Origin of the sequence: Pseudoalteromonas sp. NBT06-2, from assembly GCF_002276045.1 — a bacterium.
In the GTDB taxonomy this organism is placed as follows: Bacteria; Pseudomonadota; Gammaproteobacteria; order Enterobacterales; family Alteromonadaceae; genus Pseudoalteromonas.
In genome coordinates this window covers 1-57,671 of sequence record NZ_NQMR01000042.1, presented here as the reverse complement: position 1 = coordinate 57,671, position 57,671 = coordinate 1, and the positions used below count along the sequence as shown (strand labels likewise).

General features: G+C 34.1%; 52 protein-coding genes and 2 tRNA genes (1 of these 54 running past the window's edge). 33 read left to right on the top strand and 21 right to left on the bottom strand.

The features are described 5' to 3' along the window. From CJF42_RS10925 to lolB, 4 genes are all read right to left on the bottom strand, one after another. A protein-coding gene (locus CJF42_RS10925) for a 50S ribosomal protein L25/general stress protein Ctc (protein WP_095366722.1) crosses the window boundary here: on the bottom strand, positions 1-82 show its start. The gene continues 524 nt to the left of window position 1, outside the view; 82 of the gene's 606 nt are visible here — the first part of the coding sequence; the start codon lies at positions 80-82; the stop codon falls past the left edge of the window. Positions 83-291: 209 nt separating this feature from the next. Continuing rightward, the gene (locus tag CJF42_RS10920; protein ID WP_095366721.1) at positions 292-1,239 is read right to left on the bottom strand and encodes a ribose-phosphate pyrophosphokinase; all 948 of its coding nucleotides are present in this window, start codon (positions 1,237-1,239) and stop codon (positions 292-294) included. Between the two features lie 95 nt (positions 1,240-1,334). Beyond that, entirely contained in the window at positions 1,335-2,210 is an 876-nt protein-coding gene (gene ispE, locus CJF42_RS10915) for a 4-(cytidine 5'-diphospho)-2-C-methyl-D-erythritol kinase (RefSeq protein WP_252097590.1), read from the bottom strand. After that, positions 2,195-2,797 carry a lipoprotein insertase outer membrane protein LolB gene (gene lolB / locus CJF42_RS10910; protein ID WP_095366720.1) on the bottom strand — a complete coding sequence of 201 codons (603 nt, stop codon included), beginning with the start codon at positions 2,795-2,797 and terminating at the stop codon, positions 2,195-2,197. The genes ispE and lolB overlap by 16 nt, the downstream gene beginning before the upstream one ends. 117 nt (positions 2,798-2,914) lie before the next feature. On the opposite strand from lolB, the gene hemA reads away from it, so the two are divergent. The 8 genes from hemA (at position 2,915) to kdsA (ending at position 11,287) form a co-directional block, all read left to right on the top strand. Next, the gene (hemA, locus tag CJF42_RS10905; protein ID WP_095366719.1) at positions 2,915-4,168 is read left to right on the top strand and encodes a glutamyl-tRNA reductase; all 1,254 of its coding nucleotides are present in this window, start codon (positions 2,915-2,917) and stop codon (positions 4,166-4,168) included. A gap of 31 nt (positions 4,169-4,199) precedes the next feature. Further along, positions 4,200-5,285 carry a peptide chain release factor 1 gene (gene prfA, locus CJF42_RS10900; RefSeq protein ID WP_095366718.1) on the top strand — a complete coding sequence of 362 codons (1,086 nt, stop codon included), beginning with the start codon at positions 4,200-4,202 and terminating at the stop codon, positions 5,283-5,285. 2 nt (positions 5,286-5,287) lie between these two features. After that, the gene (gene prmC, locus CJF42_RS10895) at positions 5,288-6,169 is read left to right on the top strand and encodes a peptide chain release factor N(5)-glutamine methyltransferase (RefSeq protein ID WP_502694787.1); all 882 of its coding nucleotides are present in this window, start codon (positions 5,288-5,290) and stop codon (positions 6,167-6,169) included. Positions 6,170-6,194: 25 nt separating this feature from the next. After that, complete coding sequence (locus CJF42_RS10890) at positions 6,195-7,745, top strand: DUF3369 domain-containing protein (RefSeq protein WP_095366717.1); 1,551 nt, start codon at positions 6,195-6,197, stop codon at positions 7,743-7,745. Positions 7,746-7,770: 25 nt separating this feature from the next. Continuing rightward, positions 7,771-8,145 (top strand): SirB2 family protein, encoded by a 375-nt coding sequence (locus CJF42_RS10885; RefSeq protein WP_095366716.1) that lies wholly within the window; start codon positions 7,771-7,773, stop codon positions 8,143-8,145. Positions 8,146-8,307: 162 nt separating this feature from the next. Next, positions 8,308-9,111 (top strand): tetratricopeptide repeat protein, encoded by an 804-nt coding sequence (locus tag CJF42_RS10880; RefSeq protein ID WP_095366715.1) that lies wholly within the window; start codon positions 8,308-8,310, stop codon positions 9,109-9,111. A gap of 67 nt (positions 9,112-9,178) precedes the next feature. Then, complete coding sequence (locus CJF42_RS10875) at positions 9,179-10,432, top strand: DUF819 family protein (protein ID WP_095366714.1); 1,254 nt, start codon at positions 9,179-9,181, stop codon at positions 10,430-10,432. Between the two features lie 9 nt (positions 10,433-10,441). Further along, a complete protein-coding gene (gene kdsA, locus CJF42_RS10870) occupies positions 10,442-11,287 on the top strand; it encodes a 3-deoxy-8-phosphooctulonate synthase (RefSeq protein WP_095366713.1) in 846 nt (281 codons plus the stop codon). 93 nt (positions 11,288-11,380) lie between these two features. Here the strand turns inward: kdsA and recN are convergent, their stop codons facing one another. Continuing rightward, positions 11,381-13,051 carry a DNA repair protein RecN gene (recN, locus tag CJF42_RS10865; protein WP_095366712.1) on the bottom strand — a complete coding sequence of 557 codons (1,671 nt, stop codon included), beginning with the start codon at positions 13,049-13,051 and terminating at the stop codon, positions 11,381-11,383. A gap of 166 nt (positions 13,052-13,217) precedes the next feature. Between recN and CJF42_RS10860 the strand changes: the two genes are divergently transcribed. The 4 genes from CJF42_RS10860 to hemH all read left to right on the top strand — a co-directional run bounded on the left by CJF42_RS10860 (position 13,218) and on the right by hemH (position 19,194). Continuing rightward, positions 13,218-15,164, top strand: a complete 1,947-nt coding sequence (locus CJF42_RS10860; RefSeq protein WP_095366711.1) for a RecQ family ATP-dependent DNA helicase — start codon at positions 13,218-13,220, stop codon at positions 15,162-15,164. Positions 15,165-15,388: 224 nt separating this feature from the next. Beyond that, complete coding sequence (gene htpG / locus CJF42_RS10855) at positions 15,389-17,305, top strand: molecular chaperone HtpG (RefSeq protein ID WP_095366710.1); 1,917 nt, start codon at positions 15,389-15,391, stop codon at positions 17,303-17,305. A gap of 153 nt (positions 17,306-17,458) precedes the next feature. Next, positions 17,459-18,103: an adenylate kinase gene (gene adk, locus CJF42_RS10850; protein ID WP_095366709.1), complete on the top strand. Its 645-nt coding sequence runs from the start codon at positions 17,459-17,461 to the stop codon at positions 18,101-18,103. An 86-nt stretch (positions 18,104-18,189) separates the two neighbouring features. Further along, positions 18,190-19,194 (top strand): ferrochelatase, encoded by a 1,005-nt coding sequence (gene hemH / locus CJF42_RS10845; RefSeq protein ID WP_095366708.1) that lies wholly within the window; start codon positions 18,190-18,192, stop codon positions 19,192-19,194. A 173-nt stretch (positions 19,195-19,367) separates the two neighbouring features. Here the strand turns inward: hemH and tpx are convergent, their stop codons facing one another. Further along, positions 19,368-19,949 carry a thiol peroxidase gene (gene tpx / locus CJF42_RS10840; protein ID WP_095366707.1) on the bottom strand — a complete coding sequence of 194 codons (582 nt, stop codon included), beginning with the start codon at positions 19,947-19,949 and terminating at the stop codon, positions 19,368-19,370. A gap of 250 nt (positions 19,950-20,199) precedes the next feature. On the opposite strand from tpx, the gene CJF42_RS10835 reads away from it, so the two are divergent. Together CJF42_RS10835 and CJF42_RS10830 are read left to right on the top strand one after the other, a co-directional pair. After that, on the top strand, positions 20,200-21,204 hold the full coding sequence (locus tag CJF42_RS10835) for a response regulator (RefSeq protein WP_095366706.1): 1,005 nt from the start codon (positions 20,200-20,202) through the stop codon (positions 21,202-21,204). Positions 21,205-21,311: 107 nt separating this feature from the next. Further along, positions 21,312-22,280 carry a sensor domain-containing diguanylate cyclase gene (locus CJF42_RS10830; RefSeq protein WP_095366705.1) on the top strand — a complete coding sequence of 323 codons (969 nt, stop codon included), beginning with the start codon at positions 21,312-21,314 and terminating at the stop codon, positions 22,278-22,280. Between the two features lie 74 nt (positions 22,281-22,354). On the opposite strand, the gene CJF42_RS10825 is transcribed toward CJF42_RS10830, so the two are convergent. The 4 genes from CJF42_RS10825 to CJF42_RS10810 form a co-directional block, all read right to left on the bottom strand. Continuing rightward, a complete protein-coding gene (locus CJF42_RS10825; RefSeq protein ID WP_095366704.1) occupies positions 22,355-23,923 on the bottom strand; it encodes a SpoVR family protein in 1,569 nt (522 codons plus the stop codon). 121 nt (positions 23,924-24,044) lie between these two features. Beyond that, complete coding sequence (locus CJF42_RS10820; protein WP_095366703.1) at positions 24,045-25,319, bottom strand: YeaH/YhbH family protein; 1,275 nt, start codon at positions 25,317-25,319, stop codon at positions 24,045-24,047. A 24-nt stretch (positions 25,320-25,343) separates the two neighbouring features. Continuing rightward, positions 25,344-27,266: a PrkA family serine protein kinase gene (locus tag CJF42_RS10815; RefSeq protein ID WP_095366702.1), complete on the bottom strand. Its 1,923-nt coding sequence runs from the start codon at positions 27,264-27,266 to the stop codon at positions 25,344-25,346. A gap of 216 nt (positions 27,267-27,482) precedes the next feature. After that, a complete protein-coding gene (locus tag CJF42_RS10810; protein ID WP_095366701.1) occupies positions 27,483-28,064 on the bottom strand; it encodes a Fe-Mn family superoxide dismutase in 582 nt (193 codons plus the stop codon). Positions 28,065-28,519: 455 nt separating this feature from the next. On the opposite strand from CJF42_RS10810, the gene CJF42_RS10805 reads away from it, so the two are divergent. From CJF42_RS10805 to CJF42_RS10795, 3 genes are all read left to right on the top strand, one after another. Continuing rightward, complete coding sequence (locus tag CJF42_RS10805) at positions 28,520-28,864, top strand: Grx4 family monothiol glutaredoxin (RefSeq protein ID WP_095366700.1); 345 nt, start codon at positions 28,520-28,522, stop codon at positions 28,862-28,864. A 531-nt stretch (positions 28,865-29,395) separates the two neighbouring features. Next, positions 29,396-33,853 (top strand): glutamate synthase large subunit, encoded by a 4,458-nt coding sequence (gene gltB / locus CJF42_RS10800; protein ID WP_095366699.1) that lies wholly within the window; start codon positions 29,396-29,398, stop codon positions 33,851-33,853. Between the two features lie 10 nt (positions 33,854-33,863). Continuing rightward, complete coding sequence (locus CJF42_RS10795) at positions 33,864-35,279, top strand: glutamate synthase small subunit GltD family protein (RefSeq protein WP_095366698.1); 1,416 nt, start codon at positions 33,864-33,866, stop codon at positions 35,277-35,279. Positions 35,280-35,663: 384 nt separating this feature from the next. Here CJF42_RS10795 and CJF42_RS10790 read toward each other — a convergent pair whose 3' ends face one another. Continuing rightward, on the bottom strand, positions 35,664-36,194 hold the full coding sequence (locus tag CJF42_RS10790) for a hypothetical protein (RefSeq protein ID WP_095366697.1): 531 nt from the start codon (positions 36,192-36,194) through the stop codon (positions 35,664-35,666). A 79-nt stretch (positions 36,195-36,273) separates the two neighbouring features. Further along, entirely contained in the window at positions 36,274-37,155 is an 882-nt protein-coding gene (nadK, locus tag CJF42_RS10785; RefSeq protein WP_095366696.1) for an NAD(+) kinase, read from the bottom strand. Positions 37,156-37,261: 106 nt separating this feature from the next. Between nadK and CJF42_RS10780 the strand changes: the two genes are divergently transcribed. The 3 genes from CJF42_RS10780 (at position 37,262) to CJF42_RS27435 (ending at position 39,343) form a co-directional block, all read left to right on the top strand. Continuing rightward, positions 37,262-38,212, top strand: a complete 951-nt coding sequence (locus tag CJF42_RS10780) for an HrcA family transcriptional regulator (protein WP_095366695.1) — start codon at positions 37,262-37,264, stop codon at positions 38,210-38,212. A 109-nt stretch (positions 38,213-38,321) separates the two neighbouring features. Next, positions 38,322-38,936 carry a nucleotide exchange factor GrpE gene (gene grpE / locus CJF42_RS10775; RefSeq protein ID WP_095366694.1) on the top strand — a complete coding sequence of 205 codons (615 nt, stop codon included), beginning with the start codon at positions 38,322-38,324 and terminating at the stop codon, positions 38,934-38,936. 257 nt (positions 38,937-39,193) lie between these two features. Then, positions 39,194-39,343: a hypothetical protein gene (locus tag CJF42_RS27435; RefSeq protein WP_170940574.1), complete on the top strand. Its 150-nt coding sequence runs from the start codon at positions 39,194-39,196 to the stop codon at positions 39,341-39,343. A 169-nt stretch (positions 39,344-39,512) separates the two neighbouring features. Here CJF42_RS27435 and CJF42_RS27430 read toward each other — a convergent pair whose 3' ends face one another. After that, the gene (locus CJF42_RS27430; RefSeq protein WP_170940573.1) at positions 39,513-39,692 is read right to left on the bottom strand and encodes a hypothetical protein; all 180 of its coding nucleotides are present in this window, start codon (positions 39,690-39,692) and stop codon (positions 39,513-39,515) included. Positions 39,693-39,980: 288 nt separating this feature from the next. Here CJF42_RS27430 and CJF42_RS10765 point away from each other — a divergent pair, with 288 nt between their 5' ends. Further along, on the top strand, positions 39,981-40,499 hold the full coding sequence (locus tag CJF42_RS10765) for a sugar O-acetyltransferase (RefSeq protein ID WP_095366693.1): 519 nt from the start codon (positions 39,981-39,983) through the stop codon (positions 40,497-40,499). On the opposite strand, the gene CJF42_RS10760 is transcribed toward CJF42_RS10765, so the two are convergent. Together CJF42_RS10760 and metG are read right to left on the bottom strand one after the other, a co-directional pair. After that, entirely contained in the window at positions 40,496-42,073 is a 1,578-nt protein-coding gene (locus tag CJF42_RS10760) for a hypothetical protein (RefSeq protein WP_095366692.1), read from the bottom strand. The genes CJF42_RS10765 and CJF42_RS10760 overlap by 4 nt on opposite strands. A gap of 325 nt (positions 42,074-42,398) precedes the next feature. Further along, complete coding sequence (gene metG, locus CJF42_RS10755) at positions 42,399-44,426, bottom strand: methionine--tRNA ligase (RefSeq protein ID WP_095366691.1); 2,028 nt, start codon at positions 44,424-44,426, stop codon at positions 42,399-42,401. A 144-nt stretch (positions 44,427-44,570) separates the two neighbouring features. On the opposite strand from metG, the gene apbC reads away from it, so the two are divergent. The 3 genes from apbC (at position 44,571) to CJF42_RS10740 (ending at position 47,133) form a co-directional block, all read left to right on the top strand. Beyond that, positions 44,571-45,701, top strand: a complete 1,131-nt coding sequence (apbC, locus tag CJF42_RS10750; protein WP_095366690.1) for an iron-sulfur cluster carrier protein ApbC — start codon at positions 44,571-44,573, stop codon at positions 45,699-45,701. Positions 45,702-45,763: 62 nt separating this feature from the next. After that, positions 45,764-46,351 (top strand): dCTP deaminase, encoded by a 588-nt coding sequence (gene dcd / locus CJF42_RS10745; protein WP_095366689.1) that lies wholly within the window; start codon positions 45,764-45,766, stop codon positions 46,349-46,351. A 461-nt stretch (positions 46,352-46,812) separates the two neighbouring features. Further along, a complete protein-coding gene (locus CJF42_RS10740; RefSeq protein WP_095366688.1) occupies positions 46,813-47,133 on the top strand; it encodes a hypothetical protein in 321 nt (106 codons plus the stop codon). A gap of 2 nt (positions 47,134-47,135) precedes the next feature. On the opposite strand, the gene CJF42_RS10735 is transcribed toward CJF42_RS10740, so the two are convergent. Then, on the bottom strand, positions 47,136-47,693 hold the full coding sequence (locus CJF42_RS10735; RefSeq protein ID WP_095366687.1) for a tRNA-uridine aminocarboxypropyltransferase: 558 nt from the start codon (positions 47,691-47,693) through the stop codon (positions 47,136-47,138). Between the two features lie 165 nt (positions 47,694-47,858). Here CJF42_RS10735 and CJF42_RS10730 point away from each other — a divergent pair, with 165 nt between their 5' ends. Next, complete coding sequence (locus CJF42_RS10730; RefSeq protein WP_095366686.1) at positions 47,859-48,203, top strand: Hpt domain-containing protein; 345 nt, start codon at positions 47,859-47,861, stop codon at positions 48,201-48,203. Positions 48,204-48,262: 59 nt separating this feature from the next. On the opposite strand, the gene CJF42_RS10725 is transcribed toward CJF42_RS10730, so the two are convergent. Together CJF42_RS10725 and CJF42_RS10720 are read right to left on the bottom strand one after the other, a co-directional pair. Beyond that, positions 48,263-49,036, bottom strand: a complete 774-nt coding sequence (locus tag CJF42_RS10725; protein WP_095366685.1) for a Zn-ribbon-containing protein — start codon at positions 49,034-49,036, stop codon at positions 48,263-48,265. Continuing rightward, a complete protein-coding gene (locus tag CJF42_RS10720; protein ID WP_095366684.1) occupies positions 49,037-49,324 on the bottom strand; it encodes a hypothetical protein in 288 nt (95 codons plus the stop codon). Positions 49,325-49,501: 177 nt separating this feature from the next. Between CJF42_RS10720 and CJF42_RS10715 the strand changes: the two genes are divergently transcribed. Beyond that, positions 49,502-49,870, top strand: coding sequence for a DUF3192 domain-containing protein (locus tag CJF42_RS10715; RefSeq protein WP_095366683.1), 369 nt, complete (start codon positions 49,502-49,504; stop codon positions 49,868-49,870). A 63-nt stretch (positions 49,871-49,933) separates the two neighbouring features. On the opposite strand, the gene CJF42_RS10710 is transcribed toward CJF42_RS10715, so the two are convergent. After that, a complete protein-coding gene (locus CJF42_RS10710; protein WP_095366682.1) occupies positions 49,934-50,164 on the bottom strand; it encodes a DUF2789 domain-containing protein in 231 nt (76 codons plus the stop codon). A 67-nt stretch (positions 50,165-50,231) separates the two neighbouring features. Here CJF42_RS10710 and CJF42_RS10705 point away from each other — a divergent pair, with 67 nt between their 5' ends. Next, positions 50,232-50,891: a GNAT family N-acetyltransferase gene (locus CJF42_RS10705; protein WP_095366681.1), complete on the top strand. Its 660-nt coding sequence runs from the start codon at positions 50,232-50,234 to the stop codon at positions 50,889-50,891. Positions 50,892-51,845: 954 nt separating this feature from the next. On the opposite strand, the gene CJF42_RS10700 is transcribed toward CJF42_RS10705, so the two are convergent. Both CJF42_RS10700 and CJF42_RS10695 read right to left on the bottom strand, forming a co-directional pair. Further along, positions 51,846-52,145: a DUF3301 domain-containing protein gene (locus tag CJF42_RS10700; protein WP_095366680.1), complete on the bottom strand. Its 300-nt coding sequence runs from the start codon at positions 52,143-52,145 to the stop codon at positions 51,846-51,848. 33 nt (positions 52,146-52,178) lie between these two features. After that, positions 52,179-53,207, bottom strand: coding sequence for a DUF3549 family protein (locus CJF42_RS10695; protein ID WP_095366679.1), 1,029 nt, complete (start codon positions 53,205-53,207; stop codon positions 52,179-52,181). Positions 53,208-53,321: 114 nt separating this feature from the next. Between CJF42_RS10695 and truC the strand changes: the two genes are divergently transcribed. The 6 genes from truC to CJF42_RS10665 all read left to right on the top strand — a co-directional run bounded on the left by truC (position 53,322) and on the right by CJF42_RS10665 (position 57,607). Further along, on the top strand, positions 53,322-54,116 hold the full coding sequence (gene truC, locus CJF42_RS10690; RefSeq protein ID WP_095366678.1) for a tRNA pseudouridine(65) synthase TruC: 795 nt from the start codon (positions 53,322-53,324) through the stop codon (positions 54,114-54,116). A gap of 4 nt (positions 54,117-54,120) precedes the next feature. Further along, entirely contained in the window at positions 54,121-54,564 is a 444-nt protein-coding gene (locus CJF42_RS10685; protein WP_095366677.1) for a flavodoxin domain-containing protein, read from the top strand. 547 nt (positions 54,565-55,111) lie between these two features. Beyond that, positions 55,112-55,807, top strand: a complete 696-nt coding sequence (gene dnaQ, locus CJF42_RS10680) for a DNA polymerase III subunit epsilon (RefSeq protein ID WP_095366676.1) — start codon at positions 55,112-55,114, stop codon at positions 55,805-55,807. 130 nt (positions 55,808-55,937) lie between these two features. Further along, positions 55,938-57,323, top strand: a complete 1,386-nt coding sequence (locus tag CJF42_RS10675) for a TIGR03503 family protein (RefSeq protein ID WP_095366675.1) — start codon at positions 55,938-55,940, stop codon at positions 57,321-57,323. Positions 57,324-57,421: 98 nt separating this feature from the next. Next, positions 57,422-57,498 (top strand) — tRNA-Asp (locus CJF42_RS10670). Positions 57,499-57,530: 32 nt separating this feature from the next. Beyond that, a tRNA-Asp gene (locus CJF42_RS10665) sits at positions 57,531-57,607 on the top strand. Positions 57,608-57,671 lie beyond the last annotated feature (64 nt).

Genomic DNA, 57,671 nt, shown 5'->3' with positions numbered 1-57,671 from the left:
TTTCTTTACGTAGGCGGCGGCTCGCACTCGTACCTAGTTCAACACGTAGTTCAGCATCTAATGTATAGATTTCGTTAGACATTTTTGTCTCCAATATATTTTAAAATTATGTTTAAACTCTTCGCGACCAAAGAGTCCACCAAAAATAGGCGCGCCATAATAACACTACTGAATATTAAATGTAATATTTTTATAGATGAGATTTTAAAAGGGATGAGTTTCTTTTATTGGGGGGATAAAAAAGCGCTGATTAATCAGCGCTTAATAAAGAATTTATTATAATAAGACTTATTATTGATCGAACATTGCAGAAATTGATTCTTCATTGCTGATGCGACGGATCGTTTCAGCTAGCATATCTGAAAGTGTTAATACAGTGATCTTATCAATTGCCTTTAACTCATCAGTTAAAGGAACCGAATCTGTTACAATAACTTCATCAATGACAGAGTTACGAATATTTTCCGCAGCGTTTCCTGATAAAATTGGATGAGTTGCATAAGCAAAAACACGCTTAGCGCCATGTTCTTTAAGTGCTTCAGCTGCTTTACATAATGTACCGCCAGTATCAATCATATCATCAACAATAATACAATCACGACCAGCAACATCACCAATAATATGCATTACTTGAGAAACATTCGCTTTAGGGCGACGTTTATCAATAATAGCAAGGTCTGCATCATCTAATAGCTTGGCAACGGCACGCGCTCGTACAACACCACCGATATCAGGTGATACAACAACAACATCATCAAATGATTTTTCTTTCATGTTTTCTAGTAGTACAGGTGTACCAAAAACATTATCAACTGGCACATCAAAGAAACCCTGTATTTGCTCTGCGTGTAAATCAACCGTTAATACACGGTCAACACCCACACTTGATAAAAAGTCAGCAACAACTTTTGCAGTGATAGGAACACGGGCAGAACGTACACGTCTGTCCTGACGAGAGTAACCAAAATATGGAATAACTGCTGTAATACGACCAGCAGATGCACGACGAAGTGCATCAACCATGACGATTAATTCCATCAGGTTATCATTAGTAGGGGTACAAGTCGATTGGATGATAAATACATCCGACCCACGTACATTTTCATTAATTTGAACTGCGATTTCACCGTCACTAAAACGACCTACTTCCGCTTGTCCCATTTCAATATATAAACGTTTGGCAACTTTTTGAGCTAACTCAGGTGTTGCATTACCGGCGAAGAGCTTCATGTCTGGCACAGTAGATTTCCTCAGGCACTGACTATTGGGTTTACCGAATATAATTTATATTAAAGTTGAAACTTTAATATAAAGCTAAAAAACGGTCGGGTATGTTACTTTATTTCTATGCTGATCTGCTTATGTAAAGGCGAAATCATAGCACTTTTGGCTATAAAACCTTGCCAGCAATTAGGCAAAGCTTCCAGAACGCATTGTGCTTGAGCTTGTGTTTCAAAGCTTGCAAAACAACATGCGCCTGTGCCCGTCATTTTCGACGGGGCATATTTTAACAACCACTGGAGGGTTTTATCAACCTCCGGATAGTATTTTTTAACCAATTCTTCGCAATCATTGTTTATTTTTGATTGTTTCCAATCATCCTTAAGTTTTGTTGTATTGCGAGGTAAGTCTGGATGATTAAATATTTTAGCTGTACTGATATGTACATTTGGATTTACTACTACATACCATTTTTCTTCTAAATCAATGGGCTTCAGTTGTTCACCTATACCTTGCGCGATAGCAGCTTCACCTTTAATAAATACAGGTACATCAGCTCCAAGCTTGATACCAATATCACAAAGTTGCTCTATTGATAAATTTGTCTGCCACAGTAAATTTAAAACTAATAAAGTTGTCGCTGCATCAGAAGAGCCTCCACCAACACCTCCACCCATAGGTAATACTTTTTTTAAAGATATATTTGCACCAAACGAACAATTAGTAGCTATTTGTAATGCTATGGCGGCTTTTATAATTAAATTATCTTCAGGTTTAATATTACAAATCTCATCTATTAATATGATTTCTTTAGTATTTGTCACCTCAAAAGTTAGAATGTCACCATAATCTAAAAAAATAAATAATGTTTCTAGTTCATGATATCCATCAGATCGGCGTCCATTGATATGTAAAAAAAGGTTTAATTTTGCTGGTGCAATAAAAGAAGTTACTTGTGTTGTATTTGTTTGCATTAATTGAACTGCCATGAATGAATTTGCATTTTAATTTTAATTTTAAGATTATTGTTAACTAAATTGAGTTTAGTGGGTAACCAAACGCCATTTTTTTTGACATATTGGTTATATGTGACCTGCCAATTTTCACCTTGGTTATCTTTAATGCTAGCCAACATAATACGGTCAAATTCATCATATTTTATATTTAGGCTTTGAGGACGTCCTTTTAACCAGTTTGCAGCATCATTCACAGGAAAAGATAAGTTAGTTAATCTGTTCAATAAATTTTGCGCATCGACATCCAAATAAGTTACACCATCGTAATCCAACTGAGCACTTGATTTTGTTTGGGTCAAGGCGAGTATTTGAGTACCAAAGATTGTTGTTAGTTTCAATTTAAAATCAGGAGATTTACTGTCACCTTGATTTTGCCAAGTGAAATTAACAGAAGGGGGGCTTTGTTTGCTAATAAAAGCCAATTTTCCGTTTGCTTTCCAACGGGCTTGTTTGTCTAAATGTGCTTGCCAATCAGATAAAAGTTCTTGTTTATTTGATATTTTTTGAGCGCATCCTGACATAAATAAAAAAAACATGAGCAAAATCAAATATAATCGCATCTATTTTCGTTCCCTCCTTTCCTTATTCGACTGATTTTCGTAAAATTCGTTATTATAAGCATTATTTAGCTCTTCTGTGGGCTTAATTATAAATATCGTTTAATAGGTCTTTTTTTTATGAGTCTGGTTGTACTAGGTATTAATCACAAAACTGCATCAGTTGATTTACGAGAAAAAGTCGCGTTTTCTGTCGAGCAGCTAGAGACAGCTTTAAAACAAATGCTAAATTCTTCAGTGTTTCTAGAAACTGTGATTGTTTCTACCTGTAATAGAACCGAAATCTATTGTAGCCTTGAGGACGATAATTCCCAAACTTTATTAGCTTGGTTAGCTAGTTTTCATCATTTAACAGAAACAGAGTTAAGTCAACATACTTATTATTATACTAATAATCACGCTACTTCACATTTGATGCGTGTTGCGTGTGGTTTGGACTCACTGGTATTAGGTGAACCGCAAATACTTGGGCAAATTAAACAAGCTTATCAAAATGCTAAAAATCAATCTTGTGTTGGTGTATTGCTTGAGCGTTTATTTCAAAAAACATTTTCAGTAGCCAAACAAGTTAGAACAGAAACAGATATTGGAGCCAGTGCGGTGTCAGTTGCCTATGCAGCTGTCAGTCTTGCAAAGCACATTTATGGTAAACTAGATAAAATTAACGTGTTATTAATAGGCGCAGGTGAGACAATAGAATTAGTTGCACGGCATTTACAGCAAAATGGCTGTGAAAATATGATAGTAGCTAATCGAACTATTTCCCGTGCGCAAACAGTTGCAGCTGAATTTGATGCGAATGTAGTATCATTAGCACAAGTACCAGAACAATTGATACACTCAGATATTGTGATAAGTTCAACTGCAAGTACACTGCCTATCATAGGGAAAGGTGTTGTTGAACAAGCATTAAAAGCACGCCGTTATAAACCGATGTTATTTGTAGATATTGCAGTTCCGAGAGATATTGAAAGTCAGGTAGCGCAATTAAATGATGCATATTTATATACAGTTGATGATTTGCAAGCGATTGTTAATCAAAATGTACAAAGTAGATTAAAAGCAGCTGAAGAAGCTGAGGAAATTATTGTTTTAAAAGTAGCTGAATTTGAAGTTTGGCTTAAATCGCTCGATTCCGTAGACTTAATACGAGAATATCGTATGCAGGTTAACGGAATAAAAAATGAATTAGTAGAACGTGCTACAGCACAACTTAGTGCAGGTAAACCTGCTGAAAAAGTAATATTGGAATTGGCTAATAAATTAAGTAATCGTTTAATGCACGCACCTACACGTTCAATTAAACTGGCCGCTGAAGATGGTGAGCTTGCCCAATTAGTCCAATTAAAATATATTTTAGGTATAGATGAGTGATCATCAATAAAAAAATAGGCAGTTATAGTAAATGAAAGAGTCGGTTTATCATAAATTAGAAACAATTGAAGAGCGTTATGAAGAGGTACAAGCATTATTAAGTGACCCTTCAGTGATCAGTGATCAAAATCGTTTTCGTGAACTGTCTAAAGAGTATTCTGAATTAGAAGGTGTGGTAAAAACATTTTTAGCTTTTAAAGAAGCGCATGAAGATATTTTGGCTGCAGAAGAAATGCTAAAAGATTCAGATCCAGATATGCGTGAAATGGCGCAAGAAGAATTTAAAGAAGCAAAAGCACAATTAGCAAAATGTGAAGACGAGATACAAGTATTAATGTTACCTAAAGATCCAAAAGATAAAAATAATGTATTTTTAGAAGTAAGAGCTGGCACTGGTGGAGATGAAGCTGCGATTTTTGCAGGTGATTTATTTCGTATGTATAGTCGTTATGCCGAAACACAAAAATGGAAGCTTGAAGTTGTTACGACAAATGAAGGTGATCATGGCGGCTTTAAAGAAGTGATAGCGCATATAACAGGTGATGATGTATACGGAAAACTGAAGTTTGAATCAGGTGCGCATCGCGTTCAACGTGTTCCAGAAACGGAATCTCAAGGTCGTGTACATACTTCTGCTTGTACTGTTGCTGTTATGGCTGAAATTCCAGAAGCCGAGGCAATTGAAATAAAATCATCAGATCTTAAAATAGATACTTTCCGTGCATCGGGAGCGGGTGGTCAGCACGTAAATAAAACAGATTCAGCGATCCGCTTAACGCATATACCCACAGGCGTTGTTGTTGAATGTCAAGATCAACGTTCTCAGCATAAAAATAGAGCGCAAGCAATGTCTGTTTTAGGAGCACGTTTACAACAAGCTGAGGATGAAAAACGTCAAGCTGCTGAAGCAAGTGAACGACGAAACTTAGTTGGTACTGGAGATCGCTCTGATCGTATTCGTACTTATAATTACTCGCAAGGTCGTGTGAGTGATCATAGAATCAACTTAACTTTGTATAAACTAAATGAAATTATGGCTGGTGATTTAGGCGCTGTAATCGATCCACTAATGTTAGAAAATCAAGCTGATTTACTTGCTTCGATGGCTGATCAATAATCGTGATAAATACTATTTTGACGATTGAAAAGGCGTTGGCTGCTGCAGTCAGCGCCTTTTTAGCTTTACCAGAAGATAATAAGTCAGATACAGTTAAGTTAGACGCAGAAGTTTTATTATTAGCCTGTATTGATAAAACGCGTACATATATTTTTACTTGGCCTGAAAAAAAGTTGTCTCAGGAACAACAAAAACGTTTTTTCGAAATGGTACAAAGAAGAAAGTTAGGAGAACCCATTGCGCATATTGTTGGTTTCAGAGAGTTTTGGAGCTTGCCTTTAGAAGTTAATGCACAAACTTTAATTCCAAGACCTGATACAGAAACTTTAGTTGAGCAGGTATTAGCACTAGAAATAACAAATGATATTTCTTTACTTGATTTAGGAACTGGTACAGGTGCAATCGCATTAGCTATCGCCAGCGAATATCCAAATTGGAATATTACCGGTTGCGATCGCATTCAAGCTGCGATAGAACTTGCAGAACGTAATCGTCAGAGGCTAAATAATGATAATCAATTTAGTAAAGTACAATTTATAAAAAGTAATTGGTTCAGTGCTTTAAAAAATAAAAAGTATGATGTCATTGTCAGTAATCCTCCCTACATAGAACCTAATGATCCACATTTAAACCAAGGCGATGTATGCTTTGAACCTTTAAGTGCTTTAGTTGCTCAAGATGATGGCATGGCTGATCTTAAACATATCATTATGCAAGCAAGATCACATCTAAATGAAAATGGCGTATTATTATTAGAGCATGGTTACAATCAATCTCAACAAGTAAGTGATTTTTTAATCCAAATGTCTTATAAAGGTATTAAGACCTTTACTGATTTATCTGGTAATGATCGTATTACAGTTTCACAGTTTGGCACTGAATAGAGCTAAAGTTATAAGAGAGTATCAAATGGCAGAAGACTTTTTATTTTCTGATGAACCTGAAGAAGAAATAGTAACTATCGAACAAGGTACATGGAAACTAATCATTGTAGACGATGAGCCAGAAGTACATGCGGTTACTAAACTTGCGTTGAGTGATTTTAAATTTCAAGGTAAAGGTCTTGAGTTTTTAAGTGCTTACTCAGGAAAAAAAGCACAAGAACTTATTTTGAAACACCCTGATGTTGCTATTGTTATACTCGATGTTGTTATGGAAAGCGATGATGCGGGTCTTAAAGTAGCACAATTTATTCGAGAACAAGCTAAAAATAATCATGTTCGAATTATTTTAAGAACTGGGCAACCTGGTCAAGCTCCTGAACGTCAAGTGATCGTTAATTATGATATTAATGACTATAAATCTAAAACTGAATTAACAGCACAAAAACTATTCACTGTCGTTATGTCTAGTTTGCGCTCATACAGAGATATTTTATCAATAGAGCAATCTCGCCAAGGACTCGAAAAAATAATTATTGCTTCTCGCGATATATTTTCAGCGCATTCAATAGAAAATTTTATTCAAGGTGTAATTCAGCAATTGACATCTATAATAGGAACTGTTGATGAAGCTATGTATGCAACAACATTAGTCGCAAGTAATCCAATTGAAAACGGGTGTCAAAATAAATTAGTTGTATTTTCTGGGCAAGGAGATTTTGAAGAATCCGAAGGAAAGTTTCTTGAAGATGTCCTAAGTGGTGAACAGCTAAATGCTTGTCAGCAATCACTTAGAGAAAAAAGCATTGTTTATAAAGATGATTATCTTTTTGCTTATTGTTCTAGTGAATGCAATCATAATTCTATGCTTTACGTTTCAGGTGTACCCAAAAATATAACATCTTCACATAAGCACTTAATTGAAATCTTTTCACAAAATGTTCAGATTGCTTATGAAAATATTCAACTGCAATCTGAAATTGAAGATACTCAGAGAGAAATTGTATATAGGTTAGGGGAAGCTGTTGAACAGCGTTCAAGTGAAACTGGCAACCATGTCAAACGTGTTGCTCATATAGCATATAAATTAGCTAATTTATATGGATTATCTGATGTTGAAGCTGAAATATTAAAACATGCCACACCTTTACATGATGTGGGGAAAATAGTTATACCAGATACGATTATCAATAAAACAGATAGACTTAATAGTGATGAGTGGGATTTGATGAAATTACATCCGGAAAAAGGTTATCAAATTCTAAAAAATTCTCGTCGCTCGATTATCAATGCGGGTGCTTTAATAGCGAGAGAACATCATGAAAAGTGGGATGGAACAGGTTATCCAAGAGGGCTTAAAGGTGATAATATACATATATATGGCCGTATTGTTGCTTTAGCTGATGTATATGACTCCTTAAGACATAAAAGGTGTTATAAAGAAGCTTGGGATTTAGAGAAAACATTAAGGGAGATCCAAAAACAAAAAGGATTACATTTCGAGCCACAGTTAGTTGATTTATTAAGTAGTAATATTCAACTTTTTGAAAAAATTCTATCAGTAAACTTAGATAGTTAAATAAAATACGGGGGAGTTGAAGTAAATGAGTTATATCGCAATTAAACACATGCATTTAACATTTGTTATTTTGAGCATAGTGTTATTTTATGTACGTGCAATATCAAGGTTAAATAATTGGCAATTAGCAAAAAATAAAATTTTATTTGTAAGTAGCCATATCGGGGATACTTTACTTTTAATAAGTGCATTTACTTTAATTTATATGGCAGAAATTAATCTACTTGAACATACATGGTTATTAGAAAAGATAGTGATTGTAATCACTTATATTGTATTAGGTTTTATTTTGTTAAAACAAACTGAGAAAGGTAAACAGTTTGCTATTTTAGGTATATGTACTGTTTGTTTATGTCTCATTGGGTATTTAGCAGGCGCTAAACACGCTTTCTTTTTATAAAATTATTTTTTAAGTAGCAATTGAGCTAGTTTTATCAATTGCTATTGTCCTTAAAACCCTCAAAGCATCTTCTGAAAAAGGTTAATTATATTTTCCTAATGAAATTGAACTCAAACATAGGTAAACTATAGGCCTTTTGAGATTTATAGAGTTGTACAGGTATTGAAGTCAGATATCTGGTTTGATGATCATGAACAAGATTATGATCAACTAGAACCCATACATGCCTGCTTAAAAGCAGAGTTTAGATGGCTTGCCATAACAGATGTAAAAAAATATTTAGATATTTTGCATGAACTCGTTATTGAAGCTAAAAAAATAGTAAGTAGTTGCAGTACTCAACATGAAGGTTTGGACTTACTTGTCGATCACTTTTATAGTGATTGGGCTTTTAGTGGTACAAGTCAACGTATTGAAGAAAGTAAATTAAATAGTCTATCTTATTCTTTAATTTATCGTACTGGCAGTGATTTACCTTTAGCACTCATTTTAAAGCATGTGTTATATCAACTTAACTTTGATGTGTGTATTGCGGTCTTTGAAACGAGTTTAATGGTTAATGTAAAGATGAGTCAGGATGAAGGATACTTGATTGATCCTGCTTCGGGGCAACAATCTTGGTATTTAAAGCCGGATAATTTATCACCTGACGATAATGCAGATTCATTTCAAGTTGTGCCTGAAGATAATTTGTATAAATTATTTCTTGCACATCAAAAGTGGGCTTTTATTTCTGAGAATAAAAATTATCAAGCGCTCAATTGTATTGAACTTTTAATGATAATCACTGGTGATGATCCCTATGAAAGACGAGATAGAGGATATCTTTTAAGAAATATTAATTGCTCAGAAATGGCAAGAGAAGATTTAGAGTATTTTATAAGTGAATGTCCAGATGATCCAGCGATTGAACTTATTCAGCATCAACTTGAAGAAATGGAAAATAACATAAACACAATCCATTAAAAACTATCAAGCAATTGGATTTTATCGTTATTGATTGGGTTTAATATAAATATAATTAGGAGAGAAAATGGCTGATACACATTCAGCTTTGATCACGAATGATGCAGTTGTTCTTGGTTTATTAGCAGTTATTTTAGGTTTCATTTTTAAAACATCAAGTAGTCAAAATTCATTTTGGGTGAAGTTTTACAAATATGTTCCTGCATTATTATTATGTTATTTTTTACCTTCGCTGTTAAATACGTTTGGTATCGTTGATGGTCATAGCTCTAATGTTTATTATGTTGCATCACGGTTTTTATTACCTGCATGTTTGATTTTATTAACGATCAGTATCGATTTAAAAGCAATTTTAAACTTAGGACCAAAAGCTTTAATAATGTTTTTAACCGGTACATTTGGTATTGTAATAGGTGGTCCAATTGCAATATTAATAATGAGTGCAATAAATCCTGAAATAGTTGGTGGTCATGGTCCTGATGCTGTTTGGCGAGGAATGACTACGGTTGCTGGAAGCTGGATTGGCGGTGGTGCAAATCAAGCTTCTATGAAAGAAATGTTTGCAGTGGGAGGAGATATTTTTTCTGTGATGGTAACAGTTGATGTTATTGTGGCAAATATGTGGATGGCTGTTTTATTGTTAATGGCTGCAAACCACAGGGCAATTGATGCAAAAACTGGAGCAGATACTTCAGCAATTGAAGATTTAAAAAATCGAGTTCAAAAATACCACGCAGAAAATGCACGTATGCCGACTTTAAATGATTATATGACAATTATTGCTATTGCATTTGGTATTACCGGATTAGCCCATTTTGCAGCCGATATTTTAGGTCCATATTTTGGTAATAACTTTGCTTGGGCGAGTGAATATAGTTTAAATAGTAAATTCTTTTGGTTAATTGTTATTTCAACTTCGATAGGAATCAGTTTATCTTTCACTAAAGTTCGTCATATTGAAGCTTTTGGTGCTTCAAAAGTCGCTTCTAGTTTTCTATATATTTTAGTTGCTTCTATTGGCTTACATATGAATGTAACAGCAATGTTTGATAATCCAGGGTTATTTATTGTGGGAGGTATTTGGATGTTAATACATGCAAGTCTCATGTTACTGGTTGCTAAAGTGATTAAAGCGCCTTTGTTTTATATGGCTGTTGGCTCTCAAGCGAATGTGGGGGGCGCAGCGTCAGCCCCTGTGGTAGCTGCGGCTTTTCATCCAACGCTTGCACCAGTAGGTGTTTTATTAGCAGTATTGGGTTATGGCGTTGGTACATATATGGCTTATATTTGTGGATTAATGATGCAAGCTGTTGCACCTTAAGGATAAACAATGAATAAAAATAATATTAAAATTCAATCGGTTGAAGTCGCAAATGATAAGCCATTTGTTTTGTTTGGTGGCATGAATGTTTTAGAATCACGAGATTTAGCGATGCGTATTGCTGAGCATTATGTTGAAGTGACGCAAAAACTCGGTATTCCATACGTTTTTAAAGCATCATTTGATAAAGCAAATCGCTCATCTATCAATTCATACCGTGGCCCAGGTATGGAGGAAGGGTTGAAGATTTTTGAAGAAATTAAAAAAACTTTTAATTTACCAATAATTACTGATGTTCATGAACCTCATCAAGCTTTACCTGTTTCAGAGGTTGTTGATGTGATTCAATTACCAGCATTTTTAGCTCGTCAAACAGATCTAGTTGTTGCCATGGCAAAAACAGATGCGGTTATTAATATCAAAAAACCGCAATTTCTAGCACCTCACGAAATGCGCCATATCATTAAAAAATTTAATGAAGCAGGGAACGATAAGATCATTTTATGTGAACGTGGTTCGAGCTTTGGTTATAACAATTTAATTGTTGATATGTTAGGCATGGACGATATGAAACAACAAGCACCAGTCATATTTGATGCAACTCACGCATTACAACGCCCCGGTGGTCGAGCTAATTCTGCAGACGGCCGTCGTGCACAAGCGACTGAGCTTGCTAGAAGTGGTATTGCATTAGGTATTGCAGGGTTATTCATCGAAGCTCACCCTGAGCCTTCACAAGCTAAATGTGATGGTCCTTGTGCTTTACCTTTAGCAAAGCTAGAGGCTTATTTAACTCAAATGAAAGCGGTTGATGATTTAGTTAAAAGTTTTGAGCCATTGAATACTGCTGATTGATTTATTGTCACAGTTAACATTAAAAAAAGAGCTTAATAGCTCTTTTTTTGTATTTGACTCTACAATAATTATTGTCGTGATTTTATTTAGGAATTAATTGTGAGCGTTAAGCAGTTCTTTAGCATTCGTTAAAGTTGCTTTACTTATATTATTCCCACCTAATAAGCGCGCTATTTCATCTGCTCGGCCGTTTTTATCAAGTGCTGACATTTTTGTGGATGTTTGTTGTCCATCAGTTTGTTTTGATACAAAAAACTGATGGTGTCCTGAACTTGCTACTTGTGGTAAATGTGTGATGCATATAACTTGTGTCGATTTCCCCAGTTTTCGTAATAATTCGCCAACTGAGGCAGCTGTAGGTCCTGAAATACCCACATCTACTTCATCAAAAATTAAAGTCGGTGTGATTACTTTTCCTGCGATAATTACTTGAATAGCAAGACTTATTCTTGATAATTCTCCACCAGAAGCTACTTTTGCTAATGGTTGTAAAGGTTGTCCAGGATTTGTTGAAACTAAAAACTCAATAGAGTCAGAGCCAAATTTATTGGGTAGTACATCCTTTTGATAATTGATATCAATTTTAAAGCAGCCATGTTCCATTGATAATTGATGCATACAAGAGCCAATAAGATTGTTAAGAATTTTAGCTGATTTTGAGCGGCTCTCACTCAGTGATTCTGAATGTGCTTTATATTCAATTAAAGCATCATCGATTAAAAATTTTAATTCATTGATCCTCGTATTATTTGAACTTATATTATTAAGTTTAGAAATTAATTCTTGATGTAATTGATATAAGTTTTCAGGATTAGTATGATGTTTTCTTGCTAAATTTAATGCTTGGCTCAGTCGTTCTTCTACTTCAATAAAACGTGCGGGATCACAATCTGTATTATCTTGATAGTGCCTTATCTCTGTCGCGGCTTCTTCAATTTGAATGCTGGCTTCTATTAATAATTCAGAAATGGGCGTTAATGCTTTATCAATCGATGACAACTCTGAAAACTGATTTGCGCTTTGTTGTACTAACGTAAAGGCGTTAACGCTATCTTGATCATATAATTGTAACAATTGCTGTTGGCAAGTTGTAATTAATGTTTGACTATGGCTTAATTTTTTGTGTTCGGCTTCTATTTGCTCGAACTCTGTTTCGGCTAATGAAAATTCATCTAATTCTTCAACCTGATATTCGAGTAATTGCAGTTGTGCTTGTTGCTGTGCATGTTGTTCAAAAAGCTGTTGATATTCTTTTTTTAGCTTATAATAATTATTATATGCCGTTGTTACATTTTGCTGTAAATCTAAATGGCCGGCATATGAATCCAATAAATGTAATTGATGATCAGACTTAGTTAATAATTGATGGGCATGTTGACCATGGATTGAGAGTAGATATTGACCGAGTGTTTTAAGTTGACTAGCAGTAACCGCTATACCATTAATATATCCTTTACTACGGCCACTTTTATTAACAACACGACGTATTAAGCACTCTTTATCACTGTTCAAATCATTCTGTTCTAAGAATTTTTTTGCCCCTGGAAGATTGTGTATATCAAATTGGGCACTCACTTGTGCACGATCGCAATGAGGTCTTACAACAGAAGCTTCTGAGCGTTCACCTAAGCATAAAGATAGCGCATCTATTGCTATTGATTTACCTGCACCAGTTTCTCCCGTTATGGTAGTCATTCCAGAGCCCCATTCGGTATTAAGTTTGTCTACGATTGCAAAATTTTCTATTTCGAGAGAAATCAACATGCTGTTTATCCATACAGTAACTATACTGGTAATTTATACAGTGTAGTTTGATTTAGCAAGTGTATCATTAAATTTTTTTGGACTAAGCAGCAAAAAATGAAAAAAAAATATAGAATATGACTAGTTTAGGTTTTCAACCTGCTGGTATAAATAAAGGAAATTAGAAGTGGCAATAGATTTGAATGTGTCTTTAAAGCAATGGTTTGGTTTCGATGCGTTTCGTACAGGTCAAGAGCAAACAATTACACAATTATTAAATGGTAAATCATCATTAGCTATCTTCCCTACAGGATCAGGTAAAAGCCTTTGTTACCAGTTAAGTGCAATACACTTAGGGCACTTAACTTTAGTTGTTTCACCACTTTTAGCTTTAATGAAAGATCAATTGGAATTTTTAGCTAAAAAAGGGATCAAAGCGGCGAGTATAGATTCAACTTTAACGCCTGAGCAAAGTAAACAAGTAATGAGTGATGTGCGCTCTGGTGATACGAAGATTTTAATGGTGTCAGTTGAAAGATTTAAAAATGAGCGCTTTAGGCAGTTTATTCAATCTGTTGATGTATCAATGTTAGTAGTTGATGAAGCGCACTGTATTTCTGAGTGGGGTCATAACTTTAGGCCTGATTATTTAAAGTTACCGGATTATCGGAACCAACTCAATATTCCGCTTGTTTTACTGTTGACGGCGACAGCGACAAAAAAAGTTAAAAAAGACATGGCAACACGTTTTAATATTGAAGATGCTCATGTGATCCAAACAGGGTTTTACCGTCAAAACTTAGATTTATCGGTGATACCAGTATCAACTGAAAACAAAAATAAAATGCTACTTGATGTGATAAATAGTCAATCAGGTTCTGGAATTGTGTATGTCACATTGCAACATAGTGCAGAGCAAATCGCGCAATTTTTGAAGTTTAACAATATCAATGCATGCGCTTATCACGCAGGGTTCGAAAGTGACGAAAGACAAAGTATTCAAAATGATTTTATGAATGATAAAATCCAGATTGTTGTTGCTACAATTGCTTTCGGAATGGGGATTGATAAATCAAATATAAGATTTGTAATTCATCATGATTTGCCAAAATCAATAGAAAATTACTCGCAAGAAATTGGACGAGCAGGGCGAGATGGTCAAATATCTCAATGTATTACACTTGCTAATTTAGATGGCATTAATACAGTAGAAAACTTTGTATTTGGTGATACACCAGAGAAAAATAGCATCAAATATATTATTGATAACATGTTAACTGAACAGGATAACGGACAATGGGAATTACAAACAACTGGGTTATCTAATGCAAGTAATATTAAACAACTCCCCCTAAAAACATTATTAGTACAATTAGAGTTATTGAATGTTATTAAACCCATGTACTCCTATTTTGCAGAATTTAAATATAAATTTTTACACGATAAGAAAGACATTGTAGCGAGATTCTCGCAAGAGAGAAGTACATTTTTGTCTGCTATTTTCAATCATACACAGTTTAAAAAAGTATGGGGGACATTAGATTTCTATTCTTTATATCAAGATTATTCAACTGAAAGAGGACGTGTTGTTGCTGCTTTAGATTACTTAGCTGAAAAAGGGATGATTGAACTTGAAACTAAACGAATCACAGAAGTGTTTAATGTCGATATCAATAAGTTACATGAATCACACCTTGTACAAAGTTTATATGATTACTTTATTGAAAAAGAACAAAAAGAAGTTAAACGAATTGCTACTCTAGTGAGGTTTTTTGAATTAAATACATGTTTAAGTCATAATTTAGCGTTGTATTTTGATGATATTCATTCACCACAAAACTGTGGCCATTGCAGTGTTTGTCGTGGTCAAGTTGCTAAATTAGCATATTCTAAAAAAACTGATTTTCCAGAAGATGTTTTTTTAATTTCAGTTTTAAAAGAATTTAAAAATCATCTAAATGATAAAGTGGTTCATGAGTTAAATATAGGGATATATAGCCGATTTTTAGCTGGGATCAGTATTCCTATATTTGCACGAAATAAAGTCAAAAAACTACAAGGCTTTGCTTGTTGTGAAAATTTAAGATTTGAAGATATACAACAGAAAATAAAAAGCTTACCTTTTAACTCTTAAGTGATGGTTTGAGTGTTATTTATACAATTAAATAATGTCTTTAACTTTTGATAAAGACTTTTTAATCGAAATATTAATTTCTACTTGAATTTATTTTTTACTACCCCATATCTATCTCATAAATGATATACCTAAGTCTCGAAGTGACTTGGGTATATAACTCAACAAATATTTAAACATTTATTTGTTTGGATATGATTTATTAAAGATATATGGAAACCTCAATGACGGCTGAATTAAATAAAGAAAACCATTCATTTGGAACAGATGCAAAACAAATCCTAAATTTAATGATCCACTCTTTATACTCAAATAAAGAGATCTTCCTACGTGAACTTATCTCAAATGCATCAGACGCTGCTGATAAATTACGTTTTTTAGCGCTTTCAGACGGTAATTTATATCAAGGAGATGCTGAATTAAAATTGAGAATCAGCACTGATGAAAAAGCAGGTACAGTAACAATCTCAGATAACGGTATTGGTATGAACCGTGATGAAGTCATTAGTTCTTTAGGTACGATTGCAAAATCAGGCACCGCTGAGTTTTTTGAAAATTTATCTGGTGATCAAGCTAAAGATTCTCAGTTAATCGGGCAGTTTGGTGTTGGTTTTTACTCAGCTTTCATCGTTGCTGATGCTGTAACAGTTCGCACACGTAAAGCGGGTGAAGAAAAAGCGACAGAATGGCACTCAAAAGGAGAAGGTGAATATACCATTGCTGAAATTGAAAAAGAAAGTCGTGGTACTGAAATTACACTTCATCTAAAAGAAGAAGAGAAAGAGTTTGTTGAACTATCACGTTTACGTGGCATAGTAACTAAATATGCTGATCATATTTCTATTCCTGTTCAAATGTTTAAAGACGAAGTGCCAGAATCTGAAGGTCCTGATGGTGAAAAAATCGATGCGATACCGGCTGAATGGGAAACAATAAATAAAGCAACAGCACTTTGGACATTAGATAAATCTGAAATTGAAGAGTCGGAATACAAAGAGTTTTATAAACATGTGAGTCATGACTGGGAAGAACCTTTAACATGGACACATAATAAAGTTGAAGGTAAAACTGAATATACTAGCTTACTTTATATCCCGAAAAAGGCACCATTTGATTTATGGAATCGTGACCATAAAAGTGGCTTGAAATTATATGTTCAACGTGTATTCATTATGGATGATGCTGAACAGTTTATGCCTAGCTATTTACGTTTTGTAAAAGGTTTATTAGATTCAAATGATTTACCACTGAATGTTTCTCGTGAAATTTTACAAGATAACAAAGTAACTCAAGCTATTCGTAAAGGTTGCACGTCTCGTATTCTGAAGATTCTTGATCGTATGGGTAAAAATAAAGCTGAAGACTATCAAGTATTCTGGAATGAATTTGGTCAAGTGATCAAAGAAGGTCCTGCTGAAGATGCGGCGAATAAAGATGCTATTTCAAAATTATTACGCTTTGCTTCAACGGACAGTAATGAATCGATTCAGAGTGTTTCTTTAACTGATTACGTATCTCGTATGAAAGAAGGACAAGATAAAATTTATTATGTTGTTTCTGATAACTTTGCCGCAGCTAAAAGTTCGCCTCATCTAGAAATCTTCCGTAAGAAAGGCATCGAGGTATTACTCATGTCTGATCGTGTTGATGAATGGATGATGAGCCATTTAACTGAATTTGATTCAAAGCAGTTAACTTCAATCACACGTGGTGACTTAGATTTAGGCGATCTTGATGATGAAGAAAGCAAAAAAGAGCAAGAAAACTCAGAAAATGAAGTTAAAGGTTTAGCTGAGCGTATCAAAACTGTATTGGGCGATAAAGTAAAAGAAGTTCGTTTCACTCACAGATTAACAGATTCACCAGCATGTGTTGTTGCAGATGAAAATGATATGAGCTCACAAATGGCGAAATTAATGGAAGCCGTTGGTCAAGGCGCACCAGAAGCGATGCCTGTTTTTGAATTAAATCCAGAGCATCAATTAGTGAAGCACTTAAATGATGAACAAGATGAAGAGAAATTTTCACAATGGTCTGAAGTTTTATTAGATCAAGCATTACTCGCTGAGCGAGGTAGCTTAAAAGATCCTGCAGGATTTGTAAGTCGCTTAAATAAACTAATGTTAGATTTAAGCAAGTAAAATTGATTAATATTTGATACATAAAAAAGGAAGCCTAGCTTCCTTTTTTAATTTATACAACTTTTGGCGAATTTACTATAAAGTTTCTTGAGTATACTTTACGCTTATGGAAAAATTCGCTTCGAACTTTAATTTCAAACAAAGGCAATTAATATGCGCATTATTCTTTTAGGTGCACCAGGTGCAGGCAAAGGCACTCAAGCTCAATTCTTAATGAATAAATATGGTATTCCACAGATTTCAACTGGTGATATGTTACGTGCTGCAATTAAAGAAGGCACTGAAATGGGTTTAGCAGCTAAAAAAGTAATGGATGCAGGAAAACTAGTTTCTGATGAAATCATTATTGGTTTAGTTAAAGAACGCATTGCAAAACCGGATTGTACAAAAGGCTTTTTATTAGATGGTTTCCCTCGTACTATTCCTCAAGCTGATGCAATGAAAGAAAATGGCGTAACTGTTGATAACGTAATCGAGTTTGATGTTGCTGATGAAGTCATTGTTGAGCGTATGGGTGGGCGTCGTGTACATCCCGCTTCAGGTCGTGTATACCATGTTGTATATAACCCACCTGCTGTTGAAGGTAAAGACAACGAAACAGGTGATGACTTAATTATCCGTGAAGATGATGTTGCTGAAACTGTACGTAAGCGTTTGGGCATTTATCACGACCAAACAAAACCATTAGTTGAATATTACCAAGATGAAGCAAATTTAGGTAATACACAATATAATAAATTTGACGGGACACAAGCCGTTGAAGCTGTAAGTGAGCAATTGGCAAAATTATTAAGTTAATTTGATCGATATCATATAAGGTACCGTACAACTAATATAACTTAGGACCTACTTATGTGGGTCTTTCATATTAAATAAGAGAAAAAATGACATTATCATTATCAAAGAATTCTTCTAAATATGGTATTTTACTGGTAAATCTTGGCACACCAGATGAGCCAACACCAAAAGCAGTTAAAAAATATTTAAAAGCATTTTTATCCGATACTCGGGTGGTAGAAATACCGCCATTAATTTGGTATTTCATCTTAAATGGTATTGTATTACCGTTAAGGTGTAAAAAGGTCTCAAAAGCATACGCTTCTATTTGGACAAAACAAGGTTCTCCACTTAGAGTCATTGGTGAGCAGCAAGTCGCATCATTAACTCAATTAATAAAAGATAATTATAATATTGATTTAACAATAGAGTTAGCCATGACATATGGCGAGCCATCTATCAGTGATAAATTAGATTTAATGAAAAAAAAAGGTATTGAAAATATACTTATATTACCGCTTTATCCACAATATTCCGCAACTACAACTGCTGCAGTTTTCGATAAATTAAATCAAATTTTGGCTAAAGAAAGGAATTTACCAGAAATTCGTTTTGTGAAAGATTATTATCAAAACCCACTCTATATTCAGGCATTATCACAATCGATTAAAGATTTTTGGCAGCAGAAAAATAAAGCGGACAAGCTTATTTTTTCTTTTCATGGTTTACCAAAAGCATGCATAGAGAAGGGGGATCCTTATTTTGATCATTGTGAATATACAGCAAGAGAGACGGTAAAAGCGTTAGGATTACAAGATAACGAATGGATGATGACGTTTCAATCCCGTTTTGGTAAACAAGAATGGCTACAACCGTATACAGATAAAACATTAGAAAAACTACCTAAGAAAGGCGTTAAATCTGTTCATTTAATTTGCCCTGCATTTTCAGCTGATTGCCTAGAAACTTTAGAGGAAATTTCAATTGAAAATAAAGAGATTTTTATTAAGGCGGGAGGTAAGGCCTTTGATTATATTCCGGCCCTAAATATTAGGACCGATCATATAAGTCTATTTGAAGATATTGTTATAAAAAATTTAGCTAATTGGTAAAAAGATATGCTATGTATTTTTATGAAAGACACTTTGTGGCAAATATAAAAAATTTTAATACCAATTTTTAACTTTGAGCACTTTATATAAATGATGGCCTTTGGTTTTATCTGATAAGTGTCAATTGTTGTGTTATCAGATGTATTAATCGTTTTTCTGCCACGAAGATATTGTTAGAGTTTTTTAATCGCTGCTGAAACTGAAATATAATCAGGTTCTTGGGATAAACTAGGAACCAATTGTTTATAAACTATTTCATGTTTATTATTTAATAAAAATACAGCCCTAGTCAGTAAACCCATATCTTGGATCATTAAGCCATATTTTTTTCCAAAGTCATGCCAAACAGAATCAGATAATGTGATTATTTGATCTATACTTTCAGCAGTACAAAACCGTTTTTGAGCGAAGGGTAAATCAGCACTGATAGTTATCATCACTAAATTAGGATGTTCAATTGCTAATTTTTCATTAAAAAACTTAGTTTGTAAGCTACAAATACCTGTATCTAAGCTTGGTACCACACTAATTAATAAATTTTTTCCAGCAAAATTTATTAATTCAATCGGTGTAAATTTATCATCAACTACTTTAAAGTTAGGAGCCTGTTGGCCAAGCGTCACGGGGTTACCCAATAAAACAATTGGTTTATTGCCAACTGTTACTCTTTTTGCGTCTAATGCATTGATACTTGGAGTTGATAATGTAAAGAAACTGACAGATAACAAGGTTAAAAATAATAAATTGCGTAACATAAGATTCCAATTAGTTAATATATGGTTTTAATTTTGGATTAATTTTAAATTAATTTTAAATTAATTTATTAAAATATAAAGTATTTTATTTTATGCTTCTAGAATATAGTTAAGTTAACTTATTAATTTTATGGTTTAATATTAAATCAGATTTACATTTCTGTTATGCTAACTTTAGAATTAGAAAAAAAATGTAACTTTAGCTGAACTTCTTCTAAAATTACTATTATAAATCAAGAAGAGAATGTGTATGGCTACTCCTATTTTAATATGTGATGATTCAAGATTAGCTCGTCGTCAGCTTGCACGTTCTTTACCTGATGATTGGGATATTCAAATTGAATATGCAGAACATGGTTTACATTGTATTGAACAAATTAGAGCTATAAAACCTGAAATATTGTTTCTTGATTTAAATATGCCTCAAATGGATGGTTATGAAGTATTAGAGGCGATTCAAGAAGAAGGGTTAGAAGTATTAACTGTTGTTGTATCAGGTGATATTCAACCAACAGCACATGCACGTGTAATTGAACTCGGTGCAATTGATTTTATCAAAAAACCATGTTCCCCAGAAAAACTCGATGAAATTATTGAAAAACATGGCATAAAAGATAAAGCAATGAGAGAGCGCTTAGCTCATAAGCTCGGTGAACAGATAGAACCTGAAATACGAGATATTTATCAGGAGTTAACTAATGTTGCTATGGGACAAGCTGGAGATCTACTTGCGCGTTTGTTAAATGTTTTTGTAAAACTTCCTATTCCAAATGTCAATGTATTAGAGGTCAGTGAATTAAACATGGCATTGCAGTCGATAGATGCAAACGCGAGTACATCAGGTGTTTGTCAAGGATTTATCGGTGGTGGCGTATCTGGTGAAGCATTGATATTACTTAATGATTCAAGCTTTAAAGAAATAGCTTCTTTGATGAATTATGAGGGAGAAGTGAACGAAAAAGTAGAGCTTGAACTTTTAATGGATATTGCGAATATACTAATCGGGTCTGTTTTATCCGGATTATCAAAACAACTAGATATGCCATTCAGTCAGGGACATCCTGTTGTTATGGGTCAGCATTGTGATGTCGCTAAGCTTGTACAAACAAATAAATCAAGATGGCAACGTACTTTAGCCATAGAAATTAGTTATGGTATTGAAAATCATGATGTTAATTTTGATTTAATGTTACTATTTACTGAAGACTCATTAAAAACTTTAAAATATAAAGTGCAATACTTGTTAGAAGATTAATGTTTAATTAGAAAATTTTTAATATTCCTGCTGTTGACCTTTGGATGAATGAAATTTAGCAGGTACATGATGGATATGTTTTTACCTTAAATTAGAAGATTTTTAATATGCCAGCTGCTGACTTTGAAATGAATGAAATTCACTGGATGATCGATATGTTTAATACCGTAGACGTTGGGTTAGTGGTATTAGATCGTAAGTATAATATATGTGTATGGAATGGTTTTATGGAAAATCATTCAGGTTTATTACCAAGCGCAGTAAAAGATAAAGATGTATTTGATTTATTCCCAAGTATTGATGAAAAATGGTTTCGTAGTAAATCGGAAGCCGTATTTGTATTAAAGAATCGATCATTTACCATATGGGAACAGCAGCCATATATATTTAAGTTTAAAAATTATCGCCCGATCACGGGTAAAGCTGATCATATGTATCAAAATGCGACTTTTATTCCTTTAACAAATACATTGGGAGAAGTAGCGCATTTATGTATTATTTTATATGATGTAACTGATGAAGCGGTTAATAAATTAGAGCTAAAACTTGCTAACGAAAAATTAGCCGAATTAAGTCGAATAGATCGATTAACAGGTTTGTATAATCGTGGTTTTTGGGAAGAATCTCTTCATAAAGAGTTTAAACGCATAAATAGAAATAATAATGAAAGTTGTTTATTAATGTTTGATATCGATCACTTTAAACATGTAAATGATAATTTTGGCCATGCTGGTGGTGATGCCGCAATTCGTCATATTGCGGATGTTCTAAAAAAAACATTACGTGAATCGGATGTTGCTGGTCGTTATGGTGGTGAAGAGTTTGCAGTAACTTTAGTTGATACCGATATAAAAGGTGCGGTCATTTTTGCTGAACGCTTTAGAAAAACAATTGAAAATTCTACAATTTTTTATCAAGAATGTGAAATTAAAATAAAAATAAGTTTAGGTGTAGCTAAGCTAGAAAGCCATTTTACAAAACATGAAGATTGGATTGTAGCGGCTGATAATGCACTTTATCAGTCAAAAGAAAATGGACGAAATAAAGTAACTGTCTATAAAAGTGATAAACAGTAAGTAACTTTAATAAACATAAAGAAAAACCCCAGATAAACAGGAGCTTTTTGTTTAATAATACAGAGCTAAATAGCTTACTCTTCGTCAGCCGTAGGGCATTGTGCAATTGTTGTTACAGAACCAGTTGATGAAGCTGTTTCTAACTTTACTTTAAAGCCCCAAAGTCGATGTAAATGTTTAATCACCTCATCTTTTGAGTCTCCTAAAGGAATATCGTTATGTGGTATATAGCGTAATGTTAAAGCGCGATCTCCTTTCAAATTAACGTCAAAAACTTGAATGTTTGGTTCCAAATTACTTAGGTTGTATTGTTCAGACAAAGCTTGGCGAATATCGTGGTAGCCTTGTTGATTATGAATAGCACTGACATTTAGATGGTTTTGCTTTTCATCATCTAAAATTGAAAATAATTTGAAATCTCTGATTAATTTAGGTGAAAGGTACTGACTGATAAAGCTTTCATCTTTAAAATTCTCCATTGCAAAATGTAATGTATCTAACCAGTTACTGCCGGCAATATTAGGAAACCATTCTTTATCTTCTTCTGTTGGGTTTTCACACATACGCCTTATATCAATCATCATATTAAAGCCTAGTGCGTAAGGATTAATACCTGAATAATATTGACTATTGTATGGTGGTTGATAAACAACATTTGTATGGCTTTGTAAGATTTCCATCATAAATGCATCAGTTACTTTTCCCTCATCGTAAAGGTGATTGGTAATCGTATAATGCCAAAATGTAGCCCAACCTTCATTCATGACTTGGGTTTGTTTTTGAGGATAAAAATATTGAGAAATTTTTCGGACAATTCTAATTATCTCTCTTTGCCAAGAATGTAATAATGGTGCATGTTTTTCAATGAAGTAAAGAATATTTTCTTGTGGTTCATTTGGAAAGTGAGGGGGATCTTGCTTTTCTTGCAGTTGTTGCTGTGGAATCGTTTTCCACAATTCATTTACCTGAGATTGTAAATAAGTTTCACGCTCTTCTTGTCTTCGCTGCTCTTCAAATAGTGAAATTGATTGTGGTCGCTTATAGCGATCAACACCATAATTCATTAGTGCATGACAAGAGTCTAATAAAGACTCAACTTGTACTAAACCATATTTTTGCTCGCAATCGGCAATATAGTTTTTTGCAAAAACTAAGTAATCAATGATAGAACTTGCATCGGTCCAAGTTTTAAATAAATAATTTTTTTTAAAAAAAGAATTATGTCCATAGCAAGCATGTGCAATTACGAGTGCCTGCATAGGTAGCGTATTTTCTTCCATCAAATATGAAATACAAGGTTCTGAGTTGATTACTATTTCATATGCCAATCCCATTTGTCCGCGTTTATAGCTTTGTTCTGTTTGGATAAATTTTTTGCCATAAGACCAATGACTATATCCAATCGGCATACCGATACTCGAATAAGCATCCATCATTTGTTCAGCTGCAATGACTTCGATTTGGTTTGGATAAGTATCTAGACGGTAATGTGCTGCTACTCGTGCAATTTCAGCTTGATATTGCTCAAGTAGCTCAAAGGTCCAATCAGGACCATCACTTAATTGAATAGTTTCATCGTTAGGGTTATCATATTGCTCATTTAACTTTTTAACTGGCTGATCAATGTTAATGTTTTGTGTCATATTGATCTCCTTTAAAACAAACTAGCTAAATTTAATGAATTATTAAATCGAACGTATTCAAATAAAGGTCTATCATTTATACTTTTTGTTAGCATACATTCCTCCTGAAACGATTAATAACTTAAGATTTTTGACTGTTTTTCTTAAATAACTCTCTAAAAATAGGATAAATATCTTCTACTGAGCGAATATGTTGAATTGCAAAATTATCAAATGTTTGTGTTATTTTTTCGTATTCTCGCCATAAACTTTGGTGCGCTCTATTGGTGATCTCAATATAAGAATAATATCTCACCTTAGGTAAGATATTGTTTAATAATAGCTCTGTACAGTTAGGTGAATCATCAGCCCAATTATCCCCATCTGATGCTTGTGCGGCATAAATGTTCCATTGTGTTGGGTCGTATCTCTTAGCAACAATCTCATCCATCAACTTTAATGCGCTAGATACTATAGTGCCACCTGTTTCTTGTGAATAGAAAAACTCTTGCTCGTCTACTTCTTTTGCTTGAGTATGATGGCGAATATATACCACTTCAATATCCTTATAAGTTCTTGTTAAAAACATATAAAGTAGTATATAAAATCTTTTAGCCATTTCTTTAGTTGCTTGATCCATTGAGCCTGAAACATCCATTAAGCAAAACATAACCGCTTTACTGGTCGGTTTTGGTCTTTGCTCATAATTTCTAAATCTTAAATCAAATGAATCGATAAACGGCACTTTTGAAATCTTAGATTTAAGATCTTCAATTTCCTTAATTAATAATTTTATTTCAGCATCATCTGGCATTTTTTGTTTTTCTAATTTATCTAAAGCATCTAGCGCTTCTTTTAGCTGTCTTTTTTTACCCGCCGACATTGCAATTCTACGGGCTAATGAACCTTGTAATGATCTAACAATATCTATATTGGTTGGGACACCATCAGAGCAAAAACCTGCTCTATGTGTTTCCATCTCCATCAGTTTGTCTAACTGTGTTTTTTGTAAGTTAGGCAGTTCCAAATCTTCAAATAATAAGTCTAAGTATTCATCTTTCGAAATTGAGAATACAAACTCATCTTCACCTTCACCTTTGTCACTTGCTTCACCTTCTCCACTACCTCCTGCTTGACCTCCTTGAGGGCGTTTAATTTTATCTCCTTTAGTAAATTGGTCATTGCCAGGATGAACCGTATTTCTAATACCTCCTTTACCTTGATGAAAGGTGGGTTCTCCAATATCTTTACTAGGGATTGATACACTTTCGCCTTGCTCTATGTCTGTAACACTGCGCTTATTAATCGCATCTGATACTGCTTTTTTGATTTGTTGTTTATAGCGGCGAATAAACCTTTGTCTATTCACCGTGCTTTTGTTTTTGCCATTTAACCGGCGGTCTATAAAGTGGGCCATATATTTCCCTCTTTTAATCTTATGTTACTGCGATTTACGCACGCGTAAATACCACTCAGATAATAGTCGTACTTGTTTTTGGGTATAGCCTTTCTCAACCATACGATTGACAAAATCTTCATGTTTTTTCTGATCGTCTCCAGAAGTTTTAGCGTTAAATGAAATAACAGGTAATAAGTCTTCGGTATTTGAGAACATTTTTTTCTCAATGACAGTTCTCAGTTTTTCGTAACTAGTCCAAGTTGGATTTTTGCCATTATTGTGTGCTTTAGCACGTAATACAAAGTTTACAATCTCGTTTCTAAAATCTTTAGGGTTTGAAATACCGGCAGGTTTTTCAATTTTTTCAAGTTCGGCATTTAATGCTGATCTATCAAAAAGTTGACCTGTGTCGGGATCTCTATACTCTTGGTCTTGTATCCAAAAGTCAGCATAGGTTACATAGCGGTCGAAAATGTTTTGTCCATATTCTGAATATGATTCTAAATAGGCTGTTTGGATTTCTTTACCTATAAACTCAACATATTTAGGAATTAAAAAACCTTTCAAAAATTCAAGATATTGCTCTTGAATATCTTGTGCGAATTGCTCTCTTTCGATCTGTTGTTCTAGCACATAAAATAAATGAACAGGATTGGCAGCGACTTCTGTATGATCAAAGTTGAATACGCGAGATAAAATTTTGAAAGCAAAACGAGTAGATAACCCTTTCATACCTTCATCAACGCCAGCATAATCTTTATATTCTTGGTAAGATTTTGCTTTTGGGTCGGTATCTTTTAATGTTTCTCCATCATAAACTCGCATTTTTGAGTAAATACTAGAGTTTTCAGGCTCTTTCAAACGAGACAATACACTAAATTGCGCTAAAGTTTCTAAGGTACCAGGCGCACATTGAGAGGTCTTTAATTCACTACTTTCTATTAACTTATCATAAATTCTGACTTCTTCAGTCACGCGTAAGCAATAAGGGACTTTTACAATGTATACACGGTCCAAGAAAGCTTCATTATTTTTATTGTTTCTAAATGTTTGCCATTCTGATTCGTTAGAGTGAGCTAATATTATTCCTGTAAATGGTAGTGCAGATAAACCTTCTGTTCCGTTATAATTACCCTCCTGAGTTGCTGTCAATAATGGGTGTAATACTTTGATGGGAGCTTTGAACATTTCAACAAATTCCATCAAACCTTGATTTGCTCTACATAAAGCACCTGAGTATGCATAAGCATCAGGATCATTTTGAGCAAAGTGTTCAAGTTGTCTAATATCTACTTTACCTACTAAGGCGCTAATATCTTGATTATTTTCATCGCCAGGTTCAGTTTTTGCGATAGCTGTTTGATCTAAAATAGAAGGGTAACGCTTAACAACTTTAAATTGACTAATATCTCCATTGTATTCATGTAAACGTTTTGCAGCCCAGGGAGAGATTATTGTTTTTAAGTATCTTTGATTTATACCATATTCTTTCTCTAATAAGTCTCCATCTTCTAAATAGTCAAATAATGATAATGGATGATCATTAACTGGAGAACCTTTAATGCAGTATATTGGCATTTTTTGCATTAAAAACTTTAACTTTTCTGCTAATGAAGATTTACCTCCACCAACTGGCCCTAGCAAATATAATACTTGTTTACACTCTTCTAAACCTTGTGCTGCATGTTTTAAATAGGAAACTATTTGTTCAATAGCCTCTTCCATGCCATAAAATTCATTAAATGCAGGGTAACGCGCCATAACACGGTTAGAGAAAATTCGACTTAAAGTCGGATCTTGTGATGTATCGACCATTTCGGGGTCACCGATGGCCATTAATAATCGTTCAGAAGCACTGGCATATGCGGATTTATCATTTCGGCATATCTCTAAAAATTCAGATATTGTATATTCTTCTTCTTTGGCTGCTTCATATCTGGCCTGGTAGTGATCAAATATTGTCATATGGACCTCCAATCATTATCACAAAAACATTTTTTAAATTAATAGCTCTACTTTAAGCGTAGACGTTGTTATGAAATAAAGTGAAGATTTTTACTATAGAATTGTAATTGTTAATGTTATTAGCAATAAAGGCGCTCAATTTATAATAGAATAGAGATTTATAAATAATAAAAAAAGGCACTCAATGAGTGCCTTTAAAGTCATGCTAATTAAAAGTTATGCAAAGTTTTTATTTGCAAACTCCCAATTAACTAATGCCCAAAAACCATTTAAGTAATTAGGACGAACATTGCGGTAATCGATGTAATATGCATGTTCCCATAAGTCTACTGTAAGAATTGGTGTTACGCCATCTTCAGTTAATGGTGTCGCTGCATTTGAAGTATTCACAATATCAAGTGAACCATCAGTAAGTTTAACTAACCAAGTCCAGCTTGAACCAAAGTTATTTACCGCTTTATCATTTAATGCAGATTTGAATTCTTCAAAAGAACCCCATTTAGCATTGATAGCATCTGCGATTGCACCTGTAGGTGCTCCGCCTGCATTTGGTGCAAGTGAGTTCCAGTAAAAAGTATGGTTCCAGATTTGAGCTGCATTGTTAAATATGCCGCCTTCTGAAGAACAAACAATTTCTTCTAATGTTTTATTAGCTAAATCAGTACCTGAAATTAAACCGTTAAGTTTAACAACATAAGTATTATGATGTTTGCCGTGATGGAATTCTAAAGTTTCTTGTGAAATATGCGGTGCAAGTGCATCGATTGCATATGGTAGTGACGGTAGTTCAAATGCCATTTTTATCTCCATGGTATTTTGTTAAGTACAACTGCTTTGTGTTATGATATCCGTAGCCTTTCAAAATAAGGGCTTCAGAGTTTGAGGAGGTAATCACATCAAAGTATCACTTTAGCCAATGGTAATTTCCTTAGCTAAAGTGATAACACTGAGCTGCTTTTCTCCTCAAACCCCCTGAGGGCAAGTCATATTCCAAGTTATCTTCGTTGTTGTGAAAACTTTTAGGAGAATAATCACTTATTCACTTTCACGCTAAGAATCTAACTTGGATATTATTTGCTGAAACTCCTTATTATGAATGGTACGGGTATATATTCCCGAGTATTTTACTCAAGTTTTAATAAACAGCAATGTTAATATACTCATGATTAAGTTACTTTTTTATAAATAGTATAAATTAAGTGCTATTTTAAATACATTTATTGTAGTCAATTTTAGGCGTTTTGAGGTTGTAGATGGAAACCATAGATAAAATTAAACAACAGATTTCTGAAAATCCAATTATTCTTTATATGAAAGGCTCACCAAAATTACCAAACTGTGGCTTTTCATCTCAAGCATCACAAGCTTTGATGTCTTGTGGGGCACAGTTTGCCTATGTTGATATCTTGCTTAATCCTGATATTCGAGCTGAATTACCAGCATATGCAGATTGGCCTACATTCCCACAGTTATGGGTTGATGGTGAATTAGTTGGTGGATGTGACATTATTATTGAAATGTTCCAAAAAGGTGAATTACAACCTTTAATCGCAGAAACTGCTGAAAAATATAAATCAGAAGATGATTCTATAGAATAATTAACTTTAGTATCAGCAAAAAAAAGCGAGCTAAGCTCGCTTTTTTTATATCTTAAATTTATTACTTACATTTTATTTGGCTTACCTCTCTTATACGTGTTTCTCGAGTAATTTTAAAACTAACAAAAAAATAAGCTATATTACGTCTATTAACGACATAAAAATTACACATTTAAAAAAGAATAAAAACAATTCGGTTAATTGGTATTACCATGAATAATTATTCATTTTTATCTTGGTTTACGTTTACGTAAACGTATGGGTTAGGTTGGTTTTGTTTACATTTGTGTTAATATGACACCAGTGTCACAAAAAAAATAAAGGGTTTTTCGTGGAATTTAACTGAAATTGTTAATTGTATTGTTCCATCGATGAATATGAGAAATATTCATATTCATGAATATGTATTCACAAAAAGTTTGACTATGAATGAATTTATAGTTAATTTTACTCTCTGCTAGAGTTCATTTTATTTAAAACTGAGCACGTCGCATTTTCAAACTCTAGTAATAGCAAGGGGAGGGGGCATACATGTTATATGACTCAAGATACGAAAAAGATAACTGTGGGTTTGGACTAATAGCCCATATTGATGGGCAACCAAGCCATAAATTAGTACGTACAGCCATTACAGGTTTAGATCGTATGCAACATCGTGGGGGGATTGCTGCTGATGGAAAAACGGGTGATGGATGTGGCTTATTATTACAAAAACCTGATAGTTTTTTCCATGCAATAGCGCAGGAGAAGGATTGGCACTTAGGTAAAAATTACGCCGTAGGCATGGTTTTTTTAAATCTTGATTCAGATATTGCAAATCGCACACGCGTTATTATTGATGAAGAACTAGAAAAAGAAACTTTATCAATTGTTGGCTGGCGAGAAGTTCCCACAGATACAGCGAGTTTAGGTCCAATTGCAATTGAACAGTTACCAAGGTTTGAACAAGTATTTATTAACGCACCTGAAGGGTGGCGGCCAAAAGATTTAGAACGTCGTTTATACATCGCACGAAGAAGAATTGAAAAACGCATAGATTTTGATAAAGATTTTTATTTTGCAAGCTTATCTGGCTTAGTGACAATTTATAAAGGCCTAGTCATGCCAGCTGACTTACCAAATTTTTATTTGGATTTAGCTGATATGAGAATGCAATCTGCAATTTGTGTATTTCATCAAAGGTTTTCAACAAATACACAACCTCGGTGGCCTCTGGCGCAACCTTTCAGATATCTAGCGCATAATGGTGAGATCAATACGATTGAAGGAAATCGTCAATGGGCTAGAGCACGTGAATATAAATTCTCATCACCATTGTTACCTGATTTAAGTTCTGCAGCTCCATTTGTAAATGAATCGGGTTCAGATTCATCATCACTTGATAATATGCTGGAAGTTTTTCTGGCTGGCGGTATGGATATTTTCCGTGCTATGCGTATGTTAGTACCACCTGCATGGCAAAAAAATCGTGCGATGGATGATGATTTACGTGCATTTTATGATTTTAATTCTATGCATATGGAACCATGGGATGGTCCGGCTGGTATTGTAATGTCAGATGGTCGGTTTGCGGCTTGTAATTTAGACCGAAATGGTCTGCGTCCAGCAAGATATGTAATAACACAAGATGGCTTTATTACCTTAGCGTCAGAAATCGGTATTTGGGATTACTCTCCAGATGAAGTTGTTGATAAGGGCAGAGTAGGACCGGGTGAGTTACTGGTTATTGATACATTACATGGTAAGGTTTGGCAATCAGATGAAATAGATCAAGATCTGAAATCTCGCCACCCATATAAAGAATGGTTAGAGAAAAATGTTAAGCGGTTAGTGCCATTTGAAAAAATTGATAATGCATTAGATAGTGCGCGTAAGTGGGATGAGGAACAGTTGAACCTGTATCAAAAAATGTTTGGTTATTCTAACGAAGAGTTAGATCAGGCATTACGTATCATGGGCGAAAACGGACAAGAAGCGACAGGCTCTATGGGGGATGATACACCATTTGCGGTACTTTCAAGTAAAGAACGTTCTCTGTTTGATTATTTCCGTCAAAAATTTGCGCAAGTAACTAATCCTCCTATTGATCCTTTACGTGAAAACCATGTTATGTCACTGGCGACATGTATTGGTCGTGAGCAAAATGTATTTAATGAAACTACAGGACATGCAAAACGATTACAGTTTGATAGCCCTGTATTGATGTGTTCTGATATTGAGCAGCTCGTAAATGAAGATCAAGCACATTATTCTAATGCAACAATTAATCTTAATTATTTACCAAGTGAAGGTTTAAAGTTTGCACTAAAACGTATTTGTAATGAGGCACAGCAATTAGCAAAGAATGGCATTGTCTTAATTATTTTATCTGATAGAGATTTAACAAAAGACACTTTACCTGTTCCAGCAGCTATGGCTGTTGGTGCAGTACAGAGACGCCTAGTGGATAACAGCTTACGTTGTGATACTAACATAGTAATTGAAACAGGAGCCTGTCGAGACCCACATCAATTTGCTGTTTTATTAGGTTTTGGAGCCACAGCCGTTTATCCATATTTAGCATTTGCCTCTCTTGCAAAAATGGTACGTGATACAGTTATTAAAAAAGATGATGCTCAAGTATTCATCTCTTATAGAAATGCGATTAATAAAGGTCTATATAAGATAATGTCTAAAATGGGGATCAGTACAATAGCGAGTTACCGTTGTTCTATGCTATTTGAAACTGTAGGACTTGCAGATGAAGTTGTCGAACTCTGCTTTAAAGGTGTTAGCAATCGAATTCAAGGTGCTGACTTTACTGATTTCCAACAAGAGCAAACCAATTTATCTCGTAAGGCATGGATAAAACGTAAACAGTTAGATCATGGTGGTTTATTAAAATATGTTCATGATGGCGAATATCATGCGTATAATCCAGATGTAGTTGGCACATTACAAACAGCAGTAAGGTCCGGTGATTATGCCGATTACTTAAAGTATGCTGATTTAGTAAATAATAGACCTGTGACTACTTTTAGAGATTTATTAAAGCTCAATGTTTCTGATAATGGTATTTCTATTGATGATGTAGAGCCTGCTATAGAGTTATATAAACGCTTTGACTCTGCCGCTATGAGTATTGGTGCTTTATCACCTGAAGCTCATGAAGCACTTGCAATTGCCATGAATACCTTAGGTGGTCGTTCTAATTCAGGAGAAGGCGGTGAAGATGTAAAACGCTTTGGTACGGTTAAAAACTCTCGTATAAAACAAGTTGCATCGGGACGTTTTGGTGTAACAGCGCATTATCTACGTAATGCTGACATTATTCAAATAAAAGTAGCACAAGGTGCAAAACCGGGTGAGGGAGGGCAATTACCAGGTGATAAAGTAACACCTTATATTGCTAAGTTAAGATTTTCAGTGCCAGGTGTCACATTAATTTCACCTCCACCACATCATGATATTTATTCTATTGAAGATTTAGCACAGCTTATTTTTGATTTAAAGCAAGTAAATCCACAAGCATTGATTTCAGTTAAACTAGTATCTGAACCAGGAGTAGGTACCATTGCAACAGGTGTTGCAAAAGCTTATGCTGATTTGATCACAATTTCAGGTTATGACGGCGGTACAGGTGCAAGTCCATTAACATCAGTTAAATATGCAGGTAGCCCATGGGAGCTCGGATTAGCTGAAACACAGCAAGCACTAGTTGAAAATGGTTTAAGACATAAAATACGACTTCAAACAGATGGCGGTTTAAAAACAGGTTTAGACATTGTTAAAGCAGCTATATTAGGGGCTGAAAGTTTTGGCTTTGGTACAGGACCTATGGTAGCACTTGGCTGTAAGTTTTTAAGAATATGCCATCTAAATAACTGTGCAACGGGTGTTGCAACTCAAGATGAAAAGTTACGTCAAGATCATTATCATGGTTTACCTGAAATGGCGATGAATTATTTTAAATTTATAGCACAAGAAGCGCGTGAAATCATGGCAAGTCTAGGTATCACTCGTTTAGTAGATTTGATTGGTCGAACTGATTTACTTGAAGCATTAGAAGGTAAAACATCTAAGCAAAGCAAGATTGATTTATCAGGTTTATTAGCTAAACCAAATAATAAATCAGGTGAAACACTGTATAACTCGACAGAAAATATATCTCATTATAGTGGTGCTTTAAACGAAAAGTTACTGGGGCAGGCAACTAAGGCGATTAATGACAAGTTAGGTTTACAGATAAGAACACGCATTTGTAATACTGATCGTTCAGTAGGAGCTATGCTTTCAGGGTATATTGCTGAAAAACATGGTAATCAGGGAATGGTAACAGCACCTATCCATATTGAATTTACAGGTACTGCAGGACAATCGTTTGGCGTTTGGAATACTGGCGGTTTAGATATGACCTTAGTGGGTGATGCTAATGATTATGTTGGTAAAGGCATGACGGGTGGTAAGTTAATCATACGTCCTCCCGTTGGTTCGGCATTTAAGAGTCATGAAGCAACAATCCTTGGTAATACCTGTTTATATGGGGCTACAGGCGGTAAATTATTAGCTGCCGGTTGTGCTGGAGAGCGCTTTGGTGTTCGTAATTCAGGTGTTATCGCTGTTGTAGAAGGTTTAGGTGATAACGGTTGTGAATATATGACAGGCGGGATTGTGTGCGTACTTGGTTCTACAGGTATTAACTTTGGTGCTGGTATGACAGGTGGTTTTGCATATGTATTAGATGAAGCCGAAGATTTTGCAAAACGAATGAACTCAGAACTTGTTGAACTCGTAGATATGAATGATTTGGTGATCCATCATGAACATTTACGTGGCCTAATTGCTGAGCATTTAGATGAAACCGGTTCATGTCGTGCTGAGATGATATTAGAAGATTTTGAAAATTATGTATCAAAATTCCGTTTAATTAAGCCTAAGTCTAGTGATGTAAGTAGCTTATTAGGTCATCGTGCAAGAAGTAGTGCCGAGTTAAGAGTTCAGGCGCAATAGGAGAGTTTTGATGCCAAATAATGTTTATCAGTTTATTGATGTTCAGCGAGTCGATCCGCGAAAAAAGCCAATATCAACACGTAAAAAGAAATTTATTGAGATTTATGAACCTTTTTCTAAAAAACAAGTCGATTCACAAGCAGATCGTTGTCTTGATTGTGGTAATCCATATTGTGAATGGAAATGTCCAGTTCACAACTATATACCACAATGGTTAAAGTTAATTAAAAATGGTCGTATTTTAGAAGCCGCAGATTTATCACATCGTACAAATAGTCTACCAGAAGTGTGCGGACGTGTATGTCCTCAAGATAGATTATGTGAAGGTTCTTGTACCATAGATGAAGATTTTGGTGCAGTTACTATTGGTAATATAGAAAAATATATTACGGATACAGCACTCGAAATGGGTTGGAAACCTGATATGTCACATGTGGTATTTTGTGATAAAAAAGTAGCGATAATTGGTGCCGGTCCAGCCGGTTTAGCATGTGCTGATATTTTAGTTAGAAATGGTGTGAAACCGATTGTTTATGATCGTCATCCTGAAATAGGCGGATTATTAACGTTTGGAATTCCTTCTTTTAAGCTTGAAAAAAGCGTTATGCAAAAGCGCCGTGAAATATTTGAAGAAATGGGTGTTGAATTTCGTTTAGGTGTCGAAATTGGTCAAGACATCAGCATGGCACAATTAGATCAAGACTTTGATGCTGTTTTCTTAGGTGTTGGCACTTATAAAAATATACGTGCCGGACTCGAAAATGAAGATGCACAGGGAGTGTATGATGCCTTACCATTTTTAATATCTAATACTAATCGCGTTATGGGTTATGAAAAAAAAACCGATGAATATGTTGATATGGCAGGTAAAAAGGTTGTTGTTTTAGGTGGTGGTGATACTGCGATGGATTGTGTTAGAACTTCTATACGCCAAGATGCAACTGAAGTTATTTGTGCTTATCGTCGAGATCAGGAAAATATGCCTGGGTCAAAACGTGAAGTGAAAAATGCGCAAGAAGAAGGTGTAGACTTTATGTTTAACCTTCAACCATTGGGGATTGAACTCAACTCATCAGGTCAAGTCTGTGGAATAAAAATGGTAAAAACACAATTGGGTGAACCTGATAATAAAGGGCGTCGGCGTGCAGAAACGGTAACGGGCTCTGAACATACATTAGAAGCTGATGCAGTGATAATGGCTTTTGGGTTCCAACCACATGCAATGCCTTGGTTAGAGCCTTTGGGTGTTGAACTAGATCAATGGGGGAGAATCAAAGCACCTGAAGGCGCTGTATTTACCCATCAAACCACAAACCCTAAAATATTTGCTGGTGGCGATGTGGTACGAGGCTCTGATTTAGTAGTTACAGCTATATTTGAAGGTCGAAATGCAGCCGAGGGCATAATGGACTACTTAGAAGTATAATATAGTTGCATTACTTCAAAAAAGGTTTGATTAATCAAACCTTTTTATATATCCAAGCCACTTCAAGATGCGAGTTTCAGAACTACTAAGCAACTCATAAACTAGGCATATCTTTGTATTAATGGTTGCTCCCTTAAAAGAAGATGGACCGGTAATATACACCTGTATTATTCATAGTACCTATGACATCCCTGTACAACAAGGAGCATGATTTGCTAATAAGTCCCCGCAGAGTTGGTTTAGAAACGCTTTATGCTGCGTTATTGATCTTGAAAAGGGAATAACCTATTTTCTGCAATTAATGCCTTGCCTAAAGCGTTTCTAACTCCAACTGAACTCTGTATTTTGAAGTGGTTTGGGTATATTTCCTAAAATCACTAATTATTATTTTTCTGATACTTGGTCTAATTGGACTTGTTCATTCTCTTCCGTCGTTTCTTCAAATGATAGGTCTGGAGTTTGCAGAGTGACAATTAAAGCTGGCATGATTTGACTATAAAATTCATGATTAAAATCACGTGCGTTCTTGGGCAATTCATTTATAAATGTAATAATGTTATTTGTAATGGTTTCTTTATCACCTGTTATATTGGTTTTAGCAAGTTCGCTATTTAAGTTTGTAGTTAAACTCTCTAATGTTGCTTCAAGCACAGCCAAATTATCTTCATTATGGGCTTGTACAACAAAAAAATTACTAGCGATAGCCTGTATATTGTGGCTGTGTTTTGGTCTGAGAATTTTAGCTTCAATATATTGCGGTATTTGATTTTTAAATTGAGAAACAGCATGGTTTTGTCTTTCAACAAATATTTGTTTTTTTAATAGTTCAGCTTTCTTTTTTGAGTTCTCAATTGAAAGAAAGACCCCTAGTAATGCAATGAGTAATACGATGGTAAAAAAGACGATATATGTCATAAAAATTCCAAATGAGGTATACGGTAAAATGCCGGGGAATAAGTCAATTCCCTTTTAAAATAACTATAAAGTTAAATTATTAATATAAAGGGTTGCCCCAATTAAGCTTTTTTCTTAAAACATTATAATATGAATAATCTTTCGGATGAACTAATCTAAGAGGCGAATCTCCCTTTTTAATGACAATTTCATCACCAGGCATAACAGCAAGTACAATATGACTATCACAACTTACTTGTAGATTATCATCATTATTTAAACTTAACTTTAATCTAATTTCACTTTGTGCATCTACTACTAATGGTCTACTCGATAGTGTATGTGGAAACATAGGTACTAAAGCCATTGCATTAATATCAGGTGTTAAAATTGGACCTCCACCAGAAAGTGAATATGCTGTCGAGCCTGTTGGTGTTGAGATTATTAAACCATCAGATCTTTGAGAAAATACAAAGTCATTATTAATGAATGCTTCGAATTCAATCATATGGGCTACTTTATCAGCATGTAAAACTGCTTCATTAACTGCTGAGTTTGAGCTTTTTAGTTTCTCATGACGATAAACTTCAACTTCAAGTAAAAACCGTTTCTCTTCTCGATATTCACCACTTATAACTTGCTCTACTGCACCTTGAAAAGATTCAGGATCTAAATCTGTTAAAAAGCCTAAATTACCTCTATTTACACCTATAACAGCGATATCAAAACGAGAAAGTACTCTTGCTGCGCCTAGCATATTGCCATCACCGCCAACAACAATAGCTAAATCACATAGTTTACCTATTTCAACTAAATCAACTAATTTTGCATGTTCTATAGGCATTTGCTGACCAGCTCTTTGCTCTATAAGAACATCACAGCCTAATGCTAAAAGAAAAGAATGTAGGTTTTGTAAGGTAGAATTAGCGCCATCATGGTTCGGTTTTCCAATAAGGCCTATTTTTTTAAATTTTTGTTTCATAATTAATCTACAAATGAGCAGGTTTATAACTGAGTTTTAAGTATATAGAAACGTTAAGTTAAAAACACCACTTGAAATCAAATGCTCTCCCCCCATATCTTTGAATATGAAGTTAAGTGCCCGTGATCAACAAATATTTACAGCAATAATGAGTCTTTACTGCGATGGTGAAGGTTCTGCTATTGCTTCATCGAGAATTGTTAAGCAAAAAGGTATGTCTATGTGTTCTGCAACAGTAAGGAATGCAATGGCACGTCTAGAAAAACTTGGATATATATATTCTCCTCATACCTCCGCTGGTCGCATTCCAACTAAAAAAGGTTATCAATATTGGTTCGATGAGTTTTTTTCGTTATCTGAAGTTGCTTCTTTTTGGCAACCAAGCCAAGATGTTTTAATTGAGTTCTCTCATTTTATTAGTCAAAAATATCAAGTATGTGTTTTTACTGGTTTGCCGCAAAAAATTTCGCAAAATGTATTTCGTGTAGAAGTACTTGACTTTGATAAAACCCATTGGCTTATTTTATTGATAGATAGACAAGGGCAAAGTCAAAATATCAAAATTACAAAACCATTAGAAGCGAATGAAGAGATACGTAATCAATTTAATGCTTGGTTAAATATGGTGTTTGGTCAACAAACATTAGCTGAAGGGTTAAAAAGAATGCAAGCTATGGCCAATACAGCACCTATGTTTTGTCATGGCTCACTTGCTCAATGGACCCGTGCACTAGCCGAAAAGCTAGGTGATGAAGATTGTATTGTCGTAGGTGACAGTTATTTATTTAAGCATATCAAACAATCTGAACAACCATTAATTGGTTCGCCATTATTAAATTATGTAGAAGACAAGTTAGCACTTAAGCAAGGTATATCAATAATATGTGGTGACGACTTACCTTATAAAGGCTTTGAAGGATTATTTTTATTAAGTATTCCATACTTTTCACAGCAGTATTATCAAAGTCGTTTTACAATTTTGTGTGAAAACTCAGCTGAAATTGAAGCAATGATCAACGAATTTTCAATATTCGATGATATTGATTTAAACGACTAAAATAATTTTTAAATTATACTTGAAACTATACTTTCAACCCCCATCTTAGTATTATAAATTTTGTACGTATACAAATTATGCAACATAGAATTACAATCGGAGAACATTAATGTCTGAGCAGTCAAACCAGACTTCACCTGAAGTAGAAAACATTGAAGCAGTAGTAGAATTAGATCAAGTTGAAACGACAGAGCAAGAAGCTTCTTCAGAGCTAAGCCCTGAAGCTGAAATTGCAGTATTATATGCTGAATTAGAAGAAGCTAAACAAACGATTGCTAATCAAAATGAAAATCTAGCTAATCAAAAAGATAGCGTAGTACGTGCCGCCGCCGAAGTAGATAATGCGCGTAGACGTGCAGCACTTGATATTGAAAAAGCACATAAATTCGCACTAGAAAAATTCGTAAATGAGTTATTACCTGTTGTTGATAATTTAGATCGTGCAATTGAATTTGCTGATAAAGAAAATGAAGCATTAAAGCCATTAATCGAAGGCATTGATATGACTTCAAAAAGCTTTGTTGATGCGGTTAAGAAATTTGGTGTTGAAGTTGTAGATCCTCAAGGTGAAACTTTTAATCCTGAATTTCATCAAGCAATGTCATTACAGCCAAGTGCTGATGTAGCACCAAATACAGTTATTGCAGTGATGCAAAAAGGCTATACTTTAAGTGGTCGTTTATTACGTCCTGCTATGGTAATGGTTTCTAAAGCAGCTGAGTAATTAACTCAGTCGCTTTAAATAAAAAAGGTTTAACTTATTAAGTTAAACCTTTTTTATTTGTCCTGTGAAGCTGGCTAATCGGAAATATCTATACCCATGTTACTTCAAAATGCATGTTTCAGAAGATTTGTCTCAGCGAGTTTAAACAGGGTTTATACTGCGTTATTAATTTTGATAAGGGATCAACCATTATCTTCAATTAATGCCTTACCTAAATCCTGTTTAACTCTCGCTGAAATCAAGTATTTTGAGGTATCATGGGTATAGAACATAGGCAGAAGATAACAGTTTATACGGACAACTTGTACAAAGAATTCAAAAAGGTGAAAAGTGCCAAAGGAGCAGCTGGAATAGATGGACAGTCCATAGGTGTGTTTGCCTTGGTTTTTGAAGTAAACTTAAAATAACTGCCACTTGAATTGCAGACCAAACATTATTGAGTACAACCAGTTACACGGGTCAAAATACCCAGAGATTTTGCTGGTGCGTTTAAATTTCTTGGTATCCCCGTTGTTCCTGATCGAATAGTTCAATAAATGGATTGAACACTCTCCAACCGAGCCTCTATATTGATTTTCATCCGTCAGCGATGAGTATATACCCAAGCCACTTCAAGATGTGAGGTTCAGGACTGCTGAGCAATTCATGATCTAGGCGCATCTTTGCATTAATGGTTACTCCCTTAAAAAAAGATGGACCGGCAATATGCTCCTGCATTGCTCTAGTACCTACATCCATGCAGGCAACAACGAGCATGATTTGCTCAGAAGTCCCTGTAAGGTTGGTTTATAAATACTTTATGCAGCGTTATTGATTTTGAAAAGGGAATAACCATGTTCTTCAATCAATGCCTTGCCTAAAGTATTTCTAATTCCAACTGAATCCTGCATCTTGAAGTGGTTTGGGTATAGGCCAAAGCGAAGTTACAATGATACCATCAGTAAAGTGACATAGGTTTACCTATTATAGATAAAGTGAGATAAATATTTTGCTCTTAGCTTTATTCATGATTTAATTAGCGTCCTTTGATTTGGGAATATATAAATGAAAAAGCGTTTTGATAGTTTATCTCCTGAGCGTCTTCAAACAAGAAAGCAAGTACACGAAGTTTGTCGTTTATTTAGTAAGAGCCCTAGTAAGGGCAACCTAAAACGGTTGAAGTCTATTTTTGGTTCATGTGGTCAAGATGTATTTATAGAATCTGGTTTTCATTGTGATTATGCAGATGGAATATTTTTAGGCGATCGTGTTTTTATCAATATTAATTGTACGATATTAGATGGAGCAGAGGTAAATATAGGTCAAGATACGCTTATTGGTCCAAATGTACAAATACTGACGGTATCACATGATGTTAACCCACAAGAAAGATTAAATAAGTATAATTATGCAACAAATATTCAGATAGGAAAAAATGTCTGGGTTGCTGCAGGTGTTATTATTCTGCCTGGTGTGACAATTGGAGATAATAGTGTAATAGGTGCCGGTAGTGTGGTTAGTAAAGATGTTGATCCTGATAGTCTCTATCTGGGTAACCCTGCAGTCAAAGTGAAATCACTTTAGGTAGCAGTTAAATTGTCTTTTAAGTCAGAATTTTCTTTTTCTAAGAGCCTTACCTTAGCCATGGCTTGTTCTGCACTTCTGGTTAGCCTTTCAAATGTAGTGCTTGAATTTTGTTTTATAAAATCAAGCTGCTCCATTAATCTTTCATTTTCAGATTTAGCCTGATAACCCACAGTTTGTTCACTAATCAATTTTTCTTCTAAGCTTTTAATTTTGTTTATTGCTTGCTCAGATTTGTTAGTTAACCTTTCTAGAGTAGATGTTGAATTATTTCTGATAAAATTCATTTGTTCAATTAACTTTTGGTTTTCTTGTTTCATGTTTTTCAAGGCTGTTTTTGCGGCTTCGGATAATTTCTGTGCTTTTTCTACGGTTTCCTTTTGGGCTTTTAACGTATCATTTAAACTTTGATTATACTCATTAGCAGATGTATTTTTTTCTTTTAAATCATAAACTCTATCTTCTGTTTTTTTTAGTGCTGTCTGTAGTAATGTTTTAGCCTCTAGTGCATCATCTAGTCTTACTGTTTTTAGTTTTAAGTCTTTTTGGAAGTCGGATGACTGAGATCGTAATTTATCGTTTTCAATTTGTGTTTCATTTAAACAGTTGTGAGTTGTTGTTAGTAAGTTAGCTTTACTTTTTACTTCATTTTTTAGTTGATAAATTTCAGTTGCATAAGACTCTTTTGCTTGTGCTATATGAGATTCTTTGTCTTGTGTTAACTCTGTAATTTTTGATTCATAATCATGAGTTAGTGATTGAGTTGATAAACTATGCTTCTGGTTTATTTCATTTAATTTAATTTCAAAACTTTGGGTCAGTGCAGCTAGTTTTTTTTCATAGATCTCGACTAAAGAAATTGACTCATTTTTATGTGCTAAAGTCTGTTGTTCAACTTGAATTTTAAAACGATTTTCTAAGTCTGATATTTGTTCATTATGAATATGTTTATTTGATGCGACCTCATTTTCAAAATCTTTTGAGGCTAAAGAGATTGTTTCAATTTCTTGGTTTAATTGTTCTATTTTAACTTCGAAATTTTTAGTCAGCTCGTTAATGCTTTTTTTATTAGATTCATCTAGCTGTGTAATTTTATTTTCGTAGCTATCTGTAAGCTCAATAGTAGTTGTTTTTAATGTTTTTTGTAAATCATTAATTTCGTTATGATATTTTAATTTTTGCTGATTTATATTTGTATCTAACTTAGAGATTTGTTGCGTTAATTGTCTAACTCTATTTTCTGACTCTTGCAGACTTGAAGCCGTATTTCGTTCAATTTCTAAAGAAAATTCTAATTGTTGTTTTGTCGTTTTATTTAAAGTTTCAGCCTGACTAGTTACTTCAGTTTTAAATGCATCTAAAAACTCATTACTAAAAGTTTGTTTATTGACATTGGGATTAAGATTGATTTGAGCTGAATCATTAGCAGCTTCATTTCGCCATTTTTTATAGTGAATGATTACTTCAGATTTAGGTAATTGGGTTTGTTCAAAAATGCGATCTAAAGATAATCCTTCCTTAGTATCAGAAAGTGCATCACATATTTTTTTTATTTGTGCGTAATGAGCTGACATGATAGTCCTATGTTTTTTTTCTACTTTAGAATCAAGCTTTATTGTATAACTAAATAGAATATAAGGTCTAATGTAGTTTAGAACACTTAAAATCATGAATTAACTACATTGATAATTCATTTTAATTTTTAATACAATAACTTACCCCAATTTTATGATCCTATACTATCTGATTTAGATTTATTTTACAGAGTAAATATTAATAATATTTAAAAGCTATTAAAGTGAATGAAGGGAACTCAGACAATGGTATTAGTAAAAATGTATTAGGCACCGTTACTAATGTTATAACTGTGCCTAAAAGTATAAATAAAGTTATATGAGTTTACATTACTCGCATGCCAGGATGAGAACCCTCGTCAGGGTTTAGGATGTAAATTTCCTTCCCTCCAGGACCAGCTGCTAATACCATTCCTTCAGACATTCCAAAGCGCATTTTACGAGGTTTTAGGTTTGCTACCATAACAGTTAGCTTACCTTCAATATCCTCTGGCTGATAGGCAGATTTGATACCAGCAAAAACTTGACGTGTTTCACCGCCTAAATCGAGTGTTAATTTCAGCAGTTTATCTGCACCTTTGACATGCTCAGCTTTAGCAATTAAAGCAACACGTAAATCTATTTTTGCAAAGTCATCAAATTCAATCTCATTAGTAATAGGGTCTTTTGCTAAAGGACTGTTAGGGTCTATTATTGTTTTTGGAACAGCTTCAAGACTTTCTTTTGAATCATCTAACATAGCATTCACTTTATCCATTTCAACACGTTGCATTAATGCTTTGAATTTAGTGATTTCATGTCCTGTTAATTGTGTTTTAGCACTTTTCCAAGTTAACTTTTCATTTAAGAAAGCTTCAACGTTTTTTGCCATTTCTGGTAGGACAGGTTTTAAGTAAACCATTAATAAGCGGAATAAGTTGATACCTAAAGAACACACTTGATGTGCTTGTTCTTGTGTATTTTCATTCTTAATTAATACCCAAGGCGCATTTGTATCTATAAACTGATTCGCTTTATCGGCTAATGCCATTACTTCTCTAATAGCGCGACCAAATTCTCTATTTTCATAGCTATTTGCAATTGATTCTGACGCATCTTGGAACTCTGTAAATAATGCTTGATCCATTATTGTATCGCTTAACTTGCCATCGAACTTCTTAGTTATGAATCCAGCACAACGACTTGCGATATTGACAACTTTACCAACGAGATCTGAATTTACACGTTGTGCAAAGTCTTCTAAATTTAAGTCAAAATCTGTAATGCCAGAATTAAGCTTAGCGGCGAAATAATAGCGTAAGTACTCAGGATTTAAGTGTTCTAAATAAGTACGGGCTTTAATAAATGTGCCTTTAGATTTTGACATCTTTGCGCCATTAACCGTTACAAAGCCATGGGCAAATACATTTGTTGGTTTACGAAATTTAGCGCCATCAAGCATTGCAGGCCAAAATAAGCTATGGAAATAAATAATATCTTTACCAATGAAGTGATATAACTCTGCTTTTGAATTTTCATCCCAAAACTCTTCGAAATTAAGATCTGATTTATCACATAGATTTTTAAAACTTGCCATGTAACCAATTGGCGCATCTAACCAAACATAAAAGTATTTACCTGGTTCATCTGGGATCTCGAAACCAAAATAAGGTGCATCTCGGCTAATATCCCATTGTTGTAATCCATCAGTAAACCACTCTTGTAGTTTATTCGCCATTTCTTCTTGTATAGAACCAGAATACAACCATTCTTTTAACATGCCTTCAAATGCAGGCAAATCAAAGAAGAAGTGCTCTGAATCTTTAAGTACAGGAGTAGCACCTGACATAACTGATTTAGGGTGTTTTAGCTCCGTAGGGCTATAGGTAGCACCACATGAATCACAGCTATCACCATTTTGATCTACTGAATCACAACTAGGGCAAGTCCCTGTTACAAATCTATCAGGTAAGAAAATAGATTTTTCAGGATCAAATAATTGCTCAATAGTACGCTTCTTTATGAAACCAGCATCATTTAATCGCGTGTAAATTAAAGAGCTAAGTTCTTTGTTTTCTTCAGAGTGTGTACTGTGATAATTATCAAATTTGATATTAAAATCAGCAAAGTCTCTTTGTCTTTCAAAACTAACAGCAGCAACCATTTCTTCAGGTGTAATGCCTTGTTTTTGAGCGTTTAGCATGATTGGCGTACCGTGAGCATCATCAGCACAAACATAATATGCTTCATGGCCTCTAAGCTTTTGGAAGCGAGACCAAATATCAGTCTGGATATATTCCAGCATATGGCCAAGATGAGTCGGGCCATTCGCGTAAGGAAGCGCGCTTGTGATGAGGATTTTTCTAGGTGCCATAAGTTTTTTTACCGTATGTTATTTAATTTGCTTTTATACTTAAAAATGTAATTTATAAGTATTTTAAGCACAGACTGGTTTTAATACCGTGAATGTTACATAATTTAACAGCATTTTTCATTACAGAAACTCGAATTTCTCATCATGTTTAGTTTAAATAAGTTATTTAATCATTCAAAATCGCAAAAAAAGCATAAAAAAACACCACAAGAATGTGACTTCGAAGTTTTTTTGGAAAAATCCCTTGAAGATTATCGTAGTGATGTATTCCCGATTGGTCTGCTTGATTGCAGCTCAATAGTCGAGTTGAACCTCCAAAGAAGAAATGATTTTTTAGATGCTATAAAATTAACATTAGAATTGAACTTTCCTGCAACTGGAGAAAAAGGCCGCTTAGAAAGTTTTTTAATTGAAAAGTTAGCTGTAAAAGTTGAATTAACTTTAACGTGCAAATTGAAAGAACCTGCAAAAATCCATCACATTAAACACATTGTTTTAGTTGCATCAGGAAAAGGGGGGGTAGGTAAATCGACTACAGCTGTTAATTTAGCTGTTTCATTGAAATGTGAAGGGGCAAAGGTGGGGATTTTAGATGCTGATATATATGGGCCTTCCATTCCTATTTTATTAGGCCTTGAAGGTGAAAAACCTCAGGCGAAAGATAAAAAAACCATGTTACCTTTCGTTAAAGATGGCATAAAATCCCAATCAATAGGATTTTTAGTACCAGCTGAAAGTGCAATGGTTTGGCGTGGTCCTATGGCTTCAGGTGCTTTAAGTCAGTTATTAAATGAGACTGACTGGGGAGAATTGGATTATCTTATTGTAGATATGCCGCCTGGTACTGGTGATATTCAATTAACAATGTCGCAAAAAGTCCCTACGAGTGGTGCTATTATCATAACAACACCACAAGATCTTGCTTTAGCTGATGCACAAAAAGGCATTGCAATGTTTGAAAAAGTAAATGTGCCAATATTGGGCTTAATTGAGAATATGAGTCATTTTATTTGTACTCATTGTGGACAAACGAGTCATATATTTGGTCAAGATGGTGGTAAGAAAATGGCACATAGGTATGGCGTACCTTTATTAGCAGAGATCCCCTTACAATTGGCTATTCGAGAGTATGGCGAACAAGGTAAAATGATTGCTGCTGAATCAACATTAGATATTAGTGAACATTATCGACAAGCAGCAAGATTAGTGGCAAGCCAGTTATATTATCATCACGTAAATAAGAGCAACGTTGAAATCATTATTACAGATGATTAAATTTTAATAATTAATTAAATGATCTAACGGGTTGTTTTCAAAATAAAAGGCTAAAATTAGTAATGAGATTATCAGATCTTCATATCAAAGAAAGTTTACAAACAAAACATATTAAAATTACACCCAAACCGACTGAAGATATGATTTCAGGCATTACAGTTGATTTAAGGCTTGGTAATAAATTTAGAGTTTTTAAAGAACATGCGATGCCTTACATTGATTTAAGTGGACCTAAATATGAAGTCAATAAATCAATGGAAGCAATTATGAGTGATGAAATTATCATTAATGATGATGAAGCTTTTTATTTGCATCCAGGTGAACTTGCTCTAGCAATGACCTTTGAATCGGTTACCTTGCCATCGGATATCGTTGGTTGGCTAGATGGTCGCTCTTCTTTAGCGCGTTTAGGCCTTATGGTACATGTTACCGCTCATAGAATAGATCCTGGTTGGTCAGGCAATATTGTTTTAGAGTTTTATAACTCAGGAAAATTACCTTTAGCGCTAAGGCCTAAAATGAAAATTGGTGCATTGAGTTTTGAAACTATGTCTAGCCCAGCAGAAAAACCTTACAATGCACGTAAAGATGCTAAATATAAAGATCAGAGAGGAGCTGTAGCTAGCAGGATCAGTGATGATGAATCATAGCGCTATAAAATTTTAATATATAAGCGTTATAAAAAATTTCACTTTTTCTCATGTTTTACATGGCACATTTTTATAAAGCTCCATACTTGTATCAAGGATGTTTTTATGGGTACGAGTATGATCTTACAAAGACGGCTGTTTTTATCTTATCAGTTTTTTATTATTTTTTAGCCTGCCTAGTTATGCTGATACCGATATTTCATCATTACCTCCAGTAGAATCAATTCAAATTTAATTAATTTCTTTCGCTTTTTCTGAGCGTTATAGAAAAAGAATTAAAACAAATTTACTGTTCCACTCACGATCCTGTCATTGGATTACCTAACCGTTTAGTTTTACAAAAACAATTAGCACAATTACAAGAAGATAAAAAAAGCACACTTTAAGAATTATAAAACCAACTACTTACTGATGCCCGTTCAAGCTTTGGAATTCGACATGAAAATGATTATTTAACTGCAGTGGCAAAACAGTTAAATGTACAATTGTCAGGTTTAGATTTAGCAAGTATAGATAATAAAGATAATAGTAGACCAAACCATATATCCCGATTTAACGATGAATCTTTAGCTGTTATTTTATACGATGAAATTCCGAGTGATTTAATTGAGCAATATGCATTTTTAGTAAATGCAACACTAGAGGGATGTGTTGAAAATGAAAACATAGCAAACATACTAAAACAATATGGCTGTGAAATCGCTCAGGGATATTATTTTGGCAAACCTATGCCTTTTGCGGATTACTTTCAGTGGTTACAGCGTTATAAACAAACAGGGTGAATTCAATTTTTAATAAAATTGGTCATCATTTTGTTCAGTACATTATATAAAGCTTGAGTATCAATATTTTCTAGTACTTCTAAGCTATAAGCCATCGCTTCTAATGATGAAAGGCTATCAGATCTTTTTGATTTTCTTATTATATATTGATTTTCAGGTAGGTTAGCAAAGCTTAGAGTTTTAAAATGTGTCAGCCATGGATTTTTCATTTTCAATTTATATGCTTTTTTCCACGTACCATCTAAGATAATTAAATTGATCTGTTGTTTATCTTTCTGAGCGAGAGTTTCAATGTTCACAGCATTATCATCAGGATATAATAAAAAAGTATTTTCAGGTGGGAGGTTTTTTATAGATTTAAAGTCATCAGGCTCTTCACCAATAAAAACTTCTATACTAGGTAAACATAATTGTGCCAGTCTAACTGTATTTTTGGCCGCTTTTAGTTCACTAGGATGCTGCATGACATAAATTTTAGTTTGGCAATTAACTTTTGACACGGCATTGCAAACACATGTTTTTATTGGATAATGACATCTTTTACAAATGGGTCTAGACATATAAATTTTAACTTATAGGTTATTTAATAATAGAGATATTTTAAACTGCTAAAATAAAACTAACAATGGATTTTATTTTGGTTTTTAACAGATCAGAGTTTACACTGTTATTTAGAATAAATTTGTTTTGGTAATTTTAATATACTAAACAGATATGAGGTTTTTATGGAAGATATGGTTATTGATGAGGATGCCCTTTTAGGCATGAAATCTTTATTAGGTGAACATTTTAATGATACTTTGGATTTTTGCTACAACGAATTCGATCGTCTAAATCAAGAGTTAAAGCAAACAATTAATAATGATAATGAAAGCGCAATAAGGCATGCTCATAGTTTAAAATCTAATGCAACACAATTTGGTGCATTATCATTAGCTGAAATGGCTAAAAATGTAGAGCATTCGCTTAATAAAGGAAATTTAGACGAAGCATTAACTTATGCGGCTTTACTGCAAACATTTATAGATAAAACAAAAAAAGAAATAGATATATGGAGAATTAACTCGTAAAATACATAAATATATGCCTACAAGTATAATATGTAGGCAAAAATGATATGAAAAGTGATTTATTGATGATCCCATGAAATATTTGAAACTAAACCGCAACCATCACATTTAAAGTCAAACAAGCCGAATAAAGGTTTTATTAGGCGCCAATCACCATTACAACTCGGGCATTGTCTTTTTTGTTCAGAAACTTTATTTAAGCCGCCCACGCGATATAAATAATAAAAAACAGGTTTTTTAGTTAATTCACTGATACGTTTTCTTAATGTTTGTCCTCGACGGTATAAATCACTGTCAATCTCAGCTAATTCTTTTATAGCAGAAAATTCACAGCGTGTAGCGCCATTGATTTGAATTTGATCACATGCTTGCCAGTCTTCTTGCCATTTTATAAGCGCTTTATAATCACCATTTGCGATAGCTGGAATTTTATATAAAGGCACAGGCATAAAGTCATCACCACAATATATAGGACTGCATGTATGAACATAAGTTGTGTATATAATATAGCAACTTGATTCAGAGCACGTATCAGCACCATTAGCATGGATATCTTGACCTATTACTTTTGTTTTTGGCTGTAATAAACCTACCTCATTGAGTTTTTCTAAACTGCTTTTTACAAAAGGGCTATGATAAAGTGGATGCAATGAATCTTGCTCTGGACACATAACACGTGTAAGAAAGTAACCATCTTTTAACACTGTAGGAAACTCTTCACCAATAATTTGACCATTAAAACGTAAGGCATTTACTAAACGTATAATGGCCTTTTCAGCAGCCTCTAAAGTCGTATCTTGGTAACAATCAAAAGTTAAATCAACAACAAACATTTATGTATTACCTATTTTTTTTGAGTCTTGTAATAAAGTTAAAAGCTGATCTAACTTGTTTTCAATTCTATCTAGCTGAGATTGAGATGAATTTTCTTTTACTTTTTGTATATTTGATTGTTTTTCATCAATTTTGAAATTATCAGGGTCACTTTTATATCTACCTAAAACTGAAATAATAATAGGCATAGGTACCGATTGGCTTAAGTGGCCCTTTATTAAAGCGACAGAAGGCACTTTGTCTTGCACGAGTATTTTTTTTATTGCTTCAATAACAAATTGTTCCATAAAGGCACTCTTTAAAGCTAAATTGGTTAAATTAGCTAAATTTTAGCGTGAACATAATGATATAACTAGCCGTTTTTAAAGTTAATAAAATATATCCTTTAAAAACAATCTGTTAAATATTGGCTTGAAAATTGATTAATTATTTCCAGAATTAAACTATTTATTGGATAAAATAAAATGAAAAAAATATTAACTGCATTACTTCTAGTATCTCCTTTAGCGTTAACTGGCTGTGTAATTGCAGTAGATGGTGCTGCGGATCACTATTCACAAGATAGCTGGGAAGTAAGGCAAGATAGCAATAGAGCCATGATAAGTAATTTAGAATTAGGTCAATCTATTGAGTTAATTAAAGCTAAGCTAGGCACCCCTGACTTTTATGAAGTGTATAATAAAAACTCAGAACATACACAAGTATTATTTTATCGCACGCATAGAACTGATTCTGATAGCAAAACAACAAAAGATGAATGTCATTTTTTAAAGTTTAAAGATAGTAAATTAGTTGTTATAGGTGATGGTGTAAGTATTTCAAATCATTTATAAGCAATATAATTATCAGATATCAAGATTTATTATTACTGAATTAATCTTGATATCACTGGCTTGTTAATTTCTCAGCAAAGCATCAAATTGATCTATTACTTCACTCCAATCACCATCTTCCGCTAAAGACTCAGTTAAAAAGCTCGCTTGACCTTTAGTCCAAAATGGCGCCTCATTAATATGAATCGCACTCGCTAGCTGATGTTCTGCAATAAATGAATCAATGCCAGCTTTAGAGTTATCTAAACCAAGTTGTGCAAATAAATTTATTAAATTGTGCAAATTTGTATCCATTTTATTTCCCAATTGTGAAATTAGCTTCTATATAAATATAGAACATAATAATAACAATGGAATAAATATGGACACAACAATAGCATCGAATAAACCAAATGAAGCATTAAAAGCGATATATTTAACAGCAGAGGATTTAAACCTCGCTGCGAGTTTACTATATCAAGCATATCACGATGACCCGCTATTAATGGAAATATTGAATTCATCTAAAAGCTCTTCATTTGCATATGAAAAAAAGTTAAGAGCATTGATCCGTGAAGAACTAAATTGTTTTTGGCAAAGGCATGAACCTTTAGTGGGTTTGTTTAAAGAAGGGGCTTTAAAAGCTGTCGCTTGCGTTTTTAAATCAGATAGTAAAATAAAAGCACAAAGAATGTGGCATTGGAGGTTGAAACTCATGTTAAGTGCTGGCTACCTGACAACACAACAACTAATAGAAAAAGAAAATACTATTAGACAAGCGCTAGATGAATATGATTATTATCACTTTTTAGCTTTTATAGCCGTAGCGCCGGGTATGCAAAAACAAGGGGTTGGTAGTTTTTTATTAAGGGCACTAGATGATCTTATTAATACTGATGATGATACTTTAGGCTTAGCAGTATATATTACCCGTGATGATTTAAAACCTTTATTTATAACTGACGGTTTTAAATCGATAAAAAAACTTGAATTTTGTAATATTAGTGGTGATCTGTTATTTAAATTAAAAGCGAGTATTTGATAATAATACTGATCAGTTAAACAAAATTAGTTTGCTTTTTTATAAAATAATATCAGAACCCGATGATCATAAATCATCGGTTTTTTTATGTGAATTAGTTCCTGTTTTAGAGGGAGGATGATTTTTAGCTGATTTTTTCTTCTTTTACTGATGTTTTATGACCGGAACTTATCGAAAACTAGTCTCGCTGAACCCAATGTCGTAACTTTAAGAAAATGAAGGAATCCAATAAAATCGTTAATGGTCAGCATAAGGGAAGTTTTAGTGTGAGATATATCCTACATTAATGTAAGTCAGAACGTTTGTTCCTGTTATTTAAAGTTAAATTTACACTATAACTTATTGATATTTATTGTAATAGTGTTTATTACAATAAAAATGTAAAAATAAAATCGTTATTTTTATCTAATTTTATTTCATATTTCACTTAATATAAGTCTTGTAGGAAGCACTAAGGTCATAGGAAATGACTCACTTGTCATAGAATGGAATTAAGACAGATATCAGGAAGATGTCAAAGGGATATAAAGGAAAGGGATAAAGATACTCAGGAAGGTACATTATTAAATGATTTAATACTCGGTTAATTGGATTAACCACAGTCATGGAATGGAACTAAGACAGATGTCAGGAAGATGTCAAAAGGATAACAGGAAAGGGATTTAAGGACGCACTCAGTGTTAAATGAGTTAGCACTAAACAGGATGTTATGGACATTTGCATGATGCAATTAGGATGAGTTAGGAAGACTCAATAGATCAAGGATAGGCAGGGAAGGTTTGGACACCTCAGGATGAGGCAAGGAATAGAGTCAGGATGACTTAGTTAGGTTTTATGGATAAAATCTTTATATGGATATTTAAAGGTAAGGTAATCGCTCAAGGTGAATGGAAAAATAAAATTGGGGCGTAGCATTAAGCTTCGCCTTAGTTCTTTTTGTAGAAAAAATTGATTTTATATTTTATGAGGCGGTACGAATACATTCACAAGTTTAATATCTTCCATAGTCAATTCAGCTTGATAACGACTTTGGCCATCACTTGAAAAATCAAAAATAAAAATGCTTTTTAAGCCCGGTTTTCCGGAGCGTAATAAACCTAATCTTTGCTTTTTACAGGCAACGTCTAATAATTGAACCTGAAGTTTTTCAGCCTGATTTTTTGCATGAGTTTGTGCTGCCTCAGCTATTTTTCGGTTTAACCAAAAAAAATAAATAACTGCCGAAACTGCAATAATTAACCAAAGTGACGCCATAAAATAAATCCTATATATGTTTACTTGTCTGATTTATGAAAAAAGCTTACCAATTGCACGTGCTAATGCATCACTACGATTATCAACTCTCAATAATGCTAATAACTGAGGGCGAATAGTTGGAATAGCAACTAAATCAGCAAAAATACCTGAAAATAACTCCGGATAGTCTTCTATATACGCAACGGTATCCATAAATTGGTGCAAACGCTTCAGTTCACTCAAGCTTGCCCAAGCACGGCCTGTAATTGTCAAAATAATATCTAGGTTACATGCTAATTCTGAACTTAAAATTGTATCAATTACATCGTTTAATAAGGTCTGTGCTTTAGTATGAGATAAACACCTCAAGTAGTTTACTAATGCAGGTACATCTTTATTTTTAATTGCGTTATGGGTCAGCTCAATTAGTTTTTCAGTAAGTGAGGTTGGAATTTCAATATTTTCTAACATAGACGCAAGGGGTGTGCATACTTCTACTGGTAAGTATGCAAAAGAATTGATTAAATTTGTTACGTTCTCGGTTTTATCAAGTCGAAAAGAAAAGTCTGCAATACCTTGTAATGAAAGAGATTTCCAGTCTTTAAATCCTAATTTACCACTAAAATAAAGTTGAGTTGATTCATAATAAATAGAAGCAGGTTTATTTGTTTCTACTTTCATTAATGCATTAAATGCTGCGCGCTTATTGGCATTTGGTGTGAATACATAAGGGTTGTTATTAAGCTGTTGGACGTCTTGTTGGCTGGTTATTTGAGTACCTAAGGCTTCTAAAACCATGCTTGCAAAATGATCTCTACTTGCTTGTATAAGTTTACTTTCTTCATCTAATGGAAGTTTTAAAAACCAAATGTATGGCTCTTCAGTTTGTTTTTTATCCCAAAATAAAATGGCTATCAATGCGTGTTTTTGTAATGGACTAGGGTAAGGGATTTGGGCATCTTCAATTTTTGAAAAAGTTTCTTTATTAATTTTAGTGATACGGCGACCAATATCATAGACTCGCCATTGCGTACCAGCTGCATCTAATAAATTTGCCAATGTTGATATATTACTATCCATTAGTTAACCTTAAAAATATAAATTGATGCGATTATAAAGAGTTTGCTTAATCGTGCCAATAACTTGTTATAATCATGCCAGATCATACTAAGAGCATAACTGAAAGTAGTTAAAATGAGTGAAGTAATAAACACAGATGAAATACAAGAGGCGTTAACCGCACCAGAGCTAACTATTTTGTATCAAGATGAATATTATGTGGCAATTGATAAACCTACTGGATTATTAGTGCACAGATCATTTTTAGATAAACATGAAACACAATTTGCTATGCAAATGCTCAGAGATCAGATTGGCCAACATGTTTACCCTGTGCATAGGTTAGATAGACCGACATCAGGAGTACTTTTATTTGCTTTATGTTCAGCATCAGCTCGAAAGATGAATGAAGTATTTATTGCTCATCAAATACAAAAAAGGTACTTAGCACTGGTTAGAGGTTTTGCCCCTGAGCAAAGATTATTAGATAAACCTTTAAAAGAACAGCTAGATAAAATAGCTGATAAATATGCCAATCAAGATAAACCTGCTCAAAGTGCAGTCACTGACTTTAAATGCCTAAAACAAGCGAGTTTAGCTATTCCTTTTGGGAAATATCCAAGTATTCGTTATTCATTAGTTGAATGTTTCCCTCGAACAGGGCGTAAGCACCAGATCAGAAGACACTTAAATCATTTAACTCATCCTATAATTGGTGATGTAAATCATGGAGATAATCGTCATAATCACTTTTTTAGAGACCACTTCAAGTTAAGACGCTTAATGTTATTTGCTACAAACTTCAGCTTTAAACACCCCTATACAAATGTGCAAATAAATATTGAAGCTCGCTTAGGAGAAGAAGTATTATCAATTTTTAAACAATTAGGTTGGTCAGATTCAGAAGAAGCTTATCACCAAAAAGGATAATGATATGACACAAGTTAGTATTTTTGTTGGTTCAGTTTATGGGGGAGCAGAAGAACTCGCTTTTACCTTGGCAGAAGAAATAAAGTCAAACAATCATCAAGCTCAGGTTTTTTTACCTGGAACAGTCAATGACGTAAAAAATGCAACTCACTTACTATTTGTGACATCGACTACAGGAGCAGGCGATATCCCTGCTGAACTGGAGGCTTTATATTTGGAATTAACGAATCAATTTCCTCTGTTAACAGATATTCCGTACGGTATTATAACACTTGGCGACAGTAGTTATGACGATACATTTTGTGGTGCAGGAAAAAAAATAGATGTTTTATTACAAGAGCTACAAGCTAAACCATGCATTGATAAGTTAGAAGTTGATGCGTGTGAAGATTTTGAACCAGATAAACCGGCTTTAATATGGTTAGAATGTTTTTTAAAAACACTTTAAATATTGTTAAAGTGGGAGTTTATACCCAAGCTCCTTCAAAATACGAGTTTCAGTTGGAATTGAAAAATGATTTAGGCAAGGTATTGATAACTGGGAATGGTCACTCCCTTGTTAAATTCAATAACGCGATATAAACCGTTTTTAAACTAGCCTTTTATAGTAGGCATTTCATTGGCGTTTAATATCTGCGTTCCAACTTATTTAACTAGCGAAGCGTAAATCTCGGGGGCTTGCGGCCGAGATTTTTATATAAACTAAATATTCCAATAACATCGTTGCTTTCAATTCCAATCGCCTGCTATTACTCAATCAAGCGCCTTGTTCTTGAAAATTTATCCTTATTAAAATTTGATCACTAACTTACTCGTATTGGTATTAGATATATCTCTATATTTTTTGCAATTGAGACCTATTATTTTTGAAGTTTTAATAATTAACTTTTATTTGAAGATATTCTAGTTTAACGACACTGAAATTCGCATATTAAGCGTGTTTGGGTATAGAATACTTATAAGTTGTAAAATAATAGAGTTAAGTAATAGGCGATATGGATCACAGACAAATAGTTCTCGATACAGAAACAACAGGCATAGATCCAAAACAAGGACATAGGATTATCGAAATTGGTTGTGTAGAACTTATCAATAGACGTTTAACGGGTAATAACTTTCACGTTTATGTAAACCCTGATCGCCCAATTGAAGATGAAGCGATTGACGTTCATGGTATTACAAGTGAGTTTTTACGAAATAAACCTCGTTATCATCAAATTGCGCAAGAGTTCTTTGATTATATAAAAGGTTCAGAGCTTGTGATCCACAACGCCGCGTTCGATGTGGGTTTTATGGATCATGAATTTGCAATGTTAAATACCCGTTACCCAAAAACGGCTGAATATTGCAAAATACTCGATACACTTAAAATGGCCCGAGATTTACACCCAGGACAAAAGAATAACTTAGATGCCTTATGTCGTCGATATGATATCAATAACTCAAAGCGCACTATGCACGGGGCATTACTGGATTCTGAAATCTTAGCCGATGTTTATTTAACGATGACCGGTGGTCAGGTAAATATAAATTATGGTATGGAAGGCGCTAAAATGGATAAAGAGGGCGAGATCATTCGTCTGGTTGCCGATAGAGTACCATTAAAAGTACTGATGGCTACAGCAGCTGAATTAACAGAACATGAATCTAGGCTAGATGTTGTAGGGGATAGTTGTCTTTGGCGTCAATAATAATCTAAGTCTAAACTAAGTACATAAATAGAAAGTTAAATATATGGTGTCAATTAAGGTTTGAGTATTAAAGAAATCTGATAATGTGAAAAGGCAAGTAAATGTCTATGACGCCTATAAGGAAGTGAGTATGAAAGCGACAATTTGTTTATTAGTAAGTTTAATTAGCCCATTTGTACTTGCTGTTGAAACAGATAAGGCATTAAAGGTAATACAAAGAGATGCGGATGAAAATGAAGTTAAATTACTAAACAATCGCTTTCGAATAGATCATAAAGTTGATGAGATTACTTTACTCTTTTTTAGGAAAAGGGGGTCTTCACCTGTTATCTTAATTCGCCCTGATGGCAGTAAAATGTATGCCACTCAAGGGGTCACAGGTGAAATTGAATGGTATGATGATTTAACCTACGACATTATTAAAATAAAAAAACCTATGCCAGGGCCATGGCAAGCAGTGGGTGATATCCTACCAGAAAGCAAAATACTGGTATTAAGTGAAATAGAACTTCAAGTAGACCCTTTACCTGAACTTATGTTTAAAGGAGAAACAATTAAGCTAATAGGTAAGTTAACTAATGGTGGACAACCAATTACTTCAGGCCATTTCAGAGACGTTGTGACACTTGATGTCGATTTTGTCAGTACTAACAATAGTGAACTTAATAACTTTGGTGCAGAAACGGTTCGTGTTGCTGAGTTTAAAGATGATGGTAAAGGATTTGATGAATACCCAGGAGATGCTGTATTTACTGGCGAATTTAAACTGAATTTTGCAAGTGGTCAGTGGCGACCTGAATTTTATTTAATCACCCCTTTAGTTGAAAGACGTTTAGTACATGAACCTGTTATGTTAGAAGAGGCGCCTTTTGACTATACATTAACATTAGCTGAAGCAGCAGAACCTGAACACGTATTGAAAATAAAAATTGATGAAACTAAAGTAGATCCAAAAACAATTTTGTTTCAAGGTAAAATTTATTACCCAAATAATGAAGAGCAAGCATTTTCAATTCCCGCAAATGAAACTGCAAACAGAACAATCTCATTAATCAACTATGATTGGGGTAATTACTCTGTAGAGTTCTCGGCATTTGGCACAAGTGTGAATGGCAGAGAATTCATGATAGATATAGATAATTATACTTTTAGAATTGATCCACCAATTGAAGATGTCGAACAAAAAAATCAAACAACTCCAAATTCTGAGAATGATATAGCGTTAGATAAGACAAATAATGCATTATTAGAGCAACAAAAAGAACCAGAGATAAAAACAGGTAAATTAATAACTATCATTTTGATCGGCAATTTAGTGATTTTAATTATTGGTGGGTTATTTTTTAGATTAGTAGTACAAAATAAGCCTTTGTTTAAATTTAATTTCAAATTTAAAAGTAAAAAAAGTGTAGTGGAGGAGGAGCCTAGTTTTGATGATTCAAATGAAAAATCTAAAAGTGGTCGTAAATCAAACGATAACGATGAAATTTTAAACCTTTCTATCTCAGATGACTAAAAATTGCAGAAAATTGAAAATAATAGTTGACTCTATAGGGCCTCATTCGTATTATTCACGCCGCCGACAAGGGAGACCAAGTCGGCAAGCAAATTAGCGGAGTGGTAGTTCAGTTGGTTAGAATACCGGCCTGTCACGCCGGGGGTCGCGGGTTCGAGTCCCGTCCACTCCGCCAATATTTGTACTGTAACAGATAAATAATAAGCTGGAGTGGTAGTTCAGTTGGTTAGAATACCGGCCTGTCACGCCGGGGGTCGCGGGTTCGAGTCCCGTCCACTCCGCCAACATTTATTGTTATATCGCCGATAGGCATTTGTTTTATTCCTTTGCGGAGTGGTAGTTCAGTTG

Excerpts from the sequence above, each read along its gene's own strand:
- nadK (WP_095366696.1), bottom strand. The coding sequence starts at position 37,155 with ATGAAACAAAAATTTAAAAAAATAGGCCTTATTGGAAAACCGAACCAT.
- hemH (WP_095366708.1), top strand. The coding sequence starts at position 18,190 with ATGACATTATCATTATCAAAGAATTCTTCTAAATATGGTATTTTACTG.
- CJF42_RS10790 (WP_095366697.1), bottom strand. The coding sequence starts at position 36,194 with ATGACATATATCGTCTTTTTTACCATCGTATTACTCATTGCATTACTA.
- CJF42_RS10715 (WP_095366683.1), top strand. The coding sequence starts at position 49,502 with ATGAAAAAAATATTAACTGCATTACTTCTAGTATCTCCTTTAGCGTTA.
- hemA (WP_095366719.1), top strand. The coding sequence starts at position 2,915 with ATGAGTCTGGTTGTACTAGGTATTAATCACAAAACTGCATCAGTTGAT.
- CJF42_RS10730 (WP_095366686.1), top strand. The coding sequence starts at position 47,859 with ATGGAAGATATGGTTATTGATGAGGATGCCCTTTTAGGCATGAAATCT.
- CJF42_RS10760 (WP_095366692.1), bottom strand. The coding sequence starts at position 42,073 with ATGTCAGCTCATTACGCACAAATAAAAAAAATATGTGATGCACTTTCT.
- CJF42_RS10835 (WP_095366706.1), top strand. The coding sequence starts at position 20,200 with ATGGCTACTCCTATTTTAATATGTGATGATTCAAGATTAGCTCGTCGT.
- truC (WP_095366678.1), top strand. The coding sequence starts at position 53,322 with ATGAGTGAAGTAATAAACACAGATGAAATACAAGAGGCGTTAACCGCA.
- metG (WP_095366691.1), bottom strand. The coding sequence starts at position 44,426 with ATGGCACCTAGAAAAATCCTCATCACAAGCGCGCTTCCTTACGCGAAT.
- CJF42_RS10705 (WP_095366681.1), top strand. The coding sequence starts at position 50,232 with ATGGACACAACAATAGCATCGAATAAACCAAATGAAGCATTAAAAGCG.
- CJF42_RS10825 (WP_095366704.1), bottom strand. The coding sequence starts at position 23,923 with ATGACACAAAACATTAACATTGATCAGCCAGTTAAAAAGTTAAATGAG.
- CJF42_RS10780 (WP_095366695.1), top strand. The coding sequence starts at position 37,262 with ATGAAGTTAAGTGCCCGTGATCAACAAATATTTACAGCAATAATGAGT.
- CJF42_RS10675 (WP_095366675.1), top strand. The coding sequence starts at position 55,938 with ATGAAAGCGACAATTTGTTTATTAGTAAGTTTAATTAGCCCATTTGTA.
- prfA (WP_095366718.1), top strand. The coding sequence starts at position 4,200 with ATGAAAGAGTCGGTTTATCATAAATTAGAAACAATTGAAGAGCGTTAT.
- CJF42_RS10710 (WP_095366682.1), bottom strand. The coding sequence starts at position 50,164 with ATGGATACAAATTTGCACAATTTAATAAATTTATTTGCACAACTTGGT.
- CJF42_RS10765 (WP_095366693.1), top strand. The coding sequence starts at position 39,981 with ATGAAAAAGCGTTTTGATAGTTTATCTCCTGAGCGTCTTCAAACAAGA.
- lolB (WP_095366720.1), bottom strand. The coding sequence starts at position 2,797 with ATGCGATTATATTTGATTTTGCTCATGTTTTTTTTATTTATGTCAGGA.
- CJF42_RS10685 (WP_095366677.1), top strand. The coding sequence starts at position 54,121 with ATGACACAAGTTAGTATTTTTGTTGGTTCAGTTTATGGGGGAGCAGAA.
- CJF42_RS10820 (WP_095366703.1), bottom strand. The coding sequence starts at position 25,319 with ATGGCCCACTTTATAGACCGCCGGTTAAATGGCAAAAACAAAAGCACG.
- CJF42_RS10815 (WP_095366702.1), bottom strand. The coding sequence starts at position 27,266 with ATGACAATATTTGATCACTACCAGGCCAGATATGAAGCAGCCAAAGAA.
- ispE (WP_252097590.1), bottom strand. The coding sequence starts at position 2,210 with ATGGCAGTTCAATTAATGCAAACAAATACAACACAAGTAACTTCTTTT.
- CJF42_RS10875 (WP_095366714.1), top strand. The coding sequence starts at position 9,179 with ATGGCTGATACACATTCAGCTTTGATCACGAATGATGCAGTTGTTCTT.
- CJF42_RS10735 (WP_095366687.1), bottom strand. The coding sequence starts at position 47,693 with ATGTCTAGACCCATTTGTAAAAGATGTCATTATCCAATAAAAACATGT.
- dnaQ (WP_095366676.1), top strand. The coding sequence starts at position 55,112 with ATGGATCACAGACAAATAGTTCTCGATACAGAAACAACAGGCATAGAT.
- CJF42_RS10885 (WP_095366716.1), top strand. The coding sequence starts at position 7,771 with ATGAGTTATATCGCAATTAAACACATGCATTTAACATTTGTTATTTTG.
- adk (WP_095366709.1), top strand. The coding sequence starts at position 17,459 with ATGCGCATTATTCTTTTAGGTGCACCAGGTGCAGGCAAAGGCACTCAA.
- grpE (WP_095366694.1), top strand. The coding sequence starts at position 38,322 with ATGTCTGAGCAGTCAAACCAGACTTCACCTGAAGTAGAAAACATTGAA.
- dcd (WP_095366689.1), top strand. The coding sequence starts at position 45,764 with ATGAGATTATCAGATCTTCATATCAAAGAAAGTTTACAAACAAAACAT.
- CJF42_RS10830 (WP_095366705.1), top strand. The coding sequence starts at position 21,312 with ATGCCAGCTGCTGACTTTGAAATGAATGAAATTCACTGGATGATCGAT.
- apbC (WP_095366690.1), top strand. The coding sequence starts at position 44,571 with ATGTTTAGTTTAAATAAGTTATTTAATCATTCAAAATCGCAAAAAAAG.
- CJF42_RS10890 (WP_095366717.1), top strand. The coding sequence starts at position 6,195 with ATGGCAGAAGACTTTTTATTTTCTGATGAACCTGAAGAAGAAATAGTA.
- tpx (WP_095366707.1), bottom strand. The coding sequence starts at position 19,949 with ATGTTACGCAATTTATTATTTTTAACCTTGTTATCTGTCAGTTTCTTT.
- kdsA (WP_095366713.1), top strand. The coding sequence starts at position 10,442 with ATGAATAAAAATAATATTAAAATTCAATCGGTTGAAGTCGCAAATGAT.
- CJF42_RS10805 (WP_095366700.1), top strand. The coding sequence starts at position 28,520 with ATGGAAACCATAGATAAAATTAAACAACAGATTTCTGAAAATCCAATT.
- CJF42_RS27435 (WP_170940574.1), top strand. The coding sequence starts at position 39,194 with ATGGGTATAGAACATAGGCAGAAGATAACAGTTTATACGGACAACTTG.
- gltB (WP_095366699.1), top strand. The coding sequence starts at position 29,396 with ATGTTATATGACTCAAGATACGAAAAAGATAACTGTGGGTTTGGACTA.
- htpG (WP_095366710.1), top strand. The coding sequence starts at position 15,389 with ATGACGGCTGAATTAAATAAAGAAAACCATTCATTTGGAACAGATGCA.
- CJF42_RS10810 (WP_095366701.1), bottom strand. The coding sequence starts at position 28,064 with ATGGCATTTGAACTACCGTCACTACCATATGCAATCGATGCACTTGCA.
- CJF42_RS27430 (WP_170940573.1), bottom strand. The coding sequence starts at position 39,692 with ATGCTCGTTGTTGCCTGCATGGATGTAGGTACTAGAGCAATGCAGGAG.
- CJF42_RS10725 (WP_095366685.1), bottom strand. The coding sequence starts at position 49,036 with ATGTTTGTTGTTGATTTAACTTTTGATTGTTACCAAGATACGACTTTA.
- CJF42_RS10795 (WP_095366698.1), top strand. The coding sequence starts at position 33,864 with ATGCCAAATAATGTTTATCAGTTTATTGATGTTCAGCGAGTCGATCCG.
- CJF42_RS10700 (WP_095366680.1), bottom strand. The coding sequence starts at position 52,145 with ATGGCGTCACTTTGGTTAATTATTGCAGTTTCGGCAGTTATTTATTTT.
- CJF42_RS10720 (WP_095366684.1), bottom strand. The coding sequence starts at position 49,324 with ATGGAACAATTTGTTATTGAAGCAATAAAAAAAATACTCGTGCAAGAC.
- recN (WP_095366712.1), bottom strand. The coding sequence starts at position 13,051 with ATGTTGATTTCTCTCGAAATAGAAAATTTTGCAATCGTAGACAAACTT.
- CJF42_RS10695 (WP_095366679.1), bottom strand. The coding sequence starts at position 53,207 with ATGGATAGTAATATATCAACATTGGCAAATTTATTAGATGCAGCTGGT.